This window comes from Pseudoalteromonas sp. LC2018020214 (assembly GCF_016598755.1).
Lineage (GTDB): Bacteria > Pseudomonadota > Gammaproteobacteria > Enterobacterales > Alteromonadaceae > Pseudoalteromonas > Pseudoalteromonas distincta.
In genome coordinates this window covers 634,384-692,054 of the sequence record NZ_CP066805.1, presented here as the reverse complement: position 1 = coordinate 692,054, position 57,671 = coordinate 634,384, and the positions used below count along the sequence as shown (strand labels likewise).

Annotated in this window: 41 protein-coding genes and 3 rRNA genes (1 of these 44 running past the window's edge); 26 read left to right on the top strand and 18 right to left on the bottom strand. The window is 38.7% G+C overall.

The genetic code is table 11. The annotated features are described in order from the left end of the window. The 9 genes from der to ndk all read right to left on the bottom strand — a co-directional run. Positions 1-318, bottom strand: partial view of a ribosome biogenesis GTPase Der gene (der, locus tag JG479_RS19465; protein ID WP_200220480.1) — the 5' portion only. Its footprint begins 1,149 nt before the window's first position; the window shows 318 of its 1,467 coding nt (coding positions 1-318); the start codon lies at positions 316-318; its stop codon lies beyond the left edge, outside the window. A gap of 74 nt (positions 319-392) precedes the next feature. Then, positions 393-1,571 (bottom strand): outer membrane protein assembly factor BamB, encoded by a 1,179-nt coding sequence (gene bamB / locus JG479_RS19460; RefSeq protein ID WP_002961301.1) that lies wholly within the window; start codon positions 1,569-1,571, stop codon positions 393-395. Between the two features lie 10 nt (positions 1,572-1,581). Beyond that, positions 1,582-2,202 (bottom strand): YfgM family protein, encoded by a 621-nt coding sequence (locus JG479_RS19455; RefSeq protein WP_002961300.1) that lies wholly within the window; start codon positions 2,200-2,202, stop codon positions 1,582-1,584. 19 nt (positions 2,203-2,221) lie between these two features. Further along, positions 2,222-3,502 (bottom strand): histidine--tRNA ligase, encoded by a 1,281-nt coding sequence (hisS, locus tag JG479_RS19450; RefSeq protein ID WP_008168943.1) that lies wholly within the window; start codon positions 3,500-3,502, stop codon positions 2,222-2,224. A gap of 136 nt (positions 3,503-3,638) precedes the next feature. Then, positions 3,639-4,757, bottom strand: coding sequence for a flavodoxin-dependent (E)-4-hydroxy-3-methylbut-2-enyl-diphosphate synthase (gene ispG, locus JG479_RS19445; protein WP_002961295.1), 1,119 nt, complete (start codon positions 4,755-4,757; stop codon positions 3,639-3,641). 5 nt (positions 4,758-4,762) lie between these two features. Further along, the gene (locus tag JG479_RS19440) at positions 4,763-5,629 is read right to left on the bottom strand and encodes a RodZ domain-containing protein (protein WP_200220479.1); all 867 of its coding nucleotides are present in this window, start codon (positions 5,627-5,629) and stop codon (positions 4,763-4,765) included. Continuing rightward, on the bottom strand, positions 5,626-7,464 hold the full coding sequence (gene pilW / locus JG479_RS19435) for a type IV pilus biogenesis/stability protein PilW (protein ID WP_200220478.1): 1,839 nt from the start codon (positions 7,462-7,464) through the stop codon (positions 5,626-5,628). Before pilW ends, JG479_RS19440 begins: the two co-directional genes overlap by 4 nt. A gap of 126 nt (positions 7,465-7,590) precedes the next feature. Further along, on the bottom strand, positions 7,591-8,721 hold the full coding sequence (locus JG479_RS19430) for a bifunctional tRNA (adenosine(37)-C2)-methyltransferase TrmG/ribosomal RNA large subunit methyltransferase RlmN (RefSeq protein WP_002961289.1): 1,131 nt from the start codon (positions 8,719-8,721) through the stop codon (positions 7,591-7,593). 170 nt (positions 8,722-8,891) lie between these two features. Further along, a complete protein-coding gene (ndk, locus tag JG479_RS19425; protein ID WP_002961288.1) occupies positions 8,892-9,323 on the bottom strand; it encodes a nucleoside-diphosphate kinase in 432 nt (143 codons plus the stop codon). Positions 9,324-9,598: 275 nt separating this feature from the next. Between ndk and trhP the strand changes: the two genes are divergently transcribed. Further along, positions 9,599-10,984 (top strand): prephenate-dependent tRNA uridine(34) hydroxylase TrhP, encoded by a 1,386-nt coding sequence (gene trhP, locus JG479_RS19420; RefSeq protein WP_200220477.1) that lies wholly within the window; start codon positions 9,599-9,601, stop codon positions 10,982-10,984. A 224-nt stretch (positions 10,985-11,208) separates the two neighbouring features. Further along, positions 11,209-12,081 (top strand): EamA family transporter, encoded by an 873-nt coding sequence (locus JG479_RS19415; protein ID WP_138490226.1) that lies wholly within the window; start codon positions 11,209-11,211, stop codon positions 12,079-12,081. A 34-nt stretch (positions 12,082-12,115) separates the two neighbouring features. Here the strand turns inward: JG479_RS19415 and JG479_RS19410 are convergent, their stop codons facing one another. From JG479_RS19410 to JG479_RS19400, 3 genes are all read right to left on the bottom strand, one after another. Then, the gene (locus tag JG479_RS19410; RefSeq protein ID WP_200220476.1) at positions 12,116-13,009 is read right to left on the bottom strand and encodes a LysR family transcriptional regulator; all 894 of its coding nucleotides are present in this window, start codon (positions 13,007-13,009) and stop codon (positions 12,116-12,118) included. Between the two features lie 333 nt (positions 13,010-13,342). Then, positions 13,343-16,066, bottom strand: coding sequence for a TonB-dependent receptor (locus JG479_RS19405; RefSeq protein ID WP_200220475.1), 2,724 nt, complete (start codon positions 16,064-16,066; stop codon positions 13,343-13,345). Between the two features lie 21 nt (positions 16,067-16,087). After that, a complete protein-coding gene (locus JG479_RS19400; RefSeq protein ID WP_200220474.1) occupies positions 16,088-17,149 on the bottom strand; it encodes a Ca2+-dependent phosphoinositide-specific phospholipase C in 1,062 nt (353 codons plus the stop codon). Positions 17,150-17,329: 180 nt separating this feature from the next. Between JG479_RS19400 and JG479_RS19395 the strand changes: the two genes are divergently transcribed. Continuing rightward, a complete protein-coding gene (locus JG479_RS19395; RefSeq protein WP_234047910.1) occupies positions 17,330-19,117 on the top strand; it encodes a metallophosphoesterase family protein in 1,788 nt (595 codons plus the stop codon). Here the strand turns inward: JG479_RS19395 and JG479_RS19390 are convergent. From JG479_RS19390 to JG479_RS19380, 3 genes are all read right to left on the bottom strand, one after another. Further along, a complete protein-coding gene (locus tag JG479_RS19390; RefSeq protein WP_200220473.1) occupies positions 19,114-21,969 on the bottom strand; it encodes a TonB-dependent receptor in 2,856 nt (951 codons plus the stop codon). The genes JG479_RS19395 and JG479_RS19390 overlap by 4 nt on opposite strands. A 41-nt stretch (positions 21,970-22,010) precedes the next feature. Beyond that, positions 22,011-22,988, bottom strand: coding sequence for a FecR family protein (locus JG479_RS19385; RefSeq protein WP_200220472.1), 978 nt, complete (start codon positions 22,986-22,988; stop codon positions 22,011-22,013). Between the two features lie 62 nt (positions 22,989-23,050). Next, on the bottom strand, positions 23,051-23,578 hold the full coding sequence (locus JG479_RS19380) for an RNA polymerase sigma factor (RefSeq protein WP_234047909.1): 528 nt from the start codon (positions 23,576-23,578) through the stop codon (positions 23,051-23,053). Between the two features lie 601 nt (positions 23,579-24,179). On the opposite strand from JG479_RS19380, the gene JG479_RS19375 reads away from it, so the two are divergent. The 11 genes from JG479_RS19375 (at position 24,180) to JG479_RS19325 (ending at position 36,325) form a co-directional block, all read left to right on the top strand. Further along, positions 24,180-25,016 carry a hypothetical protein gene (locus JG479_RS19375; protein WP_200220471.1) on the top strand — a complete coding sequence of 279 codons (837 nt, stop codon included), beginning with the start codon at positions 24,180-24,182 and terminating at the stop codon, positions 25,014-25,016. Beyond that, positions 25,009-25,443: a hypothetical protein gene (locus JG479_RS19370; RefSeq protein ID WP_200220470.1), complete on the top strand. Its 435-nt coding sequence runs from the start codon at positions 25,009-25,011 to the stop codon at positions 25,441-25,443. Before JG479_RS19375 ends, JG479_RS19370 begins: the two co-directional genes overlap by 8 nt. Further along, a complete protein-coding gene (locus JG479_RS19365) occupies positions 25,433-26,104 on the top strand; it encodes a hypothetical protein (RefSeq protein ID WP_200220469.1) in 672 nt (223 codons plus the stop codon). The genes JG479_RS19370 and JG479_RS19365 overlap by 11 nt, the downstream gene beginning before the upstream one ends. Positions 26,105-26,301: 197 nt before the next feature. Then, positions 26,302-27,261, top strand: a complete 960-nt coding sequence (locus JG479_RS19360) for a viperin family antiviral radical SAM protein (RefSeq protein ID WP_200220468.1) — start codon at positions 26,302-26,304, stop codon at positions 27,259-27,261. Further along, positions 27,258-28,571, top strand: a complete 1,314-nt coding sequence (locus JG479_RS19355) for a DUF4145 domain-containing protein (RefSeq protein ID WP_200220467.1) — start codon at positions 27,258-27,260, stop codon at positions 28,569-28,571. The genes JG479_RS19360 and JG479_RS19355 overlap by 4 nt, the downstream gene beginning before the upstream one ends. 236 nt (positions 28,572-28,807) lie before the next feature. Beyond that, positions 28,808-29,053, top strand: coding sequence for a hypothetical protein (locus JG479_RS20245; RefSeq protein WP_325101150.1), 246 nt, complete (start codon positions 28,808-28,810; stop codon positions 29,051-29,053). A 5-nt stretch (positions 29,054-29,058) separates the two neighbouring features. Beyond that, positions 29,059-30,411 (top strand): DUF262 domain-containing protein, encoded by a 1,353-nt coding sequence (locus JG479_RS19345; RefSeq protein WP_200220466.1) that lies wholly within the window; start codon positions 29,059-29,061, stop codon positions 30,409-30,411. After that, complete coding sequence (locus JG479_RS19340; RefSeq protein ID WP_200220465.1) at positions 30,398-32,332, top strand: DUF262 domain-containing protein; 1,935 nt, start codon at positions 30,398-30,400, stop codon at positions 32,330-32,332. Before JG479_RS19345 ends, JG479_RS19340 begins: the two co-directional genes overlap by 14 nt. Positions 32,333-32,712: 380 nt before the next feature. Further along, on the top strand, positions 32,713-34,479 hold the full coding sequence (locus JG479_RS19335) for a MotA/TolQ/ExbB proton channel family protein (RefSeq protein ID WP_200220464.1): 1,767 nt from the start codon (positions 32,713-32,715) through the stop codon (positions 34,477-34,479). After that, positions 34,479-35,177 (top strand): OmpA family protein, encoded by a 699-nt coding sequence (locus JG479_RS19330; protein WP_200220463.1) that lies wholly within the window; start codon positions 34,479-34,481, stop codon positions 35,175-35,177. The genes JG479_RS19335 and JG479_RS19330 overlap by 1 nt, the downstream gene beginning before the upstream one ends. After that, a complete protein-coding gene (locus tag JG479_RS19325) occupies positions 35,177-36,325 on the top strand; it encodes an HNH endonuclease signature motif containing protein (RefSeq protein WP_200220462.1) in 1,149 nt (382 codons plus the stop codon). The genes JG479_RS19330 and JG479_RS19325 overlap by 1 nt, the downstream gene beginning before the upstream one ends. Positions 36,326-36,606: 281 nt before the next feature. Here JG479_RS19325 and JG479_RS19320 read toward each other — a convergent pair whose 3' ends face one another. The 3 genes from JG479_RS19320 to JG479_RS19310 all read right to left on the bottom strand — a co-directional run bounded on the left by JG479_RS19320 (position 36,607) and on the right by JG479_RS19310 (position 39,392). Then, positions 36,607-37,647 carry an IS481 family transposase gene (locus JG479_RS19320; RefSeq protein WP_138488686.1) on the bottom strand — a complete coding sequence of 347 codons (1,041 nt, stop codon included), beginning with the start codon at positions 37,645-37,647 and terminating at the stop codon, positions 36,607-36,609. Between the two features lie 132 nt (positions 37,648-37,779). Continuing rightward, positions 37,780-38,706: a hypothetical protein gene (locus JG479_RS19315; protein ID WP_200220461.1), complete on the bottom strand. Its 927-nt coding sequence runs from the start codon at positions 38,704-38,706 to the stop codon at positions 37,780-37,782. 44 nt (positions 38,707-38,750) lie between these two features. After that, complete coding sequence (locus JG479_RS19310) at positions 38,751-39,392, bottom strand: hypothetical protein (RefSeq protein ID WP_200220460.1); 642 nt, start codon at positions 39,390-39,392, stop codon at positions 38,751-38,753. Between the two features lie 226 nt (positions 39,393-39,618). Here JG479_RS19310 and JG479_RS19305 point away from each other — a divergent pair, with 226 nt between their 5' ends. The 12 genes from JG479_RS19305 to rrf all read left to right on the top strand — a co-directional run bounded on the left by JG479_RS19305 (position 39,619) and on the right by rrf (position 57,036). Beyond that, positions 39,619-41,637, top strand: coding sequence for an AAA family ATPase (locus JG479_RS19305; protein WP_200220459.1), 2,019 nt, complete (start codon positions 39,619-39,621; stop codon positions 41,635-41,637). Between the two features lie 136 nt (positions 41,638-41,773). Then, the gene (locus JG479_RS19300) at positions 41,774-42,520 is read left to right on the top strand and encodes an LEM-3-like GIY-YIG domain-containing protein (protein WP_200220458.1); all 747 of its coding nucleotides are present in this window, start codon (positions 41,774-41,776) and stop codon (positions 42,518-42,520) included. Between the two features lie 12 nt (positions 42,521-42,532). After that, a complete protein-coding gene (locus tag JG479_RS19295) occupies positions 42,533-43,507 on the top strand; it encodes a helix-turn-helix transcriptional regulator (RefSeq protein WP_234047908.1) in 975 nt (324 codons plus the stop codon). Positions 43,508-43,580: 73 nt separating this feature from the next. After that, positions 43,581-44,678 carry a cell division protein FtsZ gene (locus JG479_RS19290; protein ID WP_200220457.1) on the top strand — a complete coding sequence of 366 codons (1,098 nt, stop codon included), beginning with the start codon at positions 43,581-43,583 and terminating at the stop codon, positions 44,676-44,678. Positions 44,679-45,015: 337 nt separating this feature from the next. Further along, positions 45,016-45,264 (top strand): YfhL family 4Fe-4S dicluster ferredoxin, encoded by a 249-nt coding sequence (locus JG479_RS19285; RefSeq protein WP_149603474.1) that lies wholly within the window; start codon positions 45,016-45,018, stop codon positions 45,262-45,264. 214 nt (positions 45,265-45,478) lie between these two features. Next, positions 45,479-46,177 carry a metallophosphoesterase gene (locus tag JG479_RS19280; protein WP_200220456.1) on the top strand — a complete coding sequence of 233 codons (699 nt, stop codon included), beginning with the start codon at positions 45,479-45,481 and terminating at the stop codon, positions 46,175-46,177. Between the two features lie 192 nt (positions 46,178-46,369). Beyond that, positions 46,370-47,278: a helix-turn-helix domain-containing protein gene (locus tag JG479_RS19275; RefSeq protein ID WP_200220455.1), complete on the top strand. Its 909-nt coding sequence runs from the start codon at positions 46,370-46,372 to the stop codon at positions 47,276-47,278. Between the two features lie 19 nt (positions 47,279-47,297). Further along, entirely contained in the window at positions 47,298-48,140 is an 843-nt protein-coding gene (locus tag JG479_RS19270; RefSeq protein ID WP_002961275.1) for an SDR family oxidoreductase, read from the top strand. A 292-nt stretch (positions 48,141-48,432) separates the two neighbouring features. Further along, the gene (locus JG479_RS19265) at positions 48,433-51,354 is read left to right on the top strand and encodes a TonB-dependent receptor (RefSeq protein WP_200220454.1); all 2,922 of its coding nucleotides are present in this window, start codon (positions 48,433-48,435) and stop codon (positions 51,352-51,354) included. 635 nt (positions 51,355-51,989) lie between these two features. Next, positions 51,990-53,525: ribosomal RNA gene (locus tag JG479_RS19260) — 16S ribosomal RNA — on the top strand. Positions 53,526-53,825: 300 nt separating this feature from the next. Continuing rightward, positions 53,826-56,715: ribosomal RNA gene (locus JG479_RS19255) — 23S ribosomal RNA — on the top strand. A gap of 206 nt (positions 56,716-56,921) precedes the next feature. Then, positions 56,922-57,036 (top strand): 5S ribosomal RNA (gene rrf / locus JG479_RS19250). Together the 16S, 23S and 5S rRNA genes form the textbook arrangement of a ribosomal RNA operon. Positions 57,037-57,671: the final 635 nt, after the last annotated feature.

Here is a 57,671-nt window from a genome sequence, read left to right as displayed (position 1 = left end):
CAAGTGATTAGCAATGGCTTGGTCAGCTACGGTCATACCTACACGAGCATCTACTAAAAACAGAACAATGTCGGCTTCTTCAATGGCTAGCAGAGATTGATCTGCCATTTCGATTTCGATGCCTTCTTCTGAGCCATCAATACCGCCCGTGTCTACCACGATAAATTCATAGCCATCGTAACTAGCTTGGCCATATTTTCTATCTCGTGTTAAACCTGGAAAATCGGCTACGAGTGCATCACGAGTACGTGTTAAACGGTTAAATAATGTGGACTTGCCCACATTGGGTCGCCCAACTAGAGCGATCACGGGAAGCATAAACTACCTCTTTAAAAAACAACAAAAGGCTTCGCAGTGCGAAGCCTTAAAAAAACCATATGACTATTAGTAACTTAGTTTGGTATTTTTACCATACTAACTTCACCATCACGGGTGTATAAAATTAGCTTATCGTCGGCAACAACTGGCTCAACAAAAAAGCCTGAGCTGTCAAAGTCTTCGCGAGATACTAGCTCGCCAGTTTCTTTATTTAGCCAATGTAGGTTACCTTCTTGGTCGCCTAAAGCTAAGTGGCTACCTGCAACTGCAGGGCCTGTTAGGTACCAACCACGTAGAGCGGGTTGGCTCCAACGTTCAATACCTGAATTTTTATCTAATGCGTAAATAACACCATCGCTATCTACTAAATAAATTGTTTGTGCATCCATCGCAATTTCGCGGTAGCTGCTGTACTCACGTTTCCACACTACGTTGCCAGAGCGAATATCTACAGCAGCTAAGTTGCCGTTGTAAGCTATAGCGTAAGCGTATGGACCGCTAATAAGTGGTTGAGTGTCTACGTCAACTAGGCGTTCAAATTCTGATGCGCCTTTAGCAACCGCAATTTCTGCGCTCCATGCTGAGTAACCACTGTCTGAAATTAAAACGCTTAGCTTGCCTGTTTCAAGGCCTACTAATACACCACCGTTGGCAACAGTTGGCGAGCTTTGTCCGCGTAATGTTAGTGGTGGAACTTCTTGTTCAAAACTCCAACGCTCTTCGCCCGTATCTGGGTGAAGGGCTAACAATTTACCAGAGCCTAAATTTACAAATATTAAGCCATCGCCTGCTGTCGGTTTAGACAGTGATTCGCCTGGTACATTCTTACGCCAAACTTCTTCACCGGTTTCGCGATCTAGGGCAATAATAAAGCCGTGTTCAGAACCTATATAAATTTTACCATAGGCTTGCAAAATACCACCTGATAATTTTGCATTACCGTTGTCAGCCCATGGCCAAAACGATAAATCTTGGCGTACATCGGTTTCCCATTTGGTATCGCCGTTAGTAAGCGAAAGCGCTTCTACTTGGCCTTCGCGGCTAGCAACATATACAGTATCTTTGTAAACAGCTGGTGTTAAACGAGAAAAGTAATGCTCTACGCCATCACCTACAGATTCTTGCCAAACAACGTCAGTTTCAAATTGGTTTACAATTTCAGGAAGTACTAGTTCATCTTCATCATCACTTGATGAACAACCCATCAGTGTTGCCATACATAGGGCAAGGGCTGCTGTTGTAAATTTTTTCATACCTAAAACCTTATGCCGCTGGGCTAGTTACTGCTAGGTCATCTAACTTAATTTGTAATAGTGGGTTACTTGTTAATCCACCCGCATCTATTGCTGCTTGATATGCAGTACGTGCTTGATCTTTGTTACCTTGCTGTGTGTAAATGTCGCCTTTAAGCTCGGCAACGTTTGCATTGAATGCTTCAGGTAATGGTGCATTTAATGTAGTTAATGCATCGTCATAGTTAGTTTGTGCAATTTGAATTCGCGCTAAACGTGTAATCGCAATTGCTTTTAATTCTGTATTTTCAGTATTAGACACTATCCAGCTTAGCTTTTCGCTTGCTACGTCTAATTTTTTTGCTTCTACAGCGTCTTTTGCAGCAACAAATGCAGCAAGTGTTGCGTAGTTTGTATCTTTATTTTCGCTAATAAACGCATCAGCTGAAGATAATACATCATCACTTTCAACAAGCGCTGTATATGAATCTGATGCTTTTTCAGCGGTAGTAATTTGGTTTTGGTTATATGCTTTCCAGCCATATAAGCCACCAAGGCCAACAAGTATACCTAGTGCAAGTGAAATGCCGTTTTCACGGAAAAAGCGTTTAATGGCTTCTGCTTGTTGTTCTTCTGTTGAATAAATATCCATTCTTACCTCTAATGTTCGCTTAGCCGTTAATAAGCTCAGCTAATAGCGCTTTAGCTTGTTCTAATTCTAATGTGACTTGTTCTTTACGCTCGCGTAAATACTTGATGGTCACAACGCCTTTTTCTAATTCATCTTCACCAATAATCACTGCAACAAGTGCATCGCTTTTATCAGCACGTTTTAATTGTTTTTTAAAGTTGCCGCCGCCCGCATGCACCATAACGCGTAAACCCGGTACGTCTTTACGTAGTTGCGCTGCAATTGCAGGAGCTTGAATGCTTGCTTTGTCGCCCATTGCTGCTAAATATACATCAGCATTACGACGAATGTCACCTACACACTCAAGCGCTTGTAGTAATAACACTAAGCGCTCTAGACCCATTGCAAAACCAACTGCTGGCGTTGCTTTGCCGCCAAGCTGTTCAACTAAGCCGTCGTAACGACCACCAGCACATACTGTGCCTTGTGCGCCTAAGCTGTCGGTTACCCATTCAAATACGGTACGGTTGTAGTAGTCTAAACCACGTACTAACTTTTCATTAACCGTATATGAGACGCCAGCAGCGTCTAAACGTTCACATAAATTTTCAAAATGTTCTTTTGATTCAGCGTCTAAGTTTTCAGACAATTTAGGCGCATCAGTTAAAATTGCTTGTACGTCTGGGTTTTTGCTATCAAGTACGCGTAGTGGGTTTGAATACATACGTCGTTTTGAGTCTTCATCAAGCACATCAATGTGTTGCTCAAGGTAGGCTACTAACGCATCACGGTAATCTGCACGCGCTTCGTTAGAGCCTAAAGAATTTAGCTCTAAACGAACGTGGTCAGTAATACCAAAGGCTTCCCATAGTTGCGCTGTTAATAAAATAACTTCTGCGTCTATGTCGGCTGTGGCAATACCAAATGTTTCTAAACCAAATTGGTGAAACTGACGGTAACGACCTTTTTGCGGACGTTCGTGACGAAACATTGGACCCATGTACCAAAGGCGTTGTTCTTGGTTATATAGTAAGCCATTTTGGTTGCCAGCACGTACGCATACTGCGGTGCCTTCTGGGCGAAGTGTTAATAAGTCGCCATTGCGATCGGCAAAGGTGTACATTTCTTTTTCTACTATATCGGTAACTTCACCAATAGAGCGTTTAAATAAGTCGGTTGATTCTACAATAGGAAAACGAATTTCTTGATAACCGAACGATGCTACTGTCTCGCGTAAAATGCTTTCTACTTTCTGCCAAACTTGTGTATCGCCCGGCAGACAATCGTTCATACCGCGAACTGCCTGAATTTGTTTTGCCACTGATAAATCCTAAATGCTGTTTATGTGTAATAAAAAATGCTTACACAACAAGAATGCTAAAAATTGACCTGACATTATAGCGTTTTGGTCATAAAGGTAAACGCCAAACACCGCTGTTTGGCGCTTTATACGGTATTTATTCGACTATTTTAATATCGATAGGTGTTTGCTGCTCTTTTTGAGCAATAAAGTCGCGCACGTAGCCTTCGAGCTGGTCAACAATATTGTTGTTGTCAATACGCGCTTTTTGGCGCTCGCCATTAATGTATAAACCTGAGCGACGGTTTGCACCGGCAAGGCCTATATCACTCACAAGGGCTTCACCTGGGCCGTTTACAACACAGCCAATTACCGAAACCGATACAGGTTCAATAATATCTTCAAGGCGCTCTTCTAGCTGGTTCATGGTGCTTACTACATCAAACTCTTGACGAGAACAGCTTGGGCAGGCAATAAAGTTAATTCCGCGCGAACGTATGCGCAGCGATTTTAAAATATCAAAACCTACTTTAATTTCTTGAACAGGGTCAGCTGCAAGCGACACTCGCAGTGTATCGCCAATACCTTCGGCAAGTAGCATACCTAAACCTACGGCTGATTTAACCGAGCCAGATCGCATGCCGCCCGCTTCGGTAATACCTAAATGCAGTGGTTGGTCTATTTCTTTAGCGAGTAAGCGATAGGCGCCTACCGCTAAAAATACGTCTGATGCTTTTACCGATATTTTAAATTGGTCAAAATCAAGGCGGCGTAATATATCTACATGGCGCATTGCTGATTCTAATAAGGCTTCAGGTGTAGGCTCGCCGTATTTTTCTTGTAAGTCGCGCTCAAGTGAGCCGCCATTTACACCAATACGAATAGGAATGTTATGCTCGCGAGCCGAATCGACCACAGCTCTTATACGCTCTTCGCTACCTATATTACCTGGGTTTATGCGCAGACAATCTACGCCGTACTTTGCCACTTTTAAGGCTATACGGTAATCAAAGTGAATATCGGCTACTAGCGGAATAGTCACTTGTTCTTTAATACTTTTAAACGCTTCAGCTGCGTCCATAGTCGGTACTGATACACGCACTATGTCGGCACCGGCATCTTGTATTGCCTGAATTTGTGCAACGGTTGCATCAACATCCATGGTGTCGGTGTTGGTCATTGATTGCACAGCAATAGGGGCGCCGTCACCAATAGGGACGTTACCTACATTGATACGGGTGGATTTTCTGCGTTTAATTGGGGATTCTGAAAACATAGCGACTACTCTGCTAGTGGTAATGTAAATTTGGCTAAACGGTTTTTAGGAAATGCAGAAACATCTACAGGTTCGCCGTTTAAAGTAATGTCTACAGCGTCATGCTTACCAAGCACAACTGAAAAAGGAGGCGTTCCGCTTACGGTCATGATGTAGCCTGCTTTTTTAACGCCGAATGCTATTTTTTCGCCTTCGCCATCGTAAATTTCAACCCAACTTTCGCCGTTAAAGTTCATAACAATTGTACTGCTAGCATCTTCTTGGCTTTCGTTGTTAGATGTAATAGGAGCCGTTTCTGTAACGGCTTCTGGGCTTGTTGATGTTTCAAGCGTATCTTTTGATTCTAATAGTGATTCGTCGTTAATTTCGGCTTGTTGCTGTTGCTGTAAAATACTGGGTTGAGCTGCTTGTCGTTCACTCATTATTGAGTTGGCAACGTTTATTTTACTGGTTTGCTCTTCAATGGGGGTGGCGTTTTGCCAAAACCATAAAGCAGATGAGCCAATAACAATCGCTAAAATTAAATAACTAAAAAACATTAAACGGCTGTCGCTTGCTTCTTTTTCTGTTCGGCGCGAAAAGCTTTGCATATTAGCGGGCTTGGTCGGCTCTGGTGGGGCCGGCATCATTGCTAATATAGGTGCGCTATCGACTTTTAATTCACGGCAATAATTTTTTATATAGCCTTTAACAAAAGTGATAGGGCCTAGTAACGCAAATTCATCATTTTCAAGGCGTTTAATTTGAAGTTCAGACAGCTTTAACGGTGCAGCAATAGTTGCGATGCTAACGTTTGCTTGCTCTCTATGATTTTTTAGTATTTGGCCTACAGTTGGCTGTTCGCTCTGTGTTTGCGTATTTTCTTCATTCATAATGTGTATGAGTCTGGATCCACTAGTAAAAGTCTGTGCCCTGGTTTTAATGCTATATCAGGACTTAATTTATTCCATCGCATTAATTCATCAATTAATACATGCCGCTGGGTAGCTATATCGTAAAGGGAATCACCAGCTTTAATTTCGTAATAAATATTAGGATCGTTTAGGTATATTTTACTTCCATTCATTACCCGATCCGACTCTTTTAAACCATTCCATTGCAGGAGTTTTTGTAGTTTAACATTGTATCGCACCGAAATGCTAAATAGGTTTTCGCCAACAGCAATTACATGAAATGGCACGCGTAAAGGCGATACTTTAGGATTAAGCATTGGAAGCTCAGTTTTTTGCACTGCTTCGTAGCTTTTAAATTCAATATCAGCATTATTTTGATAGTTGCTGTTTTCAAAAACGGTTGTATTTTTAGTCGCTTCGTAGAATACCACGTCACTACTGTTTTTTTGATTCGTAACTGCAGGTGCAGAATTACTGTAGTTACTAGTTTGCTGCGAATTAAACTGGCCTGTTTTAGGTGCGCCAAACGAGATTATTGTTACCTCGTCATCGGCTTTAGCCGGTTGTTTTGTCGCTATAACTTCTTTTTTAGGTTCTAAAACGGGCTGTGCTTTTTCAGGCGCTGCTACTATAGAATCTGCAGAGTCATGCTCAGTAGTAAGTGCAAGCATAACAGCCGATGTATCGGTAGGATTGCTTGGCGCGACGACTTTAGGAGCTTCTTCTTTTTGGGTCGTTACTTGTTTTGCTATTACGGTTGCTTCGTCGGCTTGCGTACTGAGCGTATTTGGCAATGCTTGAGCTTGCTCTTCTCTTGCTATAACTGGATTTACATCTTGGTTATTTGCTGTTGCGAGCTTTTTATCTGTTTTTTGCTCGTTGTTTGTTACCAAGCTTGTTGACCCGTCCTCTGGCGAACGTTTCTTTCTAATAACTTTTATTTTTGGCTTTGAACTAACGTGCGCGCCGCTTGCGTCATTTTTTAGTTCTTTTAACTGCGCTTTACGGTATTTTTCTCGCAGTATTTCAAACTCATTAAAACGTGTTCTTTTCTCTTTTAACGCATAGGCTTCGTTGCTGGTAGAGTAAGTTTGCAAAATAGTGTTTGAAATTTTTTCAGCTTCTTCAATTCTGCCCATTCGGTTTTTTACAAGATAGCTAAGCATTAATGCGCGAGAAGATACTCGACCCGTACTTTCATAGCGTTTTAAAAGTTCACTGGCTTTGTACAAGTCACTTTTAGCGTAATACAGTGCGGCTAAGCTAATTAATGTAGATGTTCGCTGAGAGCTGTGATTAAGTGCCTGTTGAAAGTAGCTTTCTGCATTTTCAAAATCATCAAATTCAATAGCACACAAGGCTAAATTTTCGTAGCTTTCGGCAACGCGAATATAACTTGGTACTTCAATGGCTTTTAAAAATTGATCAGTTGCACGATCGTATTCATCAATACCACATAAAAACACACCGTAGTTATTGAGGGTGTTAGGATCGTCTGGCTTGATTTCAAGTGCTTTTTGGTAGGCTTTATCTGCTAGCGGGTTTTCGCCCACTTGTTGGTAGTAATAAGCAAGAGAGTAATGTACTTCAGGTAGGTCAGGAGCAAATGCTGCTGCACGTTCTAAATTGTATTTGGCTTGAGAATTATTACCCGTTTTTAAATACTGTAGGGCTAAAGCAATTCGTGTTCGTGCTGCGCCAGTATTATTAACTTTATTTTCGACGACGGGTTTATTACTGCCGTTATAACTACTTTCGCTCACACAGCCACTTAGGGCAAGTGTTGATAGTGTTATAGCAAGTATAGATCGCATTACCTTATCTCTTTATTTTTAGTCCATGTCGCCTATCTTACCTAAAAGCTTTACTCTTGCATCATTTATTTAAAAATAAACAACTTAACAGCCTTATATGGCTTATTCATATAAGGCTGTTACAGATTATGCTTGGTGGATATTAACGGCAATCGCGTTATCGTCACGGATTTTCTTTTTAGCTAAGCGTTTAGTACGGTCAACTACGTCACCGACTAACTGACCGCAAGCTGCGTCAATATCATCACCGCGAGTACGGCGCACAATACAGGTTACACCTGCAGCTTGTAGTACTTTTGAAAAACGGTCGATACGGCTATTACTTGAGCGTGTGTACTCGTTACCCGGGAACGGGTTAAACGGAATAAGGTTTACCTTAGACGGTGTGCCTTTTAACGTTTGTACTAATGCATGCGCTTGGTCAGTGCTGTCGTTAATGCCATTAAGCATAACGTATTCAACAGTTACGTCTTTATTAGCTTTTGAACCGTCGATATAACGACGACACGCCGCTAAAAACTCTTCAATAGGGTACTTTTTATTAACCGGCACTAAAATGTCACGCAGTGCGTTATCTGGTGCATGCAATGAAATAGCCAGTGCTACGTCAATTTTTTCTTTTAGTAAATCAAGTGCAGGTACAACGCCTGACGTACTTAATGTTACGCGGCGCTTAGATAAACCAAAGCCCCAATCGTCCATCATTAGTTCCATTGCTGGCACTACGTTTTTAAGATTAAGTAAAGGCTCGCCCATACCCATCATTACAACATTAGTCACCGGACGCTTTTCGCTATGACCATCAAGGCCTATATCTTTAGCTACACGCCAAACTTGGCCAATAATTTCAGATACTTTTAAGTTACGGTTAAAGCCTTGTTGAGCAGTAGAACAAAAAGTACATTCAAGTGCACAACCCACTTGTGATGATACACATAACGTAGCGCGCTCTTTTTCAGGGATCCAAACGGCTTCTACTTCTTGGCCGCCTTCAAGAATAAGCGCGTACTTAATAGTACCGTCGCTTGCTTGTTGGCGAACTGTTATTTCTGGCGCTACAATTTCGCACTCAGCTTTAAGCTTTTCTTTAAGCTTTTTATTTACGTTAGTCATTTCGTCGAAGTTATCTACGCCAAAATGATAAATCCATTTCATCACCTGGTCACTACGAAACGGCTTTTCACCGAACGATGCAAATAGCTCGCGCATTGCATCTCGGTTTAAATCTAATAAGTTAATCTTTTTTTGCTCGGTCATGAAACAACCTCAATCGGTGACGGTGGAGATAAAAATTTACGAGGACGAATTGTACACAATTCACTCACTTTAATCATTAAGTAAAATATCAAAAAATGCACTTATGGATACTTTGCGTAATGACTAAAAAAGGGCCCGAAAGCCCTTTTCATTTTGTTAACGAATTCGAATTAACGAGTACGTGAACAAAGCTCTTCGTCAGCGAAGAAGTACGCGATTTCGCGAGCAGCAGATTCAACAGCATCAGAACCGTGAACAGCGTTTTCGTCGATGCTATCAGCGTAGTCTGCACGTAAAGTGCCAGCTAGTGCTTCAGCAGGGTTAGTAGCACCCATGATTTCACGGTTTTTAAGAACAGCGTTTTCGCCTTCAAGAACTGTAACCATTACTGGACCAGATGTCATGAAAGATACTAAAGCGCCAAAGAAAGGACGTTCGCTATGTTCTGCGTAGAAACCTTCAGCTTTCTCTTGTGAAAGGTGAACCATTTTAGCTGCAACGATTTTAAGGCCAGCAGTTTCGAAACGGTTGTAGATAGCGCCAATGTGGTTTTTAGCAACTGCATCAGGTTTTACGATTGAGAAAGTACGCTCTAAAGCCATCTTTATGCTCCAATAATTTTAAGTAAAAGTGTGAATATTAACGGGCGCGAATTATACGCGTTTTAAGTGAAAAATCCTAATTTTATTAAAAACCAGTTTGATTGCTGTTTTATGATCTCGATCAAATTTAAATTATTAGCCATATTTATACTGCTGCGCTTGTGTTTATGTATTTTTCAATAACACCAATTTCACTGGATTAATGCTTAATTTTTCAATCAAATTGGTAAAACTCATGCAACTGGTTTAAACCCAGTTCGATGTATGGAGCGCACATGTTACCCGTTATTTCTTCAATGCCTTTTATTCCTGAATTATTATGCCCCGCAGGCAGTTTAAAAAACATGCGCTACGCGTTTGCTTATGGCGCAGATGCGGTTTATGCGGGGCAGCCTCGTTATAGTTTGCGTGTGCGCAATAATGAATTTGACCTAGAGACCCTGCAAATAGGTATTAGTGAAGCGCATGCGCAAAATAAAAAGTTTTATGTGGTGTCTAATATTGCGCCGCATAACGCGAAAGTTAAATCGTATTTACGTGATATAGAGCCAGTTATTGCGATGCAGCCCGATGCGCTGATTATGTCAGACCCTGGTTTAATTATGCTTGTTCGTGAAAAATGGCCTGCGATGCCAATTCACTTATCAGTACAGGCGAATGCGGTCAATTACGCGAGTGTACAATTTTGGGCAAAGCAGGGGATCGAACGGGTTATTTTATCAAGAGAGCTGTCGCTCGAAGAAATAACCGAAATACGCACACTCTGCCCAGACACCGAACTTGAAGTATTTGTTCATGGCGCACTGTGTATGGCGTATTCGGGGCGTTGTTTGCTCTCTGGTTACATAAATAAGCGCGATCCAAATCAAGGCACATGTACTAATGCATGTCGCTGGGATTACGATGTAAAACCTGGTGTTGAGAACGAAACTGGCGAAATGGTACATAAAATTGACCCCAAACAGGTGATTCCTACATTGGGTGAAGGCGCGCCAAGCAACGATGTATTTATTCTTGAGGAACAAGGTCGCCCTGGTGAGTATATGCCTGCGTTTGAGGATGAACACGGCACGTATATTATGAATTCCAAAGATTTACGCGCTGTGCAATACGTAGAGCAGTTAACAAAAATGGGGGTACATAGTTTAAAAATAGAAGGGCGTACTAAGTCATTTTATTATGTGGCGCGCACTGCACAAGTTTATCGTAAAGCAATAGACGATGCGGCTTCGGGTAAACCATTTGATACTAGCTTATTTAAAACATTAGAAAACTTGGCGCATCGTGGTTATACCGAAGGCTTTTTAAAACGCCATGCCCACCAAGATTATCAAAACTATGAATACGGTCACTCTGTATCAACTAAGCAGCAATTTGTGGGTGAAGTACTTGGGCGCTGCGAAAATGGATTAGTTGAAATAGACGTTAAAAATAAATTTTGTACTGGTCACTCTTTAGAGCTTATGACACCACAAGGTAACATTACTTTTACGCTTGAATATATGGAAAACAAAAAGGGCGAAAGTATTAGCGATGCTAAAGGTTCTGGTCACATTGTAAAAATCCCGCTAGATGAGGGCATTAACTTAGATCACGCTATTTTAATGCGTAATCTAGACGCGCACCAAGATACCCGTAATCCGTTCAAAGAGGTCAGTTAGGATCCACTCTAATAACTGCTCAAAGCTATTTTATTAAATAGAGTGACGCTGAGCAGTTATATCTTCATCTGCTATTTTTTAAATACCATTTATGGAATTTATCTTATCATTAATGCTTATTTATAAAATTTTAAAAGCGAATATAATGGATATTCGTACTTAACACGTGTTGTTAAATCGCTCCTCACTGTTACCCCATTACTTTTTAAAGGAATCATTTTTGTATGTGGATAATTTTTGCATTACTCGCAACCGTTTTTTTTGGTGCTCGAGGAGTGTTGTATCAATGGACGTCGCAGAAAAAGATTAACCGTAACTTATTATTATTCGGTGTATTTTTTGTAGGATTTGTTATTAGTGCGCTAGGTACTGTGGTATTTGAACATACATGGTATGGCTGGGCAGACATTACGGTTGGGCTAGCGTTAGGTTTTGGCTCTTTTGCTGCTAATGGTTTGTTGCATAAGGGGTTTTCGGTTGGTAAAGCGTCTTTAATTAGTATTTTATCGGGATTGACGCCTTTGTTTGTCCTTTTATTTGCTTTTTTATTGTGGCAGGAGACCTTAACAACAATTCAATTAATTGGCTTTTTCATTATTTTTGGTGGCCTTTATATCATTCGTTATTCAAGCGATATTTCGTTGAACAACCTACAAGGTGCGCAATGGGGATTACTCGCTGCACTTGCCTTTGCATTTAATGATTTAATGGGTAAGCAATCAACACTTCTTGAGGCCGATACGTTTGCAACGCTAACGTCTATGTTTGGTTTTGGTAGTTTTCTTTTTGCTGTTAGTTGGTTAGTAAAGCGTAAAAAAATGCTAGCAGAGCAAGGCACTTCTCAAGGGTATTGGTCTGCGAGTAAAACATTTTCATACGGGTTACTGATTGGATTAACAAACGTGGCAGGTATGGTGGCAATAATATCGGCTTTTGCAATTGGTAATACAGGGCTCGTTTCGGCAATTTCAGGGATGAACATTTTAATTATTTTATTGTACTCACGCATCATCCTAAAAGAGTCTTTTACACGCCAAGAAGTGATAGGATTAGCAACAGCATTTTTAGGTGTAATTGTACTTAGGCTTAGTTTTTAAACGTTTAAAGCTTTCTTTTTAAAAGCATACATTGCTACTTTTCGTTGAAGTGTTGCAATGTATGCTCTATTAATAGTCGTACCCGATAAGGTACTTGTTTTCTGTCGCGATAAAGCATAGAAAATGGCTGCCCTTCACTTTGCCAGTCAGGAAGAATACGTTTAAGCTCCCCGGCTTCAATAAGAGGCAATGCTATATAATCAGGAATGTAGCTAATGCCTACACCAGACTCAACGGCTTGTTTCATCATTTGAATTTCATCAACTTCTAATCGGACATGCGAGTTTGGATTAAAGCTGTATTCTTCGCTCGTTTGCTGATTTTTTAACTGCCACGGGACTAGCCCAAGGCACGTAACTTTTGGTTGTTCTTCTAATTGCTCCGGATGAGTGATGGGATGATGAGCATAATTTTGGTGAGCACAAAGCAGGTTATGAGTAAGCTTAAGTTCTCTAATAACCCAATTATCGATGGCTGGGTTTCTTACTCTAAACGCGATATCAATCCCTTCTTTTTCAATATCAATAAGATTATTTGAAAAGCGTAAATCTAATTGAATATCGGGATATTGCAGTAAAAACTCACAAAAAATTGCACTTAAAAAGTGTTTACCCATGTAAATGGGTGCAGATATCCTAATTTTTCCTTTAGGTTGGTCTTTCTCATCACAAAGTGCTTGCTCAATACACTCTACTTCGTCAAATAACTTACGATAGCGGTCGTAATATAATTCGCCAGTATGCGTAAGTGTTACCCGATGAGCATCTCGATTTAGTAACGTTAATTGCAGAGCTTGCTCTAATAAACGTATTCTACGGCTTAAAGTTGATAGTGACATACCAAGGTTTATGGATGCTTTTTTAAAGCTACCTAGTTTTACTATGGTGCAAAAGTAACGTAAATCATCAAGAGAATAACTAGCTGCCATCAGAACTACTTTATTATTTAGGATTTAGGCAATATTAACAGCGGCACTTTAAAATTTCATTAGAGATTAAGGGGTAAGAACTGAAGTTAGGCAATAAAATTTTATATAACTTTGATTTCATAATTCTTCATGAAGGTACTGGTAAACAACGTAACTCAATCTGTTCAGCAAATAAATTAAAAGTAGTTTTAAGTCATGCTTGTTAAAGCCATTGAAAATAGATTTACATCAAGTGCTTTATTTAATTAAGTGAATTTATAAGTCGTCTTTTTTGATGAGCCCCTTAAGAATAATGAGAGGCTCCACACAAAAGTGGAGCCTCACTTTTATAATTTAGAAGCGATAACTTGCACCTAAATAAACAGTACGGCCATTAACCGTCGTATTGTACAAACGATCATTGGAGTCTGAATACTGCTCTTCTCGTTCATTAGTCAAATTACTTGCTTCTATAGTGAGCTTTAGCTTTTCATTAACCTGATAAAATGCTGATGCATCTATGTATGTACTGGCATGAAAACCATTTTCGTCTTCATCGCCGTTACCGGCTTGTACCGATGCAATATAGTCACTTCTATAAGCTGCTGCAACGCGTGCGCCCCATGAATCAGAATCGTAATATACTGTAAAGTTGCCCGAATGCTCTGACAGGCCAGGGAATGATTTATATTGATCAATACCTGAATTACCTACATTACGGTACAGTGCTTCACCATCAGCAAATGTATAATTAGCAATAACACCTAAGTTATTAAACGGGGCAGGTAAAAAGTCTAGGTCACGTTGAAAAGCGAGTTCCCAGCCACTAATATCACTTTCATCTAAGTTTTGAGGCTGAATAACAGTAAAAACAGTATTTGATGTTTGCGGATTACCGTTTTCGTCTACGTCGCCTAAAAAGCTAAGAGGATATCCGGTTTGGCTGTATGGGATATCATATGTTTCGGTGATAATGAAGTTATCGATAGATTTATGAAAGTAACTTACGGCCGCATACCCAATGTTTTCAAAATAGTACTCGACTGAAAAGTCGAAGTTAACTGATTCGTAGGGTTTAAGGTTTGGGTTTCCTGAGCTGATACTAAGGCCATTGGTTGATGTGGCATCATTTTGAACAACGCCTGTTGGCACTAATGCACCGAGCGAAGGGCGGGTGAGATTTTCGCCATAGCTTGCACGCAGTACTAAACTGTTATTACTATCCCAAACTAAATTTATAGCAGGCAAAAGTCCTGAGTAGGTGTTTTCAACATCAACTACTTCTCCATTTATTAAACCTACGGCGTTGGTTTTAGTATCGTAATGGCGTACACCAGCATTACCCATTAAATAACCTGAGCCCAATTCCCATTCAGCTTCGTATTGCAAATAAGCCCCAAAGGTTTTTTCTTGTACGTTATCGGTAAAATCAGGATTATCTAAATTAGGATCGATATTCATACTTGCTAGGGTGCCTAGTACATCGACACTTACCCATTGCTGTTTATTGTGCGCGGTATTTGTAAATGTCAGGCTTGGATCTACCGTGTCATCCAGTACGCCATTTTCCCAATCGCTGCGGTTAACGTTATCAGATTTAGTTTCACCGTTTTCACTTTCAAACTTTTTATTAGATACACCGAACTTTATATTTGAAGTATTGTTAAGCGTGTAATTAAAATCTAATTTTATAGAATCAAATGTATTGGTGATTTCTTCTTCAGATATATCAATTTCGTGATAGCGGAACAAACTACTGTCAGTAGGATCAAACCCGTATGTATTTTCCCCATAATAAGCATCCTTGCGATAATCAATAGTTTCATCGCCAAATGTCTCTAGGTAAACTTTAACACTGCCTGTATTGAACTTGGTTTGTGAACGCCCGACTAAGGCGGTCATATTTAAATCTTCTGTAATTTGCCAATCGCTATTTAATACAAACTGACTAATTTGAGTATCAGCATATTGGCTACGGCTTTCTGAATGAATAGCTGCATTTTCAAATACTGAATAAATAGCATCGTTATTTTCGTTTATTTCAAGAGCTGTTAGCTTTGAGCATATTTGCTCGTTGTTATAAGCTGGTCCAGTACAACCAATAGCTGTTGAACTAGAACCTCTATTTTGTAAGTGGTATTCACTGCGGTCATTATTCAGTTCACCATATAGAGCGTCAAAACTAAATTCAAGGTTATTACTCGGGCGATACTGCAGGGCAAGTGTTGTCCCTAGGCGCTCTTGTTGGTTTTCAAATAACGAATAACGGCTACCACGTGAAAAGCTCACTTCTTCGTTGTTAATTTTGTCTTGTAACTCATCTGATAGCTCGGATATATCTGAGCCTGAAGCATTTTTTTTGCGCCAGCGATATGTATTGTAACCTTGCTCATTTACATCACGTTTGCTGTATGCAATTGAAAATAATGCGCCAAATTTATCATCCCAAGTATCTGAGATCAGAGCTGCAAAACGTGGACTAACATCATCAGTTTGTGAATTGTCACCAAGTTGACCTGATATTGCAGTATTAAACCCATCAAAATCAAATGGTTTTGCTGTATGAAGTCCAACAGTTCCACCTATACCACCTTCATCCATTTCGGCAGAGAAGGATTTTTTCACATCAACGCGCTGAAATAACTCAGAAGCAAATATGTTAAAATCAAAAGCGCGTGATCTGCTTACTGAGCCTCGGCTATCCATTGCCGAAGAAGACGTACCCAAAGCCTCCATACCGTTAAGTTGTACTTGTGTAAAGTTTGGCCCTAAACCTCGTAATGAAATTTGTCGGCCTTCGCCACCTTCTCGGGTAATCGCAATGCCAGGAACTCGTTGTAGTGAGTCAGCTAAGTTTAGATCCGGAAAATCAGCAATATCTTCAGCGACAATAGAGTCTTGTGCGCCCACAGCATTTCGTTTTAAATCTTTTGCTTTTAACAAACTGTTGCGATAACCCTGTACAACTATTTCTTCTACTTCTGTTTGAGCAGATTGTTCTGCATACACATAATTAGACGCGCCTAATGAGCTCATTATAGCCGTTGCTAAAAGCGTACGAGATGGTTTGTTCAACATAATGCTTCCTTGGTTTTTAATTTAAAGTTGATTATTAATAAAAGGGTTTGTGCGCACTAAATGACCTTCGTCAAATTGCACCACATAGTTAAAGCGCGCCTGCTGTGGCGAGCTGGGTATAAAATCGGTCGAAATTACTTGTGCGCCGCTATTTTTCGCGGCATTAAATTGGATTGCTCGCTGAGAATTGGTTGCACTTAAGGTTGCATCTGCGCGGGTGCGCACCATGTAACCTTTAAGTACAAGTTGCTGAATTTTATAAAAGTCGCGTGTAGGGTTGTTTACAATCATAAAAGCAGCTTCGGGCTGGTTTTCATCATAATTGGCAAACATGCTTGCCCCTTTTAACGAAGGCCTATTTTGTTTATAAAGTGCCGATTGCTGTGTATTGCCATCAAATAAGAATATGAACTTACCAGCCAAGGCACGTGTACTTGGCCACCCAAACCTAACGACTGTTTGGTTTAAAGATAACGGTATTTTACGTAAGTTATCGGGCGTGAATAATGAGTTAGGTAACGATTTTTGAATTACTTCATCGAGTAAATAATAATCGTTCGGTGTAAATTTAAGTGGATTATTGCCCAGCACTACATCTGATCGCGTTTCTTTTACATTGAGCATTACAATAATAGGAAAGTGCTGCGGGTTTGCCTCTGACCATGTTTTAAGTGTATTCAAACATCCACTAAGCAATACACAATGGCTTTGCACATCAATATCGGGAATGTGCATTACTTTAAATCCAGGGGTAGCTAATTGCTTTTTTTCTAACTCATTAAATAAAGGAGTCGTTGCAAAAGTATTAGGCCAAGGTTTTATGTATAAGTCACCATTAGGGTCTTTTAAAACGTCAATTTCTAAATGGCGAACACCGCTATTTAACTGTTTAATAATGGGAGAGTGACCGTAATCAATACGGGCCATTAGTTTAGGATTTAGAGTGTTTAATTTATTTTTAACGCCTACGTTTAATGTTTTTTTATAGCTGTTATGTGAGCCAATCATTTGAAAGGTATTTAATGGCATAGCGTTAATGCTAGTTACATAACCTGCAAAAATAATAAAAATAAAAAGTGGCATACCACGTCTCAATTGTTGTGTTTGCTATCTAAGAGCGAGCATTTATAAATTAGGGGACACAAAAATATGGATTTAATAAAAGCTTCATAATTGAAAAGCATGTTTATAAAATTTTATGTCCCCTTTTATCCATTACCGCGCTCTAAATAATAAGTTGAGTGAAAACTGGATAAAGCCATCATGATTAGACTCAAAGCACTATGGTTAGCACTATGGATTGGGTTATGTATTACATTTAAAGTGAGTGCTATTGAGTACTTCGAGGTTAAAAGTCAGGAGAAGATGGAGACGGTTAAAGTTGCATTTTTAGCCGATATTCATCTACATGATATTTTTGCTAATTTACATAATACAGACAACATAGAGCTACCAAAGGGTGTAAGGTCAAAGCAACCATTACTGGTGCGAAGTATGTATGCGCAGCTTCACTCAACGCGACTTTTCAATGAAAATTATTTCGTTTTTTTACATGTATTAGATGAGCTAGTAGAAAAAGAAATTAAGCTAGTCGTTTTACCTGGCGATTTTACTGATGACGGCCAACCCATTAATGTAAGGGCTCTGGCACGTATTTTAGGCCATTATGGAAAAAAATATGGGATGCGTTTTTTTGCGATTCCAGGTAATCATGACCCCGTAAAGCCATTTACAACTGTGGCAGGTAAAGCTGACTTCTTAACGGCTCAAGGTAAAGAGTTTGGCGTGTATAGTTATCAACATGAAAAGTGTATTACTAAGCAGTCTGTATGTGATGATGGTTTAAAAAACTGGGGATACACTGAAATATTAAGCACACTTAATGACTTTGGATTTAGCAAACATAAAAGTGACGTGCTATATGAAACACCTTATGAAAACGGGGAGTTTATATGGTGTGACCCTCATGATATGAATCATTGTATAACGATGCCAGATGCGAGCTACTTAGTTGAGCCCATAAAAGGTGTTTGGTTAATGGCAATAGATGCCAATGTGTATGCACCGCAATGGCAAAATTCGCCACTCACTTTTAAGGGGTCGTCTAGTGCCGGCTATAATGCTTTAATTGATGCAAAGCCTTTACTGTTAAAGTGGATAAAAACGGTTGTAAAAAGGTCAAAAGAGCAAAACAAAACACTGATCGCATTTAGTCACTTTCCAATGGGAGAGTTTTACGATAATGCGAATGATGAATTACATAAAGTGTTTAGTCGTGGCCATTTTTCCCTACCTAGAGTGCCTACACCCCGTACAGCAAAAATACTTGCAAATACAGGATTAACACTACATTTTGCAGGGCATATGCATCTAAATGATACGGCGCTGGTAACAAGTAATCGGGACTCACAGTTAGTTAATGTACAAGTGCCAAGTTTAGCTGCTTATAAAGCTGCATATAAGGTTGCAGAGCTAAATTTAGCTAAGCAAACCGCATTGGTAAGTACTCATACATTAGACGATGTTCCTGGTTTTAATGATTTATTTGGTTTATATGAAGAGGAATGGTTATATCGTAATCGGCATAACCTTAGTAACTTTGACCGAACTATTTTGAGCTCAAAAAATTATGGTGATTTTACTAAACAGCATTTATTTGGACTTATTAGTCAGCGTTTTTTAAAACGCGATTGGCCAAAAGATTTAGTGACATGGCTAAACGATAATCACTATTTAGCTGATTGGTTAACAAATATGCAGTGTTTAAATGAAGTACCGCCTAATTTGCTCACTCAGCTTAAAGCAGTATCAACAAAAGAATGGCTTCAAGATTTTTACTTATTACGAAATGGCGATGTAACTGCAGATATAACGCCTCAAAAGCGTATTACTTATCAACAGCTAAATGATTTTTTAGCTAAATCGACATGTAAAACAGATACGCAAACACAGCAATACTTAGCTTTGTTAATAAAAGTAATGGCAAAATTTAGTAAGCATAGCCAAGGTGAGAATTTTAGCGTTGATTTGAAAACGGGGGAGATTACCTAATAGTGATAACTCAACCCCAAGTAATAAGTGCGACCACTTGTGGTTGAGTTGTAGGCTCTTAGTGTTGAATTACTGTATTGTCGCTCTTGTTCATTGCTGAGATTAAATGCGCTAAATTTAAGTTTCCAATGATTAGAAAAATAATAATTTAGGTTTGCATCCCAATAAACAGTCGGCATAAACCCTGTTTCGTTTTCATCGAGCAAAAGACTGCCTGCCCGAACTAAATATTTATCTCTAAAAATAGCGCCTAGTTTAAAATTGAACTTAGGGTGATCGTAAAAGATCATACTTGAGGCGGTTATTTTAGATAAAAAAGGTAGGTTTTTTTTAAATAAAGCTGAGCCATTATTTGAGTCGTAATACGTGACTTTGCCTTTATTGTAAGTTGTTTGTAGGTTGATACCCCAGTCAGAATTATGTATTAAATAATTTAAACTTATTTCCGCTCCCCACTGATAAGCTGATTCTGCATTACTTAGCCAAAGGTTATTAATATCGGGGGTTGTAGACTCTGAAGTTTTTGATAAGGGGACTTGCGTTGTAACTATGTAATCATCCAAATCTTTATAAAAGAGTGATATATTAAACGTACTACGACTACTAAAATCTGCTTCTAAGGAAATATCGGTATTATAAGATAAGTAAGGTTTTAGACTTGAGTTAAATGTATATTTTGTATTATTTGGGGTATCGTTTGAACCATTAAAACTTAGTGAGTTCAGTAATGGTTTTGAATAGTTTTTAGAAAGTCCTACACGTAATCGCCATTTATCGTTTATAAAATATGATCCATTAAAAGTTGGAAGCCAAAGGCTATATGAAATAGGAGAGTAAGGGGCTTGAGTGTGAGATGTTATGGATTCTGCTTGGTAACGCAAACCTATATGAGCTTCCCATTGTGCCTGCTCTGTGCTTATTAAAGTATAAGCTCCTCTGCTATATTCTTGTATATGCTCAGCTTCAGTGGTAATTGATGAGCTATTGTTTTGTATATTAAATGGGTCGATGCCATAAAGTTTAAGTGCTTCATTGGTGTTTATTTTTAACCATTGTAGGCTTTTATGTGCATGTTGCGATGAAACATACGACGCAGGAAGGTCAGTTAATTGTTGTGGTGTATTAGTTAATTCATTTAAAAAAATATCGTTTTGCTGTGCGTTATACATTTTATTTTCAAACAGAGTCCAATCAGCTCCAAATTGAAGGGTGATTAAACTATTAATGTCATATTGAAAATCTAATTTTGCGAAGGTGTACTCACTATTTGAATTGTATTGTTCTATATCACCATGATGCATTTGCCACATTGTAGGATTTTTTAAATTTTCACTGTAGTTAATATCTGCATAAAATGGAGTTTTACGATAATCAATCGTAACGTCACTTATGCCTTGGGTATAAATCTTATTGCTGTAAGGAATGTCATACTTTGATTGTTCTTTTCCTAATATGGCGCTTACTTTCCAATTTGTATTCACTTGTTGCGTAAGTGATAGCACACCTTGCTGATATGCCGTATTTATTTCTTGGGTTCTACTTTCGGTTGCGACTCGTGCATTTTCGTAACGTGCATACACTAGCTCATTATTTTCATTCGTTTGAATGTCTGTAATTGTTGTTAGCCCTTTAATTATAGGCGTAGACTGCTCCCCTCTAGGGTATAAATGATATTCATGCCTATCCCCTTTTAAAAACCCTGAGAGCATATCAAAATCAAAATGGGTGGTTTCATTTTTATACTCTACAGATAGATTTGCCCCAAATCGCTGCTGTGTAGCTTGCCATACCGAGTACCGATTACCACGAGGAACTATATAATCGCCTTGAGTCAAATGCAGTGCTTGTGATTGGGTTAAAGCCGATAGGTCAGCCCCATCTATTGCAATATTACGCCAGCGAAATGTATTAGCACCTTGCTCTAACGACTCTCTGGTTGTGTATGCAACGCTTGCAAGTACCCCCCAATTATTCCACGTGTTAGAAATTAAGCTTGAATAGCGTTTTGCGCCTGTACCCACATAGTCGTTGTAGCCAACTTCTGGGGTAATAATAAATTTAAACCCCTCATTATCTAGAGGGTTTATAGTTTGTAATGCCATTGTTCCAGATATTCCACCTGCAATTTTATCGGCGGAATATGCTTTAATTACATGGATTTGTTTAAAAAGCTCGGCAGGTAAAATATTGAAATCGAAAGAACGATCGCGCTGTTTTTGCACTCGGCTATCCATAGGTGAATCATTATTTGCTAACACAGGCATACCGTTGAGTGTCACCAAACTAAAATCAGGATAGTTACCTCGTATTGATACTTGGCGACCTTCGCCTGCTTCGCGAGTAATTGCTACGCCAGGAATATACTGTAAGGCCTCGGCCAAGTTAGTATTGGGAATATCGGTAATATCTTGTGCTGAAATTGCTTCACTAATCGTTTTATTATTGTGTTTTAAATTTCGTGAGCTAGCTAATGAATAGCGAATACCCTTTACTGTTATTTCTTCAAGTATTTCGCTATTGGTTGTTATTTTTTTTTGAAAAATAACAAAACCCTTGTCTTGAATTTTATATGTTAACTCGCTGCCTCTTAATAAAAAATCTAGTGCTTGAGCAAGTGTATGATCGCCCACTAAGGTGGACGTAGTTTTGTCGTTGATAAGTGAAGGGTTACTACTAAAAGAGACTGCATATGCATTTGCTACCTCTCTTAAGCTATCACTGAGAGAACCCGCTGGTATATAAATAAAGGTATTTATATTTTTTGCCGCACTAGGCAACGTTGTTAAACAACTAGCACCGATAAAAAAGTACACTAAAATACTTTTATTTAATGTACGTACCTGTTTTAGCATAATCATTTAATCAAAGTAATACAGTCATATTTTTTACTCATTTAAGGTAACGTTAAATGAAGTACGTTGTTCTTCTTATCTACTTTCCAGTTATAAGTTGATGCAATGAGCATAAGGCTTTGTTTTGGCGTTTCGAGATTAAATCGCCCGCTAATTAGTGTATTATTTAGTGTGTTATCTACTTTAATTACCATAGGGCTGTAACGCTGCAATTGTTTAATAACACTGGTTAGAGGTTCTTTTTCTGCATCAATCCAACCCATTCGCCAAGCAGGGAGCTGTGCTAACTGCTGGCTATAATCTACAGTTATATGGCCATTTTTTATAACAGCTTGTTGAGAGGGAGTTAATATCACTTTATCTAAAGCCGACACTTCTACTTTGCCTTCGTACACAGTTACCACTACTTCATCTTTATTGCGTTCTACATCAAAAGAAGTACCCAGTACTTTAATGCTTGCTTGTCCTGAATTTATTATAAATGGCCGTGTTTTATCTTTGGCTACATCAAAAAAAACCTGTCCTTTTTTTAATTCGATTTGCCTTGAGTGTGGTAGCAAGTGAGCAGTTAACGCACTATCTGCATTTAAGTGCAAATATGAACCGTCATCTAATAACTGCGATACGCGTTTACCTAAATGCGCTTCTAAAAGCTGAGGCAGGCTAGATTTAACTGCGGTTTTTGCAATAGGTGTTGGTGTAAATGTCTGTTGAGATATAGCAAGCCAGTACACTGCAAAAGCAATAGCGCTAAAACTAGCTGCTAAGGCGAGCATAGAGAAAGTCCTAGAGCGTTTAGCATTAGGCGTAATTATTGGAGTCGGTAAACTATTTTGATTAGTGTAAATGTGTAGAGCCTGTTTAACAGCAGGATCGCCAAATACATTGGCTATTTTTTCAAATGCATTCTTATTTTCTGTGCATTTTAACCAAAGCGATAGTTCTTCACGGTCATGATCATTTAAATCATTAATCCGATCTACCCAATCTGCTGCCTGTTCTAAGCGTTGTTCGTTCATTAAAAACCTAACCTGCGTTGATTAAATATAAAGAGCGTAAAAGTGTAATAAAGGGGACATTTTTATTGATTTTTTTCAATGCTAAGCGTTATTTGTATCATTGCGCGCGTAATATGTTTTTTTACAGATTCTTGGCTCATATTTAACTGCAGACTAATTTCTTCGCGACTTAATCCGTCAATACGTCGAAGCTTAAATACTTTTCTTCTTAAAGGTGGTAACTCTTGCAACGCACTTTTAACGAGCTCGAGCTTTTGCTCTGTAATAGACTGCGCCTCTGGATCGCTATTATCATTTGTAAAAAGCTCAATATCTTCTGCATTATTTGGTTGGTTTTTATTTTTTTGCCAATCACTATACATAACAGACTTTGCGACTTGATTTATGTACGCCTGGAAGTTTTCAATTTCTGATGCGTCATTTCTATTTAATGTTCTTAGTAGAGCTTCTTGCACAAGATCGTCTACGTCATCTGTATTATTGGTTCGACGACTAATGAATTTACGAATATGGCTGATAACGTTTTTTACATCGCTTTGTTCAGAAGAAATATTTAAATTCGATGGCAGGGGGCTTTTAAAAGTCTTCATTACTCAGTCTAGAATTTTATTTTAAATAAATACTAAGTGAATAATATGACCAATTGATTACAGGTACGCTTGGTAAGTCAAAGAATGTAATTAAGAAAAAAGTTTACTTGGTTTGTTGTATTTACTGTGCTCTGTACCAAGATAGTTATCGGTATTATTAGAAATACAGTCAAAATAATAACCGTAGCATGAAGATTATGTTTATATATGGTATTTGAATTTGTATAAAATCTGTTTATTTTCCTTAAACGCAAACGATCTGATTTACTTAGGGCGCTTTTTTATTTTGCGGAAGCGAGGCCGTTTAAATGTCCAAGTATTTAACTTGTCAATGCAATAAACCGTTACTAGAGCATAGAAGATAAAGGATACATTATAAGTTTTACAGAATTACTCAGTAATGATGATCTCCTAATTAAGTATCATCAAAATTTTATCTTTTTAGAATTATTTGGTCGTGTTTTTTAAATTCATCTTATTACTTTATTTTCTATCAATTCAAATGCCTATGTATTATTGTATCTATGGTTCGATGTAATTCGGATAAAATTGACCATAACACAGTTCTAAACTTTAGTTATACAAGGATTTTAATAGAAGTATGGAAAGTAATAATGAGCCTTCGAACATCAATGAAAATGTTGAGACTGTAGAAGTAGAAAATCAAGATAACCCTCTCTCCCAGAATCAATTAATACAGCAATGGCGAGTAAACCTTGCATCCCTAAAAAAAGACACAGGGTTTGAAGTACCTAAAGAACTCGATAAAAGTGATGAAAAGGTAACTACCGCGCTAGATGCAATAGCGTATTTAGATAAAAAAAATACCTTACTTGACGAAAATGAAGATTTTCAGTTATCAGACGATGGCTTTGCAACATATAAAGCCAAACATATGATTGCTTTTGAATATTTATCACAGCTAAAAAAGCCTGATTTAATTAGAAACTCAGCAAAGTTTTACTTTTTTTCAAGGGCTAAGCAAATAGAGCAGTTGTTAAAACCTAATCGTTGGGTTCACTCGTTATTTCACCTTTTAATTACGCTAGTGGTTATTTTATTACTCGGGGTTATTAGCTTATTAGTGTTAGTTAAAACTCAGGATAATTTGTTCGTTAAGTTACTGATAGGCTGGTTTTGGATTGTAAATATCAAAACTTTGAGTAATTTAATTTCGAAATATAAAAAATCAGCTATTACCCCTTTTCGCTTTAGTGTCAGCTTAACAGGCATTCATTCATTAAACGTACTAATAAAAGTAAGTCTACTAGGCTTTATTCCTTTTCTTATAATGAGTAAATATAACGCTTATTGGATTGATGACGTCATAATAATTACCTTATTTATTATTTGCCTAATTAATTTTAAACCTGACGAAAAACCATTAGAGCAAGTAGTTGAAAAAGACTTAACAAAAGCAGGCACAGCCAATGTTTAAAGGGTTTATATTCGTCATATTCATTCTTTTCAGCTCAAGCATTTTAGCGAAAATTGATATAGACCTTGCGTGTAAAGAAAAAAAAGAGCAACAACGCTCACTATTAGAAAAGCTTTCAACTTCTGTGACTGAAGCACACTTAGCGGGGCAGTGCACTGGTTATTACTCATTAAACAGGAGTGATTTTAAATGGAAAGAATATTGTTCAGAATTTTTAGAACAAAAGGAATCACTACTGGGTTCTTTAAGCACATCCCTTAAAGAAGCCAACTTAGCAGGCATGTGTGTTGGTGCAATTTATAGAGTAGCAAAGCGGTGTAAAGTAGATACTTACAAAATTAATTACGCATACATTGCTAGAGGGGCTTTAACTGTTCATAAAGTAGAGCAACGTCTTGGTTGTTATGGTGAGCAGTATGGCTGGTAAAAATAAAAGTATTGCAGCGGTTGCCTGTCAAGCCTTAGGAATTGACCGCAACTTATTGCCAGAGCGGTTAAGAAGTCGTTTAAATTATTACGTTAAAGATAAAAATCTCAAAGCTAAACTACTTGATGAGGAAGATATAAAATCTGAGTCAATCGATTATGTGCCAAAGCCTATTAAAGCAGGTAATCATATATTTATTCGTAATCTGGTTATTCTAGATACGTTGTTTGAAGATAAAAAATTAGTTGTAAATTGGCTCAATGGCGAAAAAATAAATACTGAAAGATTTGAGCAGTTTGCCAAGGAGTGGAAGGCTAAAAAATTGCTCTTTCAAGCACTAGATAAGCGTATTGTTGATTTAAGGCTTTTTCTATCAGATGAAAATATAGATTGGTCACAAGATCAAATTCCATATCCATTTAATGAAGGCCAATATAGTTCATTGGAGATGATTGCTAATTCTATTGAGTTTAATACGCAACCGAGCCCATTTGATTTAGCACTTAAAGCCGTGATCGAAGGCGAGTTTGGTGTTCTAGGTAAACTAATTACTAAAAACCCAGATGCGTTTATTAGCGAACAGGGGCAATGGCTAGTAACTCTATACAACACTAAAAAAGCAGAATACGAAGAATATAGTTTATTGCTAAATAAATATTAAAATATTTACTGCCTTCCCTTTTTTGTGAATTTCACAGATTGATACTTGCTCCTGAAGTCACCGCGCACTGTGGTGATATTAGGAGATTTTAATGTACCATTTAATTCTTTTTTCATTACTCAATGAAACCAATGAACTTTCATCAGCAGATGCGGCTGTGAAAACAACGTTATTGAACCTTTTGTTAGGAGGTTCACATGAATAATTCTTTTGATGAATTAGTCATTAATTATCACGTTACAGAAGTATGTAATTACTCATGCAAATTTTGCTATGCAAAGTGGGACCGTCCCAACGAAATACAAGCTAATGGCCAAGACGCAGAGTTAATGCTTGAAAAATTAGCTAATTACTTTTTTGACGATAATACCAACCAAGTAAAAGCAGTTTTCCCTTATAAAAGTGTGCGTATCAATTTTGCAGGAGGCGAGCCGCTAATTCTTAAAAAACGTTTTGCAAAGTTAATTATAAAGACAAAGTCACTCGGCTTTAATTTATCACTAATTACCAATGGCCATTACCTAACAGACTCATTTATAGACAACTATGGTGCCATGTTTTCAATGATTGGGATCAGTTTTGATAGCCAATTTTCAACTGCACGTGAAGATATTGGCCGAATAGATCGTAAAGGGGAGTCTTTTGGAAGTCACGATTTAATTAAAGCAGTTACACAGCTTCGTAACGTTAATCCATCCATCACAATAAAGGTCAACACCGTTGTTAACAGCCTTAATTACCAAGAGTCATTCGAGCAGTTAATAGCAGACATAAAACCCGAAAAATGGAAGGTTTTTCAGGTGCTTCCTGTATTAAATAACAACTTATTAGTTTCTGATAAGCAGTTTTCGGGGTTTATAAAACGCCATGCTTCATTAAAAGAAGTCATGGTGGCAGAAGACAACGAAGCAATGACAAATTCTTATTTAATGATTAATCCTCAAGGGCGTTTTTATCAAAATAGCGCAACTCAAAATGGATACGTTTATGGTGATTTAATTTTAGATGTAGCAGTAGAGCAAGCCTTAGAGATCTGTGAGATAAATTGGGAGACGTTTACTAGCCGATATAAAAAGGACAATAAGATTAGCCTCCTTAGTAATAGCGAGTATCAGATTAAAAATAACGCCGCGTTAAAACAGGGAGTATCAGCATGAGCACTATAAATAATGATGAACAATTTGCAGCATTGTTTAAAGAGTCCATTGCTTCAGATTACAAAAATGCACTATTACTAATGAACGTAAGCCCTGATGTGAGTCTGTTTAAGTTTCGTAAAATACTTGAAACCTTATGCTTACTATATGCGCAGCGCCATAGTTATGAATTTACTAATAAAAACTTATGGGAGCAAATAAATGAACTAGCAGATATCTGCGCAATTCATGGAGCTGATAGAGAGCTATTTCATGGTGTTAGAGAGTTAACAAACGATGGAGTACATAATAAGGAGTTAAGTAACGAGGTATTACTAAGTAAGGCGTTAGCCTCAAGAACAAAAGTATTAGATTTACTGGAAAGTGCTTATCTGAGCTTAGGGCTTGGTGAGCGCATACCTAAATACGAGCTAATAAATGTGGGAGGCCAAGAACATAAAGACTTATGGTTTAACTGTTTAAGCTCTTGTGATTATAAAGAGTATTTAAGTTTAGGTATTTTCTACGAAGAAATGGGTGATGCTTTTGAAAGCCAAGCGTTAGATGATAAATCTTTTATTGTGCGCGCACAGACTATGTATTCTTTTGCCGCTGAGTCTTATAAAAGTGCTTTTCAACTTTGTTCAAAAAAAACGATAACTGATATTATTAGCTCTGATGATAAACAAATTAGTATTGCTCAAGAAAGTCATCAAATTCTATTCAAATATGCTCTTTTATGCCTCAATAATAAAGTAGATAACCTGCATATTACTGAGGTGGCAATATTACTAAATGCATTAGCGAAAAGAGGTTTTTACGCTGCTTACGCTTATTTGGGCTGGTGCCATTACTTAAGTGAAGACTATAAAAAAGCACATAAATACCTTACCCACAAAAAGGCTGAGCATTCTGTTTTTCTATATCAAAGGCTAGGTGTTTTATATTCTTCAGGTAAAGCTTGTCAAACTAATAGTGATAAAGCCGTTGAAAGTTTTAAAAAAGCAGTAAGTCTAGGTTGCAATAAAGCAATGTTTGAACTAGGTAAGTTATACCACCGAGGTAAGTTAGTTAAAAAAGATGACGAACTAGCTCAAAAATACTTATACCAAGCGATTGCTACTGGTAACTTAGATGCAGCAATGTATTTCAATGAAAAATACTTAGAAATGCGTAAATTTATTTCAGAACTACAAGTAATACGCGAATCTTTCGGTGCGAAATTAATAGATGAGCTACAAAAAACAAGTGCTAAAACGATTAAACAGGGTCGAAATGAATCTTGTTTATGCGGCTCTAATTTAAAGTATAAAAATTGCTGCGGGAAATAATATACATACAATTATTCATAGGATTAAGTGGTTATATTTGATTCATGAATAATTGCAGCACCCTTTAAAGGGTAAACCTTAAATTAAAAACGAGAGTTACTGTCTCTCGTTTTTTAGTTCTACCTTTTATTTTGCTTATTAACCCTATTTTATATAGCATCACTAAATAGCATGAAACGCGTTGAATCAACGAGTTGTGCGCACTCATAGCGTAGTATTTAGGGATGGTTTAAGTTATGGATAAAAGAAAGCTCAGCGAAACCGATATAATCAGTAAGTTTATTCTACTTGCCTTTAAAACGGTTAATCAAACTCATATAGGTTCATTACTAGTTACAGCTCCTCTTTTAGAAGAGCTGCAACGCATTGTCGCCAAAGTCGATGAGCTATTAACGTTATGCGACCAACTTAAAGCCCGTTTAACCGACGCACAAACCACTAAACTTCACCTAACCGACGCCATAGTCGAACAGGCGTTGTAATTATTATGGCAATTATCTTTAATCAGCCTCAAACTATTGCGCAGTTGTTAGCGAAACAACTCATGATTCCTGAGTACCAAAGGCCCTACAAATGGCAGGCCAAGCACGTTAATCAGTTAATTGATGATATTTTTAATCACCGCACTAAGCCGTGTTATCGGCTCGGTACTGTAGTATTGCATCAAGATAAAGAGTCAGTGAATAAGAATAAAAAACAGACACTGAACATCGTTGATGGGCAGCAGCGGCTGCTCACTTTAACGCTGCTTTGCACCATTCTTGATGGGGCTGAGAAAGCTATTTCATCCACTTTGCTTGAACATAAATTTGAATCATCAGTAAGTATCGACAACCTCAAAAATAATGCTCAGATCATTTCTGAACGAGTAGCAAGTTTGACTGCCCCCAAAAAGCAGGAGTTACTTAATTTTGTGCTTAACAAGTGCGAGCTTATTCAAGTGACATTAGATAATTTGAGTGAAGCGTTTCAGTTTTTTGATTCTCAGAATGCCCGTGGTAAAGCCCTAGCGCCGCACGATTTACTCAAAGCGTATCACCTGCGTGAAATGATGGACGCCACGACACAAACAGAACGCTTGCATCATGTAAGCCTGTGGGAGCAAGGCGTTAACCCTGATGATGATTCAGCCAATTTGCACACCATCATGGGGGAGTTTTTGTTCCGTATGCGCCGATGGATTGACGGTGATTATGGCATTACGTTTAGTCGTCATAACATTGATGTATTCAAGGGTATTAACTTGGATAACACCCAGTACGCTTATGTGGATGCAATGTTGGCGCTCGATTACGCGGTTGAAACCTTTAATGGCGATCCCGCGCGAAAATGGGACAAGCAAACCAAGAGTTACCCTTTCCAAGTGGAACAGGTGATGATCAACGGTAAGCGATTTTTTGAGTACATTCAGCACTATATGGCCATTCACACAAGTTTGTTTGTTGGCAAGGAGGCGAAGCTCGCTTCATTCTTTAATAATTACACTCGGTACAGTGGCAGTCATCGTAAAGGGGATAGCTATGTGCGTAATTTATTTTTGTGTACAGTGATGTATTACTACGACAAATTCGGTGATGTGGAGTTAAAAAAAGCAGCGCAGATTTGTTATCGCTGGGCATATTATTTACGCCTTGAATTGCAACGTATTGGCATGGAGTCGGTTGACAATCATGCTAAAAGCCGTAGTGGGTTATTTAGAGCAATTCGCAAAGCCGTTCACCCTCAACAAGTGTTGAACTTTCAGCCGCTTTATATAAAAGAGCCTAAGTTTACTAACGCTAAGGAAGTAAAAAAATTTATTGAAGCAATGAAATCGGGAAGTATTAATGAGCCAAGATAATCTAGTAAAGCCATTGTCTGTCAAAGAGCTTTTCGACAAGAAAACTGAATATATTATCCCTATCTATCAGCGGAATTACGCTTGGGGGGCACCTGAGATTGAGCAGCTTATTCAAGATATTAGCGATGCCGCAGGGCTTATTACTCAGCCAGGTGAAACTGTTAGCGTAAAACAAGTAAAATATTACCTGGGTAGTCTTGTTGTGTATCAGCGCACAACTCATTCACAGCAATCAAATACGGTGTACGAGACTATTGATGGGCAGCAAAGGCATACCACGCTCTCTATTTTATTGGCGTATCTAAAACATCGAAAAGTATTGGGTGAGAGTGACCTAGCAGGGTTAGACATTAACCTAACTTTTGATAGTCGCCCAAAATCTTCCAGAGCGTTAGATGATATTTATAAAGGTAAGTCAAGTGGCGAGCCTGAAGAGCCTAACATTCATGCTGCGTTGAACATTATTCAGCGTTACTTCAAAACCAAAGGGCTAGATACAGAGGCTAAAATTAAGCAGTTTTGCGAATACCTGTTAGAAAACGTCACTATATTGAGAGTCGTTGTGCCACCGCAAACCGATCTTAATCACTACTTTGAGATCATGAATAACCGTGGTGAGCAGCTAGAAAAACACGAAGTATTGAAAGCAAAATTCATGGCGACACTGAGCAATGATGAGGAAAGAAACTGTTTTTCGACCATTTGGGATGCTTGCTCAAATATGACGCGTTACACACAGATGGGTTTTCAATCTGATTTGCGTAAAGAAGTATTTGGTGACAATTGGCAAACAATGCCAAAAAGCTTTGATGTAATTCAAGCAAAGCATACGAGTAAACAGCAAAAACAAGATGCAATGACACTACGCGAAATTATCGACAACAAAACACCCAGTGAAAATACCGATGATGAAGAGCGCGAGAAAGAAGAGCGCTTTGGCACGGTTATCGACTTTTCAAATTTCTTACTTCATGTACTCAAGTTGATGCCTGAGATTAAGGGGGTATCGCTTGATGATAAAAAATTACTTGATGCGTTTATTAGTAAAGATAATGGCTTGAAGGTAGAAGCCAAAACCTTTGTATATGAGTTGCTCAAGTACCGAATTCTATTCGATAGCTACATCATCAAGCCAGACCAACACAATGAAAAGCGTAAGTGGAGCCTACAAACACTCATAGCTAATACGAGTGGTACTAGCACAAGCTCTAGCTATAATAACTCTTTTGGTAAAGACCAAGACACATTAAATGAAAAATTGCGCATGATATTAGCAATGTTCCATGTATCAAATCCAGCCTTAGTTTATAAGCGTTGGTTAAATGATGCGCTAAGTATTTTGAATAGGAATACTAAAGAGGATACGGGTTTAAGCATTGATGGAGAGGTGTACTTAACTGAGCTTGAGCGCTTAAGCGATCGCTATTTTGAAGAAATCACTGGCGGTCAATGTTTAGAGCTTAATGAAGAGAGCTTAGGCGTATTACATCAAGGAACGGGTGTTCAGAACTTCGTGTTTAATCGGTTGGATTACCTTTTGTGGAAGCGTTTATCAGATGGTGAAACATTTGATGGTAAAGGTAAAAAAGAGCTTGGAAAGCACTTTGATGATTTTCAGTTTAGTTTTAGAACCTCTGTTGAGCATTACTTCCCGCAAACCGATCCATCAGGCGCAAGTAAAATGGAGGATGTCGATCGTTTTGGAAATTTATGTTTAATTTCGCCAAGTAGTAACTCGAGGCTTAGCAATTACTCTCCGCAGGATAAAAAGTCATTCTATCGTGAGAACAATCGTGCCGAGAGTTTAAAGCAAGCGATTATGATGAGTTACGATGACTGGGGCCCCGTGGGACTAGGTCGAAAAAATATCGAAAAACATGAATCGGCCATGTTAAAGGTTTTATCCGCAATAAAAATATGAGCTACAGCGATAAGTCGAGTTACTCAATAACACTGCTGATAATTAATGGTCAATATTGGCTTAATAGTAAAGGTTGCTGAATTTAAGCTTAAAGCTTGGTTATATAACCTGCTTTTTTAGTTGTTTATCATTATTTTTTTGCTTATCACAGTTGATTTATATACTATCTCGCCACGACTAAAGTATTGCTTTATTTTAGTTGTGGATGGCGAAAGGGAACGTAAAGATTTTATGGATAAAAGCCGAGCAGTACTGCCAAACCCCCACTGTTAATTTTATACCTCTTTATAATTCTTTCTATCGCCATTAATGCGTGTTTTCTGCTTTGAGGTTTCAAAGTAGTTGTCTATTTAATTACGAGAGTACAAAAGATAAATCATATGGATATACTAGAAAGTTTACTACGCGGTTTTGATACAAACGTTGTTAGTGGTGTTGTTTTAATTTTAATGCTTTTTGTTTTTGGTTTAGGTTTGTTTTACACCAAAAAAGCTAAGCAAGTTGAGTTTGTTCAGTTTGTTCCAACACTATTAACTACGATGGGTATATTTGGTACTTTTTTAGGTATAGTTCTTGGTTTATTAGAATTTAACCAAAGTGATATAGAAGCCAGTATTCCGTTATTACTAGCAGGTTTAAAAACGGCATTTATTACAAGTTTAGCGGGGATATTTTTATCTTTAGTGTTTAAAACCCTGTCTACATTTTCATTTTTAAAACCTAAACAACTAGAAGATAGCATTTCTCATGCAACACCTGAGGCAATATTAGGTGCTATGCAAGCGCAGGTTGCAGAAACTAAAGTTTTAAAAGAGGCGATTGTTGGTAATGAAGAGTCAACACTGTTTGGGCAATTAAAAATATTACGTGGTGATATTAATGATAATGCAAAAACATCGATAAATATTGCCCAAGAACAAGCTGTAAAACAACAAGAGAACTTTGAGGCGTTTAGTGAAAAGCTATGGCTTAAACTACAAGACTTTGCAGATAATTTATCAAAGTCAGCTACAGAGCAAGTTATTGAAGCGCTAAAACAGGTGATTAGTGATTTTAATAACAACTTAACAGAGCAGTTTGGTGATAACTTTAAACAATTAAATGAAGCGGTAATTAAATTAGTTGAATGGCAAGAAAACTATAAAATTCAGCTTAAAGAAATGAGTGACCAATACGCTCATGGTGTTGCTTCTATTTCTGCTACTGAATCATCTGTTGCTCATATTAGTGAGCAAAGCCAAATAATTCCTCAATCAATGGGTGAATTAAAAGGTGTTATGGAAGTTAATCAACATCAATTAGCTGAGCTTGAACGCCATCTAGAGGCCTTTAAAGATATGCGCGACAAAGCTGTTGAAGCCGTCCCGCAAATTCAAAAACAAGTTGAAGCTACAGTGAACGATATATCGGCTGCAGTAACAACAGCGAGTGACCATTATAAAACCCTTCTTACACAATCAGACGATTACATAAAAACTCATGTTCAGACATCTAATGATTTATTAGACAAGTTTGCTCATGAAACAGAGAAAGGCATCAATAGTGTTGGCGATCGTTTGATAGAAAGCTCGGATAAGATTGGTAAAGAAATCCAAACTGCAGGCAATGAGTTTACAGATAATACAGCTCGAACTAACGAAAGCTTAAAGACAACATCTGATCATTTACAGTCGCAAACTGAAGTAATTAAGCAGCACCTACAAGATACGGTGACTGACCTAAATAACAATATGCGAGACATGATTGAAAAATTAGTAGATGACGCTAAAGACATTACTTCAACTATGAAGCAAGCTAATCAAAACCTTGTAACAGATACAGAGCAGGTGCGTGACACTGTGGTTAAGTCAGCTGAAAAACTTCAGCAACGCCTTAATGAAGTTATTGACGATGCAGCTACACAGCAAATTAACCAAGCTAAACGTACCTTTGATGCAATGGAAAATGAGGTTAAAAAGCAAGTTGGTATGACTGGCGAAGCCGTAGACTCACAACTAAAACTTATTGATACTGCGATGCAGCAAGAAATAAACCGTGTAATGAACGAAATGGGTAAAGCACTTGCACAGGTAAGCGGTAAATTTGTTGATGATTACATTAAGCTAACTAAAGCTATGAATGAAGTTGTAAGTCAGCGAGTAATGTAATGGAAAAGATATTTGGCTCTCAAAATACCTCACAAGATAGTAGTGATCATTGGTTAACTGTATCAGATTTGATGGCTGGTTTAATGGTTGTATTCTTGTTTATAGCTATTGTTTTTATGATGATAACTCAAAAAGAAAACGACAAGATTAAAGATGTTGCTGTTGCTTACCAACAAAATCAAGTTGCTATATATGAAGCTCTAGAAAGCGAATTTGAAAGAGACCTTGATAAGTGGGGAGCAACAATAGACAAAGAAACGTTAGCGTTTAACTTTCAATCCCCAGATGTCTTATTTGCTAATAATGAAACTAGATTAAGTGACGCATATAAAGAAATATTAAACGACTTTTTCCCCCGTTATATCAACGTGCTTGCCCCGTTTAGGGACTCTTTAGATGAAATTCGTATTGAGGGTCATACTTCAAGTGTTGGTTTAAGAGGCTCTACAGAAGCGCAAGCATACTTTTATAATATGCGATTATCTCAGGGGCGAACACGTTCTGTATTAGAGTATGGTTATTCCCTTATGCCTAATGAGTCTGATTGGATTAAAGCTAATATTGCTGCAGTTGGTTTTTCATCATCACGTTTGATAAAAGATAATGGTGTGGAAGATGCTGCAAGGTCAAGGCGTGTATCTTTTAGGGCGATTACCAATGCTGATATTCAAATAAAACGGATACTGGAGGCGCAGTAATGAAGCTAACAGTTGATTTTAGTGCGTTACATAAAGCGGTAGCACCCTTAGGGCAAGTAGTAACTGACTTTTCTATTACCAGTGATGCCTCTGAACTCGAGAGCATTGGCAGTCATCTTAATCAAGGAATGATTTTAGGAAAAGATGTACAGTTAGATGAAATTGATGGGTCAAACGGTGTACTAAACTATGATGGTCATCAAGTTATGCTTTATATACCTGATCAAGGTGGTAACATCTCAAGTGTTTTACAAGATGGGAAGCAAAAGGGAGCAAGAAGAGTACATGTTGCTGAATGTAAAACAATAATCGGAATGCGAGAAAGAGGACGATTTAATGATCGCTACGACGTGATTAGTCGTGTTGATGGTTTTTTTCCTGTTTTTGGAGGCGATTATCATTCTCGCAAAGAGCTTAAAGGCGACGCTGACTTAGCTGTTTGTCAAAACTGTTTAGTTTTACTAAATCATAATAACTTTTCCCAGTTAGGATGGAGTGAAAAAAATCAGTTAATAAATTCGTTTTCATATTCAAAATTCTTTGAGGCATATAGCTCATATTTTAAATCTCTACCGCAAAGTACTGCTGGTTTTAGAGCTGGAAACTATACTTCGGATTGGTCGTCAATTTCATCTAAGTTGAGAAGCGATTTAGATTATTGCTGTGAACAATGTGGAGTTGATCTAAAGTCTGAAAAAAAATTACTCCATACTCATCATATTAATGGTAATAAAGCTAATAACCAACGAGATAATTTGAGAGTACTTTGTGCAGATTGCCATAAAAAGCAGCCACATCATGACCATATATATGTAAGCAACTCAGATATTCTTAAAATTAATCAGCTAAGACGAGAACAACATAAGTTTGACGTGTTTAATTACGATAATCTGCGAGAGTGTGCGGATACAGCATTAGATGGCCTTTTACAAAAATGTGAGTCGACTAGGTTACCAGGTGCTGAGCTAGGGATTGTTATTCAAGATAAAGAAACATTTGTTTCAATCGATCTTTGCTGGCCAAGGCGTAAAGTAGCGGTGCTTATTAATATGAGTAATTCTAATATATTAAGAAGACACGGCTGGACTGTATTTACTGCATTCGACGCCTTAAATAACTTTGAGAATTTTCAACGCCAAATTAGATAAGAAATTTTAATTTTAAAGGATTAATTTATATGCACTCTAAAGCAAGCTTTGATGCTGAAACACTCAATAGAAAAAATTAAACGTGTTTTAAAATGTTTATCAAGTCAGTATCAAACAAAAACTGACTTATTATTGTTTGAGGTGGCAGCTAATCTGTAACAGTAAAGATTAAGCTTCCTGAATATGGTTTTAGACGGAGTGGATGTAGATGTACTAGCTCAAATTGTACTAGCTCAGACTTGATCTGACAGTTACCCGTTTTTTAATCGGTGACTGTCAGTCTAAATTTGAGCTAAATTTTTCTCAGCCCAGATCAATTTTCCATCTAATAAAGTTTCTAATGGCGTTCTGCCACAGCATATTTTTCCTTGATGAGTTCGGTCATTATTGTAATAAATCATCCATTCGTCCAGATCCTTTTGCAATTCCGCTAATGAGCTATATAGCTTTTTACGGAATGTAACTTGATAGAATTCATTGAGTATCGTTTTGTGGAAGCGTTCGCAGATACCATTTGTTTGCGGTGACATAGCTTTGGTTTTTGTATGATCGATATCATTAATAGCCAGATATAACTGGTAATCATGATGTTCGACTTTGCCACAATATTCAGTGCCTCTATCGGTTAGAATACGTAGCATGGGAAGCTCGTACTGTTCGAAGTACGGCAGTACTTTGTCGTTGAGTATGTCAGCCGCAGTAATTGGCGTTTTCGTGGTGTAGAGCTTAGCGAACGCTACTTTGCTGTATGTATCAACGAAGGTTTGTTGGTAGATACGCCCAACGCCTTTGAGATTACCCACGTAAAATGTATCTTGAGAGCCTAGATAACCTGGGTGAGCCGTTTCAATTTCACCACACGCTTCGTCATCATGTTTTTTCTTTTCAAGCGCAGCTACTTGAGCGTCGGTGAGAATGATACCTTCGTTAGCAACTTTATTTTCTAGTGCCTTGAGACGCTTTTTGAAGTTCTCTAGGTCATGACGTAGCCATATTGAACGAACACCGCTGCCAGAAACGAATACGCCTTGTTTTCTGAGTTCATTACTCGTTCTGTGTTGGCCATGAGCTGGATAATCGACAGCGTATTTAATGACGGCTTGTTCAGTTGCTTCATCAACTCTATTTTTTAAGTTTGGCGCTCTACGACTTTTATCAATTAACGCATCAAGTCCACCGTCTTCGACGAGTTCTTGATATCGATAAAATGTATCACGGGATACGCCCATCACTTTGCAGGCTCTTGATACGTTGCCAAGTTCTTCTGCAAGATTAAGTAAACCCGCTTTGTGTTTAATAATTGGATTGTTAGTATGTAGCATGAGAGTTACCTCTTATATGTTTTGATTTAAAGATTCGACACCTTTTATCAAAACGGGTAACTCTCACTTTTTCAAGTTGATGTGTCAGATCTTGTCTGAACTAATACACTCAAATTTAGACTTTTTTAAGCATTAATCTTCGATTCCTAAAAAGCAGTCTTTAGATTCTGATTCATATAAGAAAGATAAAGGTAAATTTAGTTTCTCTTTGATAAGTTTAAACCATTGAATATCCTCTTTTTTAGGGATGTTACCTGAAACTATTAATAATTCATCACCTGGTTTTTGCGCTATTGGATGCAACTGATATCTCAGCAATTGGCCTATTGCAGCTTCAATGTCTTGCCTAGTTGAACTTGTATATTTTAACTCTGCAATTGTGTAAATATCGCCTTTTGTGAAAGTAACATCTCTGCGAAATAAGCCATCACGATCTTGAGCACTACATTTTATATTTTGACGTTGTAACCATTGTTGAAAACGTTGTTCCATCTGAGCTTCATTTAACACCATTGTATTAAATTCTGGACACTTTCTTCTTATTTCTGTAGCAGTAATGACATCTGTAATTGCCTCTTCATTAAGTTTGAGCATAGTGCTAAATTTTAGATTTTTTTTATCAAAGTCTTTGAAGTCAAAGTTATTAATAATCTGATCTATCATATTCAAAGATTCAGTTAATGATGTATGGTCAATTGGCGTAACTAATTCAATCGTAGAAAGCTCTTTACTTTGACCTTTCGTAAGTGAAATATCAATAGATTGGAATCTAGCTGTATCAATGAATGAGGTAATTCGATCCTCTTTATTTAAAGGGACAAATCTTACTTTTATTTTATTTTGATTAGGTTTCGGAGTCACAGAAATACGACCAGCTTCTCCATTACTACCAAAGACTATTTTTACTGGTGAATCACTTCGCCATTTTTTAGTACCCCCATCATAGTAAGTAGATATATGAATAGCCAATAAATTACTGGGTTTTTCAAAAGAAGGGTTAGCTCTAAACCAAGCTGCTGCTAATTCACTACTTGATAATTTTGATTCATCTATGTTCATATTCCGTGTCCTTCATATAATTTTAATAAAGTTTGAATGCTTCCCTAAATCCAAATTTTTTCTAAGCATTTAGAGTTCATCATATCGTTAATCTCTATAAATTTTAGGTATGCCTTTCCTTTGTTTAAAGATTTATCGTTGATACCAAGCTTCGAGTTTTGGTAAGTAATGGGCGTGACATTTATATAGTGAAAGCTATCAAGTCTAATTAAAACCTTGTTTAAGCTGTCGTTACTAATTTTTGAATTGAGCTTTTTTGATATGAGTTCATGAAGCGGAGTCAGTTCAATATCGGCGGTGTCCATATTTGTAAAGTGAACCTCTAAATTACTTTCACCATAATATTGATATACGAGTTTATTTGTACTGCAAATAAAAACAATTCCTTCACCTGCATTGATTTGATCCAAAATATTAAACAATCCTAAGGCCACTTTAATATCAATAGGTTTCAAATTGGGATTTGAAATCACGTTATTGGTAAAAGATTCAAAGCTATCGGGGGCCTTGTCAAAAGAAAACCCTTTCTCACCGTTGTTATTTTTAGTGTACTTTTGCAGTAGTGGTCTATGTATATAGATTTTGCTATTTTTGAGATGCTTTTGAGTGAGCTTAGTATTTTGGTGCTTATTTTTTAAAAGAATGGGGTTATCTTCTGAGCCGGGTTTTAAATTAACTTCTTCCATATAAAGTCCATTTCAACGTTATAGTATATATATTGCTATAATATTTATTATAAAACAATCACTTATATTTTTTACGGTTGCTTTTTTAAATAAAAAAGAAAAACCTTTTTTATTTTCTTTAAGTTCAATGGCTTATGCCGTTTTGTGTTTGCTTTTCTTACGTGATCTAAAAACATTTCACCCAGCTACTATGTACTCATTGATTAACAATAACTAGGTACATAGCATGAATACAACCCCTCAATTAAAACGTATTGTGGCACACTTTGCTACTGAATTATTAGAAGAATTCGACGTAGAAGAGCTTTGGCAATATAAGCTATTTAAAAAGTCTTTGTGTAACATTTCGGGCTTTAGCTATACGAATTTACATGGTTTAGATGTTGATGATTTGATCTCGCGATTAGATCATTTAGCAATAAATATAATGCCTAAAACGCTACAAAAAAATGTGTATATATTTTGTAAAGCGTTTGGACTACCAAAAACGGTTACTCCATTAGTTATTTTTTCGTGCTGTATGACGCTCAGTAAGCCATTACGCGAACTTGTTGAATACTTACGTGACGATTACGCAAGCGTTATTTTAGAAAAAATAGCTTATGTGCTTGATATTGATGAAGCACTACTTAATAAGCAAATTGGGTTAATTATTGAATCTGGCATGTATTCGATGGATATGGAGATATTTGCTGGGGAAGATGAGTTTCTAATACTACCAACCGCAATTGCTAAAAGCTTGCTCGAGGGTAAGCTAAATAGTGAAAGTGATATTTTATCTCACTTGGTTACCCCTTGTGGAGCTTCTGAACTTAGCGCTGCTGATTTATCACACTTAGATTTAAACACTTTACTTAAAGCTACGCAAAATGCGACTAAGACCGGTGGGCAACCGTTGAGTATTTTATTTTATGGTGTGCCAGGTTCGGGTAAAACTTCATTAGCGAAATATATAGCGCAAGTTTGTGGTGCGCAGTTGCTAAAGGTACAAGCTAAAGGTGGTAATTTAATAACCCCAACAAACGAGCTCGATAGTCGAAGTGCAAGTTCTGAGCTGCGCTTAGAGCACTTTAATGTGGTGAGTAAGTTGGTTAGTAAGCGTAAAAAAACAATGTTGCTACTGGATGAATGTGAAAACATTTTTGAGCGTGATTTATTTTCAAAAAGCTTCTCAAAAGAATTACTTCATACCTACATTGAAAATCATCCTGTGGTGAGTATTTGGATCACTAATCATCTAGAAGATTTACCACAGAGCGTTATTAGGCGATTTAATATTGTTTACGAAATTCCTGGGCTAAACAAAACAACTAAAGAAAAAATGATTGGCAAATATGTTAAAGGTTTGAGTGTTGGTAACAGTTTTATTAGTAAATTAGCTGCTCAACAAAACTTATTGCCAGCCCATATTGCTAAAGCTGTTCATGTAGCTAGGTTATGCGGATTTAAAGCACAGAGTGCGCGTGAATGTATAGAGGAGAATATTCAAGATACTTTAACTGCATGCGGCTTTTCGGCTCACGGATTAACTTATCAAGCAGCGCAAAAATTTAATCCTAAAATGGTGAATATAGAGTCTGAGTATGCATCACTCGAACAGGTTGAAGAGGCTGTAATTGAATATTCGAGTTCACGAACTCTACTAACGGGCCCGCCTGGCACAGGTAAAACAGCTTTTGTAAATTATTTATGCGAAAAAGCTGATTTTAAACTTATATCTGTTAAAGCATCTGACTTATTAAGCAAGTGGGTTGGCGAAAGTGAGCAAAATATTGCTCAACTATTTAAACAAGCTACACAAGAAGGAAGTGCAATATTTATTGATGAGGCGGATAGTTTGCTATGTAGTCGTGAACAAGCAAAGGCAAATTGGGAAGTGCAAACAGTTAATGAATTACTATGCTATATGGAGCAATTTCAACTTCCACTTTTTGCTGCTACTAACTTTGCTAAAAATTTGGATAAAGCGGTAATGAGGCGATTTGATTTTAATTTAAATTTAACCTATTTGACTCCGCTACAGGCTAAGCAATTATTTAAAGATACATTAGGTCCTGGAGTGTTAAATAAGCACCTAATGCATGAGTTATTCAACCTTACAAAGCTCACACCAGGTGACTTTGCGATTGTAAAAAGGCAAATGAAGTTTTCAAAAAAGCGAATGACTCAAGAGCGAATGTTATCGATTTTACAAGAACAAAACGACCTAAAAGAAGGCGGAAAGCAGAAGATAGGGTTTGTTTGAGGTATAACACTATAAAGTACTTACTTATTAAAGTTTTGTAGTTGTATTACATATGCTAGGTTACATATGTTACTTAAAGATAATGCTCGGCTATTACCTACCAAGTATATGATTATCATAAAGAATGGATTTAAAAATGAAATTTTCAAAATTAGTAAAAGAGCAACTCGGTTGTTATGTATATGGGTTAATTGACCCAAGTAATGATAAGATTTTTTATGTAGGAAAGGCATCTTACAATAACAGAGCTTTTGATCACCTAAAAGAAATAGGTAAAGAGTCTAATAAAGCAAGGAAAATAGCAGAAATTAGAGCTGTTAATGAAGAGCCTAGAGTTGAAATATTAAGATATGGATTAGATGAACAAACAGCTTTTGAAGTTGAGGCAGCTATCATTGATGCACTGGGTTTAGAGAATCTGACAAATGTGGTCAGAGGGCATGGGGTAGTTAAAGGGCGCTTAACAATTGAAGAGCTTGAAAGGTTACATTCGATGAAGCCAGTTCTAGTTGATGATATAAAAGAAAAGTGTATTTTATTTTATATAAATCAAACATATTCACCTACATTATCCGAGCCTGAAATTTATGACATGACCCGACAGTTTTGGCATGGTGTATCAGCGGAAACTAGAGAAAAAAATGAGTACAACATAGCATTAGCAGTAGTCGATGGGGTTGTAATCCAAGTTTATAAAATTGAGGCTTGGTTTGAAGCTGGCTCTACTCTTTCTACTAGAGCGAGTAAAGGGAAGCCAAATAGATGGGAGTTTGTAGGCCAAGCTCAGGATGAGCATCATCTTCGCGGACGGTTATTAGTTGGCAGTGATGGTTATCCTATACCGTCAATGCAGCAAGGCTATAGTTATTTACCAAAAAAGTAGTTAAATAATTTAATGAATTCACGCCGCCATTTATCTATTCTAGAGCTTGTGCCAATATCGCCAAGCTCTATTTCAACTCAAAAATTGCAACAAAGAATGATTGAACGTGGCTTTGATATTTCAACTCGTATGTTGCAACGCGATCTCCAATCACTTTACGAGCAAGGTTGCTTTGGGCTTGAAAAAGATACCCGCAGTAAGCCCTATGGCTGGTCTATCAATGCTCAGTGGCGAGGTGGTAACGCAAAAGTTATGAGCAGCGAAGTTGCTGAGCATTATTTGCTTCTAGAGCAGTTACTACCACAATCGGCCCCCATAGATGTTAAACAGTCGGTACATATTAAAGCAGAGCAGGCACTAAAACGTGTTAATGGCCATGTGCCTGAGTGGTTTTCGACTCTGCCTAAGCCTTCGTTAAAAGTGAATATTGATAATCAGTTAGTTGCGCAAATTGAGCATGCGATTAAGCATAAGCGTGCAGTGAGCACTGAGCTTTATAGAGTACTTTACGATGAGGCTCATTGGCTAAAATTTGCGGAGTTAAGTTTTTACAACTTAGTTGAGCAAGGCGGTGTGTTGATGGCGCAGTTTATGGTGGGAGAGCTTCACGATAAGTGTTATCAAATGCCGGTTTACCGCATTCGTAATGTACACATTTTGCAAAAAACACGACGTGAGCCAAGCACTGAGCAATTAAAGTCGTTACGTAGTGCGATTAACAAAGGCATGTCGCAAGAAGCGATTGAGTTAATTGTAAAAGTACCCAGGCACTCGGCGGTTAATCAAGGCTTTATTGAGCTTGGTGAGCTGACTGACAAGCAACAGATTGACGATAAAAACGTATTACTTACCTACCGGACGATTGATACCGAGCAACTAACCGATGAGCTATTTAAATGTGCTCATTGGCTTGAAGTTATTAAACCTGAAAAGCTGCGGCAAAGAATCACTACAAAGCTTAAAGCGGCCGCTAACATCTATAAATAACTCCAACTTGTTTAGGTGCGTCAAAATTTGACGCACCTGTTTGCTATGCTCCTTTTAAAGTTAAGGAGTAGCTATGTTTCAATTAATTCAACAAAATGATGGTTTATCAATCGGTGTATTTGGCATTGGTGGGTGTGGCTGTAATACGCTAAACAGTATTTTTGAGCAACGAGAGTCTGAGCAGGCGCACTTGTACAGTGTTAATACCGACAAAGTAGTGCTTGAGCATACACAAAGTGATGAAGCTGTGCTTATAGGGGCTGAGTTAACTCATGGTTATGGGGCCGGCGCCGATCCTAAAGTTGGGCTGCAAGCGGCGGAAGAAAGTAAAGAGCAGCTTTTAACGCTCATTAATGGCTGCGATATAATACTGTGTGCAACAGGGTTGGGTGGTGGTACTGGGACTGGCGCTAGCCCTTATATTGCAGAGCTTGCTAGTGAACAAGGTAAACCCATTATATTTGTTGCTACATTACCATTTAGTAGTGAAGGGCAGTTTAGAAGCAATATAGCGCAAGCCGGTTTAAATGAGCTCAAAGAACATGCTAATGCGGTTATTACACTGCCAAACGACCAACTGATTGAAGTACTCGGGAATGATATTGGTTTATTTGACGCCTTTAAGCATAGCAACCAAATACTTCATTCACTGATAAAATCATTGATAGACATGCTTTGTTTTCAAGGTTTGATCAACGTTGATTTAAATGATTTTGCTAAAATTATGGATTGCCAAGGTGATGCGGTATTAGGTGTTGGTAAATGCAATGAAGAAAGTGAGCTTACTACTGCGCTCAATGGGGCACTTAATAACCCGTTAGTTAACCAGGTTGATATGTCATCAAGTACGGGGGTAATTATACAAGTAAATTGCAAAGATGAAATTTCACTGGGTAGTTATAACCTTATTACCGATACAGTGCGCCAGCAGGTGAGCCCAAATGCGTTGGTTATTTGTGGTGTTTCAAAAATAGAAAGCTTAGCGACTAATTATGAGTTACTTGTTATTGCTACGGGAGCCAGTACTAAAATGGTTACTGAAACTTGTAACGAAATTGATTTTCAAGAAGTTAAACCCTCAGCAACAAGCCGACCTAGAACGTCAGATATTTTTGATATACCTGCATTTATAAGAAATCAATCTGCACCACCTAGTAAAAGTGCTTTATAGGGTTTGCAAGCAAAGACAGCGGTATATAGTTATGGATAAGCGCTACCATAGGACGATTTAGATAAAAATTTATTAGCTTTGCTATCACCTTTATAAATAAAGGCCTTGCGGCGATTTTTATTGATTAAGATCAACAAAGCAACAGAGAAAGATAGGCATAATTCGCGGCTGTAATTTACACCCAAAAATAAAAATTTGTGTTACTAATTTGTGTTACGATTTAATGAAAAATAGCGGTTTTTTATTAAACTAGAACTGCACAAAAGTTAGCCTTTACACACATTTGTTTTTACTTATCTTTTTGTTTTATAATGATATTAATTGAAAAGGCTAAAAAATGGCTCTACTCATAAATAGCAAATGCATTAACTGCGATATGTGTGACCCAGAATGCCCTAATGGGGCTATTTATATGGGCGCTAAAATATACCAAATAGATGCAAACAAATGTACAGAGTGTGTAGGGCATTATGATAAACCTACTTGCGTAAGTGTTTGCCCTATTGACTGCATAAAGCCCAATCCGAATAAGCGTGAAACTTTGGACGAACTAGCAGAAAAATTTGTGCGGGTAACTGGCAAATAACTCGTCAGGCATTTTGCTAAGCCGCTTTTAATTTATGCTAAAAACACTACTTACATTACTTATTTAGGTTGTAGCTAAGGTCCTCTGTCATGCATTTTTAGTTTCAATCAAATCTTATTACCTTCATTAATTATCAACTATATTGTGTTACCTTAAGGCTTTATAAACTCAAGTATTAATCTAAGTTTTAGATTGCATTCTATAGGAGTCTATTTTGGATATTGGTATTAACGCTATTCAGGCTGTATCTTCAAAACAAGCCATATTTATTAATGATGAGTGCCGAGTATTTGTAATTGGCGATCTTGATGGTGATTTACCGGCCTTAAAAAACGCACTTAATAACGTAAATTTTAACCCTGAAAGAGATACTTTGTTTTGCCTAGGCGATTTTGTTGATCGCGGGGATAAAACATATGACTTATTTACATACTTACAAGCCATTAGGGCATGTATGATATTAGGTAATCATGAGCATTTAATGTTGGAATCATTATTAAGTAATGATAAAGCGGCTTTAAAATTATGGACTGACAATGGTGGCAATTGGCATAAGTCGGTATCAAGTGAAAAGCTCAATGTCATGTGCGATGAGTTACTAACTAAACCGCTTTCAATAGTACTAGAGTATCGTGGTTATACAATAGGGTTGTCTCATACATTTGCACAATCGTGGGATTGGGAAAATTACCCTGATGATAAATCGCTAATCGTGCAATCTCTATTGTGGGATCGCGAAGTAGTTAAACAAAATAAGGTAGTTAAAAGTCATGGAGTCGACTTTTCAATACATGGACATAACTCAACTAAAGAGCCTTTTTGGGTTGGTAATAGTTATCATATAGATACAAATTATTATGGTGGAAAGCCGACATTACTTGAGCTTTCAGAGGTTATTGCTACGCTTGGTTAACCAAGCGCTATTTAGCAATTGTTACTTCTTTCAAATATCATCCGGCAGTTTTGCTTTTTAAAGTATAAACTGCTGACTACCACATCTAATTATCCCCTTCGTTTTTTTGTATACACTTTATGATGATTTGTGCACTGTAATTATTTTATCAAGCCTATAAACTATTTATCAGCAACCAAAGTGAGATGGCCTATGAATAAAGTACATTTTAGTAATATCACAGATTTTTACAGCGCGCTTGGAAAACCTGCGCCGGAGCATCCGCTTTTTGCCATTTCAACAACAGACAGTTCATCACAAAACAATTACCAAGCATGTTTAAATACTCAAAGTGTTATTAGCACCGATTTTTATGCTATTTCTCTAAAAAAGGTGACTGCAGGAGAGATTGTATATGGGCAAACTAAATATGATTGTAGTAGCGGTACATTATTGTTTTTTTCTCCACAGCAAACATTTTATAGCAATGGTGTAACTGTTGAGTCTCAAGGGAAAACAATTGTATTTCATGAGGATTTTATTCGTGGCCATGCACTAAGTACTGCACTCAAAAAGGCTTCTTTTTTTGGTTATGCCGTTAATGAAGCACTTCATCTTTCGCCAAAAGAGCAACGTTTAATTGCCAATGTAATTGCGAATATAGAAAGCGAATCAAAGATCAGCTACGACGAATTTAGCCGTGACATTCTTTTAGCACACATCAATGTTTTGCTTAACTATGCAGAACGGTTTTATCGTCGACAGTTTTTATTGCGAAAAGAATCCCATAGCGCAATTGTTGATTCGTTTTTGGAAAAATTTGATGAGCTATTAGTGCTCAATAACAACAATGAAATTCCGAGTGTTAATACCCTTGCTGACTCACTAAATATGACTAGTCGCTATTTAACAGATGCATTAAAAATAGAAACCGGACAAACCGCACAACAAGTCATTCATAATCATTTAATTGATAAAGCAAAAAATAGCTTATTAGAAAGTAGCGACTCTGTTGCAAGTATTGCTTATGCATTAGGTTTCGCGTACCCGCAATACTTTGCCCGATTATTTAAAAACAAAGTAGGTCTAACGCCCTCACAGTACCGTGCTAGTCAGCACTAACTTAGTAGCAGGAAACAAGATGAAAAAAGTAGCAATTGTAACCGGTACATCGACTGGTTTAGGTATTAGCATTGTCGTAAAACTAGCACAACAAGGTTATTTTGTTGTGGCAACTATGCGTAATTTAGATAAAAAAGGTGCACTTGAAGTCGCTCTTCAAAACGCGAATGTGCAAGCTGAAATAAAGTATTTAGATGTGCAAAATACACTAAGTATTGAGCAATGTATTACTGACGTTATAGATGAACAAGGACAAATAGATTTACTCGTAAATAATGCAGGGGCAGGGTATATAAGAACAACCGAACAAACTACAGAGCAAGACATTCAATGGGTAATGGATGTAAACTTTTTAGGAGTGGTACGCTGTACAAAAGCTGTTTTGCCGCATATGCGTAAAGCACGCCAAGGGCATATTGTGAATATATCGTCAGTAGGCGGTCTTGTCGGTCAACCTTTTAATGAAATTTACTGCGCAGCTAAGTTCGCACTTGAAGGTTATGTTGAATCGGTAGCAACTTATATAACACCAGCATTTAATATCAATTTTACCAATGTAGAGCCTGGTGGTATTAGCTCTGAATTTGCAAATAATGCGTTAGCACAGTTTCAGCAAACTGGTGGCATTGTAGATGATGAATATAAACCAATATTAGAGCAGTACATTGCGAGTGCTCAAGGTCGCTCTGCTGACGTATTTCAAACAGTAGACGAAGTAGCTAATGTGGTTATGGAATGTGTAAATAGTGAAGAACCACCAATAAGAGCGCGTACATCAATTTGGGCAAATGAGTTCTGTGAACTTAAAACGCAAGCAGATCCTACTGGTAAACTTCAGCAGCAAAAAGTGATTTCATGGTGATTTGAATAATTTGTTTTTAAGCTATAAATATTTAAATTCAACAAAGCCTCTCTTAGCTTGTTAATTAAGAGTGGTTTTGATGTGTGGGTTGGATTTTAAGTTTCATTCAATAGGTATTAATACAGTTATATGAAACGTTTATTTAGTTTTAATATTGATGATTAACAAACGGTTAAGTTTGGCTGTGTAAAATTGGGAACAATTTTTGCCATTTCGTAAATAATTTACGTAAAAGGACTAACTTCTCGCTTTAGGTTTTATATAAGCAGATTTAAATGGAACAGCCTCTCACATGATAGTAGCAAGCATATACCCTTTCCCTTTTTCAACGTTTTGTAAGTCGTCACTTTATGTATCAATTTTTTCTGCTTTGGGTTCTACGTGTGCTGTTGCAGCGCAAGAAAACTCGCAGCACGCAAAAGATATGGAAGTAATAGAAGTACGTGGTATTCGTTCAAGTATGGCCGAAAACTTAGATGTAAAACGTATTTCGGGATCTGTAGTTGATGCCATTACCGCGGAAGACATTGGAAAGTTCCCTGATAAAAACGTTGCAGACTCACTTCAGCGTGTACCCGGAGTGGTAATTGAGCGTGACGGCGGGGAAGGTTCATCTGTCAGTATTCGTGGTTTATCGTCAGAACTTACCTTTACACAGCTTAATGGTAATTTTATAGCATCTTCTCCGGGGGAGCCTTCGCGTTCGTTTGATTATGCTTTGTTACCGTCTTCAATGATTGAAAGCGTAGAGGTTTATAAATCGCCAGAGGCACGCTTAGATGAAGGTGGGGTTGGTGGCACTGTACTAATGCACAGCCGAAAACCTTTAAATATGGATGCAAACTCGGGTGTATTTAATGTCGAGAGTACTTACGCTGATGTTACAAAAGAGTATGAGCCGCAGTTTACGGGTTTATATTCATGGAAAAACGACAACGAAAACTTTGGTGTATTAGTTGGCTATACCTATCAGGAACGGACAAACAGAACGCTTTCGGGCGGTACTGATGCTAATGTATGGCGCTATACTGGCACTGGGCAAGCAACAGATATACATGGTAATACAATTGATAACAATAACGGTTGGGGTACTATTAATGATGCAAACGGCAACAGTTACGATGGCGTTTGGTTTCCGCAAGTTGTTCGAGGTTCTGTTCTTAACGAAAAACGTGAGCGAGAAGGGATTCAACTTAGTTCACAGTGGCGACCAACAAATCGTTTAGAGCTTGGCTTTAATTATTTTGGTTTTACACTTGGGCAAGACAGAACAGAATCTGTGATTGATATACCAGAGTGGTCTTTAAATCCTGATTTTTTGACGGATGTAAATCTTGATGAGTCGGGCACTATTGTTACTGGTATGCAATACGATGCAATGGCAAGTGGTGTCGAAAATGATATGCAATTTCCGTGGATGCGTGGCAGCTACGTACGTGAGGAATCTACCTCCGATACCTTTGATTTTAATTTAGCCTATGAAGGTAATAATTTTAAAGCGCGCTTTGTAATTGGTAATACACAATCAGAGGGCGGCCCAGAAGAAAGCTGGGAAGCGGCGTATAAAAGTTCTAACGCGGGCGAAAGCGCAGCCACTATTCAAAACGCAGCTCAAACGGCAGGCTGGTCACTCAATCAAAATAATGTGTCACTTAATATAGACCCTAATACATTAGTTAATTTACAAAATGGAGTTGGAGGCGGTCGTGATGCGGGCTCTTCGAACTCAAGCTTTGTACGCAGTGAGCTAGAAGAAGATTACTACCAAGCTGATGTGGATTTTTATGTTGATTGGGGCTTTTTAAAAACAATTAGAACCGGTGTTAAATACCGCAATTCAACTCTTCACCGTGAAACCGGCAACACCTTCTTTTTAGATCCAAATTTTGATATTGCTGCAGGGGAAGCAAGTGAGCAAGGTATTACCCGTTTTGATAGCTACCAGTGGAATGGTGGAATGCCATTAGCTAAAAATGTATTTACTAGTGAGAATAATATTGCAGGTGGTTTTGATATAAACCAAATGCCAAGTATCGACTGGAATAAATATCGCGATATGGTCACTGCTAGTTATGTACCTTATACGCGCATTGAAGATAATTTTGTTTACGATATAGAAGAGAAAATATCGGCTTTTTATATACAAGGTGATTTTGAATTTAGTGAAGTCAGAGGTAATTTGGGTGTGCGTGTTGTGCAAACAAAAACACTTACTTCATCTACTGACTTATATACCTACCAATTAGATCACACAAATGATGAAACAGGTGAGCCAGTAACAGGTGACGCTCGTTTTGTAGAAGACTATCAATTAGTCACTCAGCAAAACAAAGACACTCAAGTTTTGCCAAGCTTTAATATAGCGTGGGATGCAACCGACGATTTAGTTATTCGTGGGGCAATAGCTAAAGTAATATCTCGTCCTGACTATAGTGATTTAGGTGCGCAGCAGCGCATTACCTATGTATCAGGTGAATGGGCAGAAGATAGAGCCGCATTTAACGAGCTTCCTGGTTTTAGCGGTAGTGGCGGAAATAAAAACTTGAAACCATTTGAATCAATTCAAGCCGATTTATCTATTGAGTATTATTATGGCGAAGGTTCAGCTGTTGGGCTGGCACTTTTTCATAAAAAAGTAGATAACTTTGTTGTGCCACTGGTGATCGACGTAGAGCAAAACTTTGCTGGTAAAAATAATATAGTGGATGCAGGGACTATTAATATAGCCCCTTACAGCACTGTAGGTAATGGCACCGATGCAGTATCAAAAGGCGCGGAAGTATTTATTCAGCATGCCTTTGATAGTGGTTTTGGCTTTTACGCAAATTACACTTATAACAAAACCAATAGAGCAGATGTAACAATTAATGGTGAAGAATTTGGTCAGTCGGCCTTAATAGGTAGTGCAAAGTATCAGTACAACACCTCTGTTTATTATGAAGGAGATTATTTTAATGTACGTGCTTCTTATAATAAGCGCGGCGAAACAGTACTCGGTTTAAATAGCGGATTAAATGTATACCAGGACCCTTACGAACAACTCGATGTAAATGCATCCGTAAATTTATACGACGGGCTTAGCTTTACCGCAGCGGTTATTAATTTAACTAAATCTGAATCAGTAACGCGTTTAGGAAATGACACCGATGCGCGATTACTCAATACTAGCTACTCAGGTCGTCGTTTTTACGCGGGCTTTAACTATAGCTTTTAGCTAAATGACTTAATAGCAGGTCTGTAGACAGTATTTTTTGATAGCGCAGGCCATAACAAACACTTTAAGAGGTGTTAAATGTTAATAAAGTGCTAGTTATGTTGTGTTTTTAATGCGTTTAGCTCAAATTCTCAGCGAACAGTGCTTTATTTAAAGTTTTGTCAATAAAACGCTTGCGTAAAAATCTGTTCTCCCTATAATGCGACCCCACTGAGACGGGAAACGCCAACGCATAGCGAGGCACGAACTACTCAGAGAGTTAAATAAAACTTCGGTTTTAAATCTTCTAAAAAGAAAGTTTAAAACAAAGTGTTGACTTGAAAAATAAAGGGTGTATTATTCGCATCCCTTGAGGCGCTAAAGCGACTCAAAACGTTCTTTAACAATATAAAGCAATCATCTGTGTGGGCACTCGTACAGATTGAGTTCTAACAGCCAACCTACTTAGGTAGCGAGGCAAACAAATTAGAGTCTCAATTGAAACTGAGTGACCATATGTTATTAAAAGATTCAGCCTTGAGCTGTTTTGATTTTACTTTTTTAAAAGTGAAAATAATAACGCACAGTCAATTCGTTTTTGGCAACAAAAACAAAAATTCAGAATTCATTGAGCTGTCGAAAGACATAAAACTTTTTAATTGAAGAGTTTGATCATGGCTCAGATTGAACGCTGGCGGCAGGCCTAACACATGCAAGTCGAGCGGTAACAGAAAGTAGCTTGCTACTTTGCTGACGAGCGGCGGACGGGTGAGTAATGCTTGGGAACATGCCTTGAGGTGGGGGACAACAGTTGGAAACGACTGCTAATACCGCATAATGTCTACGGACCAAAGGGGGCTTCGGCTCTCGCCTTTAGATTGGCCCAAGTGGGATTAGCTAGTTGGTGAGGTAATGGCTCACCAAGGCGACGATCCCTAGCTGGTTTGAGAGGATGATCAGCCACACTGGGACTGAGACACGGCCCAGACTCCTACGGGAGGCAGCAGTGGGGAATATTGCACAATGGGCGCAAGCCTGATGCAGCCATGCCGCGTGTGTGAAGAAGGCCTTCGGGTTGTAAAGCACTTTCAGTCAGGAGGAAAGGTTAGTAGTTAATACCTGCTAGCTGTGACGTTACTGACAGAAGAAGCACCGGCTAACTCCGTGCCAGCAGCCGCGGTAATACGGAGGGTGCGAGCGTTAATCGGAATTACTGGGCGTAAAGCGTACGCAGGCGGTTTGTTAAGCGAGATGTGAAAGCCCCGGGCTCAACCTGGGAACTGCATTTCGAACTGGCAAACTAGAGTGTGATAGAGGGTGGTAGAATTTCAGGTGTAGCGGTGAAATGCGTAGAGATCTGAAGGAATACCGATGGCGAAGGCAGCCACCTGGGTCAACACTGACGCTCATGTACGAAAGCGTGGGGAGCAAACGGGATTAGATACCCCGGTAGTCCACGCCGTAAACGATGTCTACTAGAAGCTCGGAGCCTCGGTTCTGTTTTTCAAAGCTAACGCATTAAGTAGACCGCCTGGGGAGTACGGCCGCAAGGTTAAAACTCAAATGAATTGACGGGGGCCCGCACAAGCGGTGGAGCATGTGGTTTAATTCGATGCAACGCGAAGAACCTTACCTACACTTGACATACAGAGAACTTACCAGAGATGGTTTGGTGCCTTCGGGAACTCTGATACAGGTGCTGCATGGCTGTCGTCAGCTCGTGTTGTGAGATGTTGGGTTAAGTCCCGCAACGAGCGCAACCCCTATCCTTAGTTGCTAGCAGGTAATGCTGAGAACTCTAAGGAGACTGCCGGTGATAAACCGGAGGAAGGTGGGGACGACGTCAAGTCATCATGGCCCTTACGTGTAGGGCTACACACGTGCTACAATGGCGCATACAGAGTGCTGCGAACTCGCGAGAGTAAGCGAATCACTTAAAGTGCGTCGTAGTCCGGATTGGAGTCTGCAACTCGACTCCATGAAGTCGGAATCGCTAGTAATCGCGTATCAGAATGACGCGGTGAATACGTTCCCGGGCCTTGTACACACCGCCCGTCACACCATGGGAGTGGGTTGCTCCAGAAGTAGATAGTCTAACCCTCGGGAGGACGTTTACCACGGAGTGATTCATGACTGGGGTGAAGTCGTAACAAGGTAGCCCTAGGGGAACCTGGGGCTGGATCACCTCCTTATACGATTTAGAACTTATTTGTTCGTAGTGTCCACACAGATGATTGTTAATTAGTGCTTGTTCTTCGGAATAACTAATTAATATGCTCTTTAAAAATTTGGAAAAGCTGATAATAAAATTCTGATGAATAACATTGTTATTTATCAAGAGTTTTCAAAAGTAAAAAAAGAATGGTAGCAGTACCATTCAGTGCCATTTAATTAACTCTTATGAGTTGATTGATTGGTATCTACTTTAGTATTCAATATTGACTTCTGGCGAAGTTAAACTGTCACAAAACAAAGACCCGTTTGGGTTGTATGGTTAAGTGACTAAGCGTACACGGTGGATGCCTTGGCAGTTGGAGGCGATGAAGGACGTATTAACTTGCGATAAGCCTAGTCAAGCTAGTAAAAAGCGCTTGAGACTAGGATTTCCGAATGGGGAAACCCACCTGCTTGCAGGTATCGTTAACTGAATACATAGGTTAACGAGGCGAACGCGGAGAACTGAAACATCTAAGTACCCGTAGGAAAAGAAATCAACCGAGATTCCGAAAGTAGCGGCGAGCGAAATCGGAACAGCCCTTAAGCTTATTATGTGTTAATGGAAGGCTCTGGAAAGTGCCACGATACAGGGTGATAGTCCCGTACATGAAAAGACATTTTAAGTGAAATCGAGTAGGTCGGAGCACGTGAAACTTTGACTGAATATAGGTGGACCATCATCTAAGGCTAAATACTCCCAACTGACCGATAGTGAACCAGTACCGTGAGGGAAAGGCGAAAAGAACCCCTGTGAGGGGAGTGAAATAGAACCTGAAACCGTGTACGTACAAGCAGTAGGAGCCCACTTGTTGGGTGACTGCGTACCTTTTGTATAATGGGTCAGCGACTTATATTTTGTAGCGAGGTTAACCGAATAGGGTAGCCGTAGGGAAACCGAGTCTTAACTGGGCGACTAGTTGCAAGGTATAGACCCGAAACCCGGTGATCTAGCCATGGGCAGGTTGAAGGTTGAGTAACATCAACTGGAGGACCGAACCCACTAACGTTGAAAAGTTAGGGGATGACCTGTGGCTAGGAGTGAAAGGCTAATCAAACCGGGAGATAGCTGGTTCTCCCCGAAATCTATTTAGGTAGAGCCTCGGACGAATACTTACGGGGGTAGAGCACTGTTAAGGCTAGGGGGTCATCCCGACTTACCAACCCTTTGCAAACTCCGAATACCGTAAAGTAATATCCGGGAGACACACGGCGGGTGCTAACGTCCGTCGTGAAGAGGGAAACAACCCAGACCGCCAGCTAAGGTCCCAAAGTCATAGTTAAGTGGGAAACGATGTGGAAAGGCCCAGACAGCCAGGAGGTTGGCTTAGAAGCAGCCATCCTTTAAAGAAAGCGTAATAGCTCACTGGTCGAGTCGGTCTGCGCGGAAGATGTAACGGGGCTAAACTATGCACCGAAGCTGCGGATTCAGAATTTATTCTGAGTGGTAGGGGAGCGTTCTGTAAGCGGTTGAAGGTGTACCGGGAGGTATGCTGGACGTATCAGAAGTGCGAATGCTGACATGAGTAACGATAATGGGAGTGAAAAACTCCCACGCCGGAAGACCAAGGGTTCCTATCCCATGTTAATCAGGGTAGGGTAAGTCGACCCCTAAGGCGAGGCCGAAAGGCGTAGTCGATGGGAAACAGATTAATATTTCTGTACTCGATATAATTGCGATGGGGGGACGGAGCAGGCTAAACAAGCATGGCGTTGGTAGTCCATGTGAAAGTGAGTAGGTTGGCGACTTAGGTAAATCCGGGTTGCTATTAAGACTGAGACACGAGACGAGTCACTACGGTGATGAAGTTGTTGATGCCATACTTCCAGGAAAAGCCTCTAAGCTTCAGATTATATGGAATCGTACCCCAAACCGACACAGGTGGTCAGGTAGAGAATACTAAGGCGCTTGAGAGAACTCGGGTGAAGGAACTAGGCAAAATCGTACCGTAACTTCGGGAGAAGGTACGCTCCTATCTGTGATGAGACTTGCTCTCTAAGCGGACGGGAGCCGCAGTGACCAGGTGGCTGGGACTGTTTATTAAAAACACAGCACTGTGCAAAATCGCAAGATGACGTATACGGTGTGACACCTGCCCGGTGCCGGAAGGTTAATTGATGGGGTTATCCTTAGGGAGAAGCTCTTGATCGAAGCCCCGGTAAACGGCGGCCGTAACTATAACGGTCCTAAGGTAGCGAAATTCCTTGTCGGGTAAGTTCCGACCTGCACGAATGGTGTAACCATGGCCACGCTGTCTCCACCCGAGACTCAGTGAAATTGAAATCGCAGTGAAGATGCTGTGTACCCGCGGCTAGACGGAAAGACCCCGTGAACCTTTACTACAGCTTGGCACTGAACATTGAACCTACATGTGTAGGATAGGTGGGAGACTTTGAAGCAGCGACGCTAGTTGTTGTGGAGTCAACCTTGAAATACCACCCTTGTAGTTTTGATGTTCTAACGTTGGCCCCTGAATCGGGGTTACGGACAGTGCCTGGTGGGTAGTTTGACTGGGGCGGTCTCCTCCTAAAGAGTAACGGAGGAGCACGAAGGTTGGCTAAGTACGGTCGGACATCGTACGGTTAGTGTAATGGTAGAAGCCAGCTTAACTGCGAGACAGACACGTCGAGCAGGTACGAAAGTAGGTCATAGTGATCCGGTGGTTCTGAATGGAAGGGCCATCGCTCAACGGATAAAAGGTACTCCGGGGATAACAGGCTGATACCGCCCAAGAGTTCATATCGACGGCGGTGTTTGGCACCTCGATGTCGGCTCATCACATCCTGGGGCTGAAGTCGGTCCCAAGGGTATGGCTGTTCGCCATTTAAAGTGGTACGCGAGCTGGGTTTAGAACGTCGTGAGACAGTTCGGTCCCTATCTGCCGTGGGCGTTTGAGAATTGAGAGGGGTTGCTCCTAGTACGAGAGGACCGGAGTGAACGAACCGCTGGTGTTCGGGTTGTCATGCCAATGGCATTGCCCGGTAGCTACGTTCGGAACTGATAAGCGCTGAAAGCATCTAAGCGCGAAGCAGGCCTCGAGATGAGTTCTCACTAGACTTTTAAAGTCTCTGAAGGGCCGTTGAAGACTACAACGTTGATAGGCAAGATGTGGAAGTGGTGTGAGCCATTAAGCTAACTTGTACTAATTACCCGTGAGGCTTAACCATACAACGCCAAACGCGTTTTATGCGACAGTTTAGACAGAAGTTAATATAACTAAAGTAGAAATTACTTAGAAAGACTTAAAAAATATTATCAGATATTTTCCAAATTCAAGAGGTGACTCTTAGCGCGTAGCGTTAAAGTTGAGGCACCTTGCGCAAAGAAAATGGTAGCACTACGTGCTTGTCATTGATTCTTTGCACCTAATTTGCTTGGTGACAATAGCGTTTTGGACCCACCTGACTCCATGCCGAACTCAGTAGTGAAACGAAACAGCGCCGATGATAGTGTAGCATTTGCTATGTGAAAGTAGGACATTACCAGGCTTCAAATTGTAGAAAGCCCGACTAGAAATAGTCGGGCTTTTTTACGTCTGCAGAAAAGTAAAATGTGCGCAATTAACACACTCATATCGCGACACAAAGAGAGTGTAGCATTTCACTGTGGCTCTCCACCGCTGTGGGCACTACGACACTACCAGGCTTCAAATTGTAGAGAGCCCGACTAGAAATAGTCGGGCTTTTTTACGTCTGCAGAAAAGTAAAATGTGCGCAATTAACACACTCATATCGCGACACAAAGAGAGTGTAGCATTTCACTGTGGCTCTCCACCGCTGTGGGCACTACGACACTACCAGGCTTCAAATTGTAGAGAGCCCGACTAGAAATAGTCGGGCTTTTTTACGTCTGCAGAAAAGTGAAATACGCGCAATTAACATACACTCATACCAACACCATCGAGTAGGGCGGAAAAATAGATCACTTAATTAAGCGAATTGGTATAAAAACAAAATTGTGAACTACCGAATTTACTTTTTCGGTTTGTGTAAGCAGTTGTTTAGGTGAAGTATCAAACAGAATTTATAAATTAGTTTGATTAGTTCATTATAACTCGTTAACTAACCACAGACTTAGCTTGTTTATGAGGGCAATGAATACTAATATGATTTCATGATCTTAT

Bases quoted from the DNA above. Each gene is read 5' to 3' on its own strand.
- JG479_RS19295 (WP_234047908.1), top strand. From the start codon at position 42,533: ATGAATTCACGCCGCCATTTATCTATTCTAGAGCTTGTGCCAATATCG.
- JG479_RS19320 (WP_138488686.1), bottom strand. From the start codon at position 37,647: ATGCTACATACTAACAATCCAATTATTAAACACAAAGCGGGTTTACTT.
- JG479_RS19440 (WP_200220479.1), bottom strand. From the start codon at position 5,629: ATGAATGAAGAAAATACGCAAACACAGAGCGAACAGCCAACTGTAGGC.
- bamB (WP_002961301.1), bottom strand. From the start codon at position 1,571: ATGAAAAAATTTACAACAGCAGCCCTTGCCCTATGTATGGCAACACTG.
- JG479_RS19385 (WP_200220472.1), bottom strand. From the start codon at position 22,988: ATGAACGAACAACGCTTAGAACAGGCAGCAGATTGGGTAGATCGGATT.
- JG479_RS19335 (WP_200220464.1), top strand. From the start codon at position 32,713: ATGGATATACTAGAAAGTTTACTACGCGGTTTTGATACAAACGTTGTT.
- JG479_RS19410 (WP_200220476.1), bottom strand. From the start codon at position 13,009: ATGGCAGCTAGTTATTCTCTTGATGATTTACGTTACTTTTGCACCATA.
- JG479_RS19365 (WP_200220469.1), top strand. From the start codon at position 25,433: ATGGCTGGTAAAAATAAAAGTATTGCAGCGGTTGCCTGTCAAGCCTTA.
- JG479_RS19300 (WP_200220458.1), top strand. From the start codon at position 41,774: ATGAAATTTTCAAAATTAGTAAAAGAGCAACTCGGTTGTTATGTATAT.
- ndk (WP_002961288.1), bottom strand. From the start codon at position 9,323: ATGGCTTTAGAGCGTACTTTCTCAATCGTAAAACCTGATGCAGTTGCT.
- JG479_RS19400 (WP_200220474.1), bottom strand. From the start codon at position 17,149: ATGCCACTTTTTATTTTTATTATTTTTGCAGGTTATGTAACTAGCATT.
- JG479_RS19395 (WP_234047910.1), top strand. From the start codon at position 17,330: ATGATTAGACTCAAAGCACTATGGTTAGCACTATGGATTGGGTTATGT.
- JG479_RS19355 (WP_200220467.1), top strand. From the start codon at position 27,258: ATGAGCACTATAAATAATGATGAACAATTTGCAGCATTGTTTAAAGAG.
- JG479_RS19315 (WP_200220461.1), bottom strand. From the start codon at position 38,706: ATGAACATAGATGAATCAAAATTATCAAGTAGTGAATTAGCAGCAGCT.
- JG479_RS19370 (WP_200220470.1), top strand. From the start codon at position 25,009: ATGTTTAAAGGGTTTATATTCGTCATATTCATTCTTTTCAGCTCAAGC.
- JG479_RS19430 (WP_002961289.1), bottom strand. From the start codon at position 8,721: ATGACCGAGCAAAAAAAGATTAACTTATTAGATTTAAACCGAGATGCA.
- JG479_RS19455 (WP_002961300.1), bottom strand. From the start codon at position 2,202: ATGGATATTTATTCAACAGAAGAACAACAAGCAGAAGCCATTAAACGC.
- JG479_RS19265 (WP_200220454.1), top strand. From the start codon at position 48,433: ATGATAGTAGCAAGCATATACCCTTTCCCTTTTTCAACGTTTTGTAAG.
- JG479_RS19360 (WP_200220468.1), top strand. From the start codon at position 26,302: ATGAATAATTCTTTTGATGAATTAGTCATTAATTATCACGTTACAGAA.
- JG479_RS19290 (WP_200220457.1), top strand. From the start codon at position 43,581: ATGTTTCAATTAATTCAACAAAATGATGGTTTATCAATCGGTGTATTT.
- JG479_RS19310 (WP_200220460.1), bottom strand. From the start codon at position 39,392: ATGGAAGAAGTTAATTTAAAACCCGGCTCAGAAGATAACCCCATTCTT.
- JG479_RS19380 (WP_234047909.1), bottom strand. From the start codon at position 23,578: ATGAAGACTTTTAAAAGCCCCCTGCCATCGAATTTAAATATTTCTTCT.
- ispG (WP_002961295.1), bottom strand. From the start codon at position 4,757: ATGTTTTCAGAATCCCCAATTAAACGCAGAAAATCCACCCGTATCAAT.
- trhP (WP_200220477.1), top strand. From the start codon at position 9,599: ATGTTACCCGTTATTTCTTCAATGCCTTTTATTCCTGAATTATTATGC.
- pilW (WP_200220478.1), bottom strand. From the start codon at position 7,464: ATGCGATCTATACTTGCTATAACACTATCAACACTTGCCCTAAGTGGC.
- JG479_RS19345 (WP_200220466.1), top strand. From the start codon at position 29,059: ATGGCAATTATCTTTAATCAGCCTCAAACTATTGCGCAGTTGTTAGCG.
- JG479_RS19305 (WP_200220459.1), top strand. From the start codon at position 39,619: ATGAATACAACCCCTCAATTAAAACGTATTGTGGCACACTTTGCTACT.
- JG479_RS19285 (WP_149603474.1), top strand. From the start codon at position 45,016: ATGGCTCTACTCATAAATAGCAAATGCATTAACTGCGATATGTGTGAC.
- JG479_RS19375 (WP_200220471.1), top strand. From the start codon at position 24,180: ATGGAAAGTAATAATGAGCCTTCGAACATCAATGAAAATGTTGAGACT.
- JG479_RS19330 (WP_200220463.1), top strand. From the start codon at position 34,479: ATGGAAAAGATATTTGGCTCTCAAAATACCTCACAAGATAGTAGTGAT.
- JG479_RS19270 (WP_002961275.1), top strand. From the start codon at position 47,298: ATGAAAAAAGTAGCAATTGTAACCGGTACATCGACTGGTTTAGGTATT.
- JG479_RS19275 (WP_200220455.1), top strand. From the start codon at position 46,370: ATGAATAAAGTACATTTTAGTAATATCACAGATTTTTACAGCGCGCTT.
- JG479_RS19390 (WP_200220473.1), bottom strand. From the start codon at position 21,969: ATGCTAAAACAGGTACGTACATTAAATAAAAGTATTTTAGTGTACTTT.
- JG479_RS19340 (WP_200220465.1), top strand. From the start codon at position 30,398: ATGAGCCAAGATAATCTAGTAAAGCCATTGTCTGTCAAAGAGCTTTTC.
- JG479_RS19325 (WP_200220462.1), top strand. From the start codon at position 35,177: ATGAAGCTAACAGTTGATTTTAGTGCGTTACATAAAGCGGTAGCACCC.
- JG479_RS19415 (WP_138490226.1), top strand. From the start codon at position 11,209: ATGTGGATAATTTTTGCATTACTCGCAACCGTTTTTTTTGGTGCTCGA.
- JG479_RS19405 (WP_200220475.1), bottom strand. From the start codon at position 16,066: ATGTTGAACAAACCATCTCGTACGCTTTTAGCAACGGCTATAATGAGC.
- JG479_RS20245 (WP_325101150.1), top strand. From the start codon at position 28,808: ATGGATAAAAGAAAGCTCAGCGAAACCGATATAATCAGTAAGTTTATT.